The 49,933-nt window shown below is 70.4% G+C and carries 44 protein-coding genes and 1 tRNA gene; 25 read left to right on the top strand and 20 right to left on the bottom strand.

The genetic code is table 11. The features are described 5' to 3' along the window. On the bottom strand, positions 1-620 hold a 620-nt coding region (locus C1J01_RS10520), incomplete at its 3' end, for a DUF72 domain-containing protein (protein ID WP_111178632.1). A 71-nt stretch (positions 621-691) separates the two neighbouring features. Between C1J01_RS10520 and C1J01_RS10515 the strand changes: the two genes are divergently transcribed. After that, on the top strand, positions 692-2,158 hold the full coding sequence (locus tag C1J01_RS10515) for a YibE/F family protein (protein WP_111178630.1): 1,467 nt from the start codon (positions 692-694) through the stop codon (positions 2,156-2,158). Positions 2,159-2,162: 4 nt separating this feature from the next. On the opposite strand, the gene C1J01_RS10510 is transcribed toward C1J01_RS10515, so the two are convergent. Beyond that, positions 2,163-3,020, bottom strand: coding sequence for an NAD(+)/NADH kinase (locus C1J01_RS10510; protein ID WP_111178628.1), 858 nt, complete (start codon positions 3,018-3,020; stop codon positions 2,163-2,165). 89 nt (positions 3,021-3,109) lie between these two features. On the opposite strand from C1J01_RS10510, the gene C1J01_RS10505 reads away from it, so the two are divergent. Further along, positions 3,110-3,967: a DUF72 domain-containing protein gene (locus C1J01_RS10505; protein WP_111178626.1), complete on the top strand. Its 858-nt coding sequence runs from the start codon at positions 3,110-3,112 to the stop codon at positions 3,965-3,967. A 40-nt stretch (positions 3,968-4,007) separates the two neighbouring features. Here C1J01_RS10505 and C1J01_RS10500 read toward each other — a convergent pair whose 3' ends face one another. The 3 genes from C1J01_RS10500 to C1J01_RS10490 all read right to left on the bottom strand — a co-directional run bounded on the left by C1J01_RS10500 (position 4,008) and on the right by C1J01_RS10490 (position 7,311). After that, entirely contained in the window at positions 4,008-5,330 is a 1,323-nt protein-coding gene (locus tag C1J01_RS10500) for an enolase C-terminal domain-like protein (RefSeq protein WP_268958645.1), read from the bottom strand. A gap of 8 nt (positions 5,331-5,338) precedes the next feature. Next, entirely contained in the window at positions 5,339-6,253 is a 915-nt protein-coding gene (gene kdgD, locus C1J01_RS10495) for a 5-dehydro-4-deoxyglucarate dehydratase (protein ID WP_111178624.1), read from the bottom strand. Positions 6,254-6,387: 134 nt separating this feature from the next. Next, entirely contained in the window at positions 6,388-7,311 is a 924-nt protein-coding gene (locus C1J01_RS10490) for a LysR substrate-binding domain-containing protein (RefSeq protein ID WP_111178622.1), read from the bottom strand. Positions 7,312-7,500: 189 nt separating this feature from the next. Between C1J01_RS10490 and C1J01_RS10485 the strand changes: the two genes are divergently transcribed. Genes C1J01_RS10485 through C1J01_RS10465 form a run of 5 tightly spaced genes read left to right on the top strand, consistent with a single transcriptional unit; the run spans position 7,501 to position 12,260 of the window. Beyond that, a complete protein-coding gene (locus tag C1J01_RS10485; protein WP_111178620.1) occupies positions 7,501-8,508 on the top strand; it encodes a tripartite tricarboxylate transporter substrate binding protein in 1,008 nt (335 codons plus the stop codon). 13 nt (positions 8,509-8,521) lie between these two features. Then, the gene (locus C1J01_RS10480; RefSeq protein ID WP_111178618.1) at positions 8,522-9,058 is read left to right on the top strand and encodes a tripartite tricarboxylate transporter TctB family protein; all 537 of its coding nucleotides are present in this window, start codon (positions 8,522-8,524) and stop codon (positions 9,056-9,058) included. Between the two features lie 9 nt (positions 9,059-9,067). Next, a complete protein-coding gene (locus C1J01_RS10475) occupies positions 9,068-10,597 on the top strand; it encodes a tripartite tricarboxylate transporter permease (protein WP_111178616.1) in 1,530 nt (509 codons plus the stop codon). Then, a complete protein-coding gene (locus tag C1J01_RS10470) occupies positions 10,594-10,989 on the top strand; it encodes a universal stress protein (protein ID WP_111178614.1) in 396 nt (131 codons plus the stop codon). Before C1J01_RS10475 ends, C1J01_RS10470 begins: the two co-directional genes overlap by 4 nt. Then, entirely contained in the window at positions 10,986-12,260 is a 1,275-nt protein-coding gene (locus C1J01_RS10465) for a glucarate dehydratase family protein (RefSeq protein ID WP_111178612.1), read from the top strand. Before C1J01_RS10470 ends, C1J01_RS10465 begins: the two co-directional genes overlap by 4 nt. A 97-nt stretch (positions 12,261-12,357) precedes the next feature. On the opposite strand, the gene C1J01_RS10460 is transcribed toward C1J01_RS10465, so the two are convergent. The 4 genes from C1J01_RS10460 to C1J01_RS10445 all read right to left on the bottom strand — a co-directional run bounded on the left by C1J01_RS10460 (position 12,358) and on the right by C1J01_RS10445 (position 16,695). After that, the gene (locus C1J01_RS10460) at positions 12,358-13,041 is read right to left on the bottom strand and encodes a hypothetical protein (RefSeq protein ID WP_111178610.1); all 684 of its coding nucleotides are present in this window, start codon (positions 13,039-13,041) and stop codon (positions 12,358-12,360) included. An 11-nt stretch (positions 13,042-13,052) separates the two neighbouring features. Beyond that, positions 13,053-15,209 carry a glycoside hydrolase domain-containing protein gene (locus C1J01_RS10455; RefSeq protein WP_181448678.1) on the bottom strand — a complete coding sequence of 719 codons (2,157 nt, stop codon included), beginning with the start codon at positions 15,207-15,209 and terminating at the stop codon, positions 13,053-13,055. A gap of 179 nt (positions 15,210-15,388) precedes the next feature. After that, a complete protein-coding gene (locus C1J01_RS10450) occupies positions 15,389-15,859 on the bottom strand; it encodes a peptidase inhibitor family I36 protein (RefSeq protein WP_111178606.1) in 471 nt (156 codons plus the stop codon). An 80-nt stretch (positions 15,860-15,939) separates the two neighbouring features. Beyond that, positions 15,940-16,695 carry a hypothetical protein gene (locus tag C1J01_RS10445; protein ID WP_111178604.1) on the bottom strand — a complete coding sequence of 252 codons (756 nt, stop codon included), beginning with the start codon at positions 16,693-16,695 and terminating at the stop codon, positions 15,940-15,942. A 382-nt stretch (positions 16,696-17,077) separates the two neighbouring features. Between C1J01_RS10445 and C1J01_RS10440 the strand changes: the two genes are divergently transcribed. Beyond that, positions 17,078-18,097, top strand: coding sequence for an ArsR/SmtB family transcription factor (locus tag C1J01_RS10440; RefSeq protein WP_111178602.1), 1,020 nt, complete (start codon positions 17,078-17,080; stop codon positions 18,095-18,097). A 188-nt stretch (positions 18,098-18,285) separates the two neighbouring features. Here C1J01_RS10440 and C1J01_RS10435 read toward each other — a convergent pair whose 3' ends face one another. The 5 genes from C1J01_RS10435 to C1J01_RS10415 all read right to left on the bottom strand — a co-directional run bounded on the left by C1J01_RS10435 (position 18,286) and on the right by C1J01_RS10415 (position 22,603). Then, the gene (locus tag C1J01_RS10435) at positions 18,286-19,215 is read right to left on the bottom strand and encodes an SGNH/GDSL hydrolase family protein (protein ID WP_111178600.1); all 930 of its coding nucleotides are present in this window, start codon (positions 19,213-19,215) and stop codon (positions 18,286-18,288) included. Positions 19,216-19,329: 114 nt separating this feature from the next. Next, positions 19,330-20,064, bottom strand: a complete 735-nt coding sequence (locus tag C1J01_RS10430; RefSeq protein WP_235854362.1) for a FadR/GntR family transcriptional regulator — start codon at positions 20,062-20,064, stop codon at positions 19,330-19,332. A gap of 10 nt (positions 20,065-20,074) precedes the next feature. Then, complete coding sequence (locus C1J01_RS10425) at positions 20,075-21,202, bottom strand: L-talarate/galactarate dehydratase (RefSeq protein WP_111178596.1); 1,128 nt, start codon at positions 21,200-21,202, stop codon at positions 20,075-20,077. 4 nt (positions 21,203-21,206) lie between these two features. Continuing rightward, the gene (locus C1J01_RS10420; RefSeq protein ID WP_111178594.1) at positions 21,207-22,334 is read right to left on the bottom strand and encodes an L-talarate/galactarate dehydratase; all 1,128 of its coding nucleotides are present in this window, start codon (positions 22,332-22,334) and stop codon (positions 21,207-21,209) included. Between the two features lie 56 nt (positions 22,335-22,390). After that, positions 22,391-22,603: a hypothetical protein gene (locus C1J01_RS10415; RefSeq protein ID WP_111178592.1), complete on the bottom strand. Its 213-nt coding sequence runs from the start codon at positions 22,601-22,603 to the stop codon at positions 22,391-22,393. 191 nt (positions 22,604-22,794) lie between these two features. Between C1J01_RS10415 and C1J01_RS10410 the strand changes: the two genes are divergently transcribed. The 5 genes from C1J01_RS10410 (at position 22,795) to C1J01_RS10390 (ending at position 28,470) form a co-directional block, all read left to right on the top strand. After that, on the top strand, positions 22,795-23,613 hold the full coding sequence (locus C1J01_RS10410; RefSeq protein WP_111178590.1) for an ABC transporter ATP-binding protein: 819 nt from the start codon (positions 22,795-22,797) through the stop codon (positions 23,611-23,613). Positions 23,614-23,624: 11 nt separating this feature from the next. Next, positions 23,625-24,617 (top strand): ABC transporter substrate-binding protein, encoded by a 993-nt coding sequence (locus tag C1J01_RS10405; RefSeq protein ID WP_111178588.1) that lies wholly within the window; start codon positions 23,625-23,627, stop codon positions 24,615-24,617. Further along, positions 24,614-26,710: an iron ABC transporter permease gene (locus tag C1J01_RS10400; RefSeq protein WP_111178586.1), complete on the top strand. Its 2,097-nt coding sequence runs from the start codon at positions 24,614-24,616 to the stop codon at positions 26,708-26,710. The genes C1J01_RS10405 and C1J01_RS10400 overlap by 4 nt, the downstream gene beginning before the upstream one ends. 245 nt (positions 26,711-26,955) lie before the next feature. After that, entirely contained in the window at positions 26,956-27,411 is a 456-nt protein-coding gene (locus tag C1J01_RS10395) for a hypothetical protein (protein ID WP_111178584.1), read from the top strand. Between the two features lie 261 nt (positions 27,412-27,672). Continuing rightward, positions 27,673-28,470, top strand: a complete 798-nt coding sequence (locus C1J01_RS10390; RefSeq protein WP_111178582.1) for an endonuclease/exonuclease/phosphatase family protein — start codon at positions 27,673-27,675, stop codon at positions 28,468-28,470. 45 nt (positions 28,471-28,515) lie between these two features. Here C1J01_RS10390 and C1J01_RS10385 read toward each other — a convergent pair whose 3' ends face one another. Together C1J01_RS10385 and C1J01_RS10380 are read right to left on the bottom strand one after the other, a co-directional pair. Continuing rightward, positions 28,516-34,074: a GH92 family glycosyl hydrolase gene (locus C1J01_RS10385; RefSeq protein ID WP_220039835.1), complete on the bottom strand. Its 5,559-nt coding sequence runs from the start codon at positions 34,072-34,074 to the stop codon at positions 28,516-28,518. Positions 34,075-34,318: 244 nt separating this feature from the next. Continuing rightward, the gene (locus tag C1J01_RS10380) at positions 34,319-35,275 is read right to left on the bottom strand and encodes an ROK family protein (RefSeq protein WP_111178578.1); all 957 of its coding nucleotides are present in this window, start codon (positions 35,273-35,275) and stop codon (positions 34,319-34,321) included. Between the two features lie 229 nt (positions 35,276-35,504). Here C1J01_RS10380 and mmsA point away from each other — a divergent pair, with 229 nt between their 5' ends. The 4 genes from mmsA to C1J01_RS10360 are packed head-to-tail and all read left to right on the top strand — an operon-like array spanning position 35,505 to position 41,209. Then, positions 35,505-37,052 (top strand): multiple monosaccharide ABC transporter ATP-binding protein, encoded by a 1,548-nt coding sequence (gene mmsA, locus C1J01_RS10375; protein ID WP_111178576.1) that lies wholly within the window; start codon positions 35,505-35,507, stop codon positions 37,050-37,052. A 5-nt stretch (positions 37,053-37,057) separates the two neighbouring features. Continuing rightward, positions 37,058-38,347 carry a multiple monosaccharide ABC transporter permease gene (gene mmsB, locus C1J01_RS10370; RefSeq protein WP_220039834.1) on the top strand — a complete coding sequence of 430 codons (1,290 nt, stop codon included), beginning with the start codon at positions 37,058-37,060 and terminating at the stop codon, positions 38,345-38,347. A 38-nt stretch (positions 38,348-38,385) separates the two neighbouring features. Next, positions 38,386-39,492, top strand: a complete 1,107-nt coding sequence (locus C1J01_RS10365; RefSeq protein WP_111178573.1) for a substrate-binding domain-containing protein — start codon at positions 38,386-38,388, stop codon at positions 39,490-39,492. Positions 39,493-39,496: 4 nt separating this feature from the next. Beyond that, positions 39,497-41,209 carry a bifunctional metallophosphatase/5'-nucleotidase gene (locus tag C1J01_RS10360; protein WP_111178571.1) on the top strand — a complete coding sequence of 571 codons (1,713 nt, stop codon included), beginning with the start codon at positions 39,497-39,499 and terminating at the stop codon, positions 41,207-41,209. Between the two features lie 32 nt (positions 41,210-41,241). On the opposite strand, the gene C1J01_RS10355 is transcribed toward C1J01_RS10360, so the two are convergent. Both C1J01_RS10355 and C1J01_RS10350 read right to left on the bottom strand, forming a co-directional pair. Beyond that, positions 41,242-41,880 carry a maleylpyruvate isomerase family mycothiol-dependent enzyme gene (locus C1J01_RS10355; protein WP_111178569.1) on the bottom strand — a complete coding sequence of 213 codons (639 nt, stop codon included), beginning with the start codon at positions 41,878-41,880 and terminating at the stop codon, positions 41,242-41,244. Positions 41,881-42,011: 131 nt separating this feature from the next. Beyond that, positions 42,012-42,572, bottom strand: coding sequence for a TetR/AcrR family transcriptional regulator (locus C1J01_RS10350; RefSeq protein ID WP_111178567.1), 561 nt, complete (start codon positions 42,570-42,572; stop codon positions 42,012-42,014). A gap of 65 nt (positions 42,573-42,637) precedes the next feature. Here C1J01_RS10350 and C1J01_RS10345 point away from each other — a divergent pair, with 65 nt between their 5' ends. Then, on the top strand, positions 42,638-44,146 hold the full coding sequence (locus tag C1J01_RS10345) for an MFS transporter (RefSeq protein WP_111178565.1): 1,509 nt from the start codon (positions 42,638-42,640) through the stop codon (positions 44,144-44,146). A 173-nt stretch (positions 44,147-44,319) separates the two neighbouring features. Here C1J01_RS10345 and C1J01_RS10340 read toward each other — a convergent pair whose 3' ends face one another. Then, positions 44,320-44,661, bottom strand: coding sequence for a hypothetical protein (locus tag C1J01_RS10340; RefSeq protein WP_146615536.1), 342 nt, complete (start codon positions 44,659-44,661; stop codon positions 44,320-44,322). A gap of 167 nt (positions 44,662-44,828) precedes the next feature. Here C1J01_RS10340 and C1J01_RS10335 point away from each other — a divergent pair, with 167 nt between their 5' ends. Genes C1J01_RS10335 through C1J01_RS10330 form a run of 3 tightly spaced genes read left to right on the top strand, consistent with a single transcriptional unit; the run spans position 44,829 to position 46,690 of the window. Further along, the gene (locus tag C1J01_RS10335) at positions 44,829-45,578 is read left to right on the top strand and encodes a class I SAM-dependent methyltransferase (RefSeq protein ID WP_111178561.1); all 750 of its coding nucleotides are present in this window, start codon (positions 44,829-44,831) and stop codon (positions 45,576-45,578) included. A gap of 54 nt (positions 45,579-45,632) precedes the next feature. Continuing rightward, entirely contained in the window at positions 45,633-45,923 is a 291-nt protein-coding gene (locus C1J01_RS49035; RefSeq protein ID WP_146615535.1) for a hypothetical protein, read from the top strand. Further along, complete coding sequence (locus C1J01_RS10330) at positions 45,920-46,690, top strand: pentapeptide repeat-containing protein (RefSeq protein ID WP_111178559.1); 771 nt, start codon at positions 45,920-45,922, stop codon at positions 46,688-46,690. Before C1J01_RS49035 ends, C1J01_RS10330 begins: the two co-directional genes overlap by 4 nt. Positions 46,691-47,249: 559 nt before the next feature. Here C1J01_RS10330 and C1J01_RS10325 read toward each other — a convergent pair. Next, positions 47,250-47,326: transfer RNA gene (locus C1J01_RS10325), tRNA-Pro, on the bottom strand. A gap of 92 nt (positions 47,327-47,418) precedes the next feature. On the opposite strand from C1J01_RS10325, the gene C1J01_RS10320 reads away from it, so the two are divergent. The 4 genes from C1J01_RS10320 to C1J01_RS10305 all read left to right on the top strand — a co-directional run bounded on the left by C1J01_RS10320 (position 47,419) and on the right by C1J01_RS10305 (position 49,687). After that, positions 47,419-47,844 carry a helix-turn-helix domain-containing protein gene (locus tag C1J01_RS10320; RefSeq protein ID WP_111178557.1) on the top strand — a complete coding sequence of 142 codons (426 nt, stop codon included), beginning with the start codon at positions 47,419-47,421 and terminating at the stop codon, positions 47,842-47,844. A gap of 68 nt (positions 47,845-47,912) precedes the next feature. Further along, positions 47,913-48,461 (top strand): hypothetical protein, encoded by a 549-nt coding sequence (locus C1J01_RS10315; protein ID WP_111178555.1) that lies wholly within the window; start codon positions 47,913-47,915, stop codon positions 48,459-48,461. An 89-nt stretch (positions 48,462-48,550) separates the two neighbouring features. Further along, the gene (locus C1J01_RS10310; RefSeq protein WP_111178553.1) at positions 48,551-49,483 is read left to right on the top strand and encodes a hypothetical protein; all 933 of its coding nucleotides are present in this window, start codon (positions 48,551-48,553) and stop codon (positions 49,481-49,483) included. A 6-nt stretch (positions 49,484-49,489) separates the two neighbouring features. After that, positions 49,490-49,687, top strand: coding sequence for a hypothetical protein (locus C1J01_RS10305; protein WP_111178551.1), 198 nt, complete (start codon positions 49,490-49,492; stop codon positions 49,685-49,687). Positions 49,688-49,933: the final 246 nt, after the last annotated feature.

Genomic DNA, 49,933 nt, shown 5'->3' with positions numbered 1-49,933 from the left:
GCCTCCCGCACCCGCCGCACCCATGACCGCAGCGCGGTCTCGCCGTACTCGAAGCCCGCCCGGCCCTCGTGCAGGCGCACGTAACCCCAGCCCGCCGTGCGCCAGAGCGGGTTCTGCGGCCGGCCGAGCCGGTCGGCCCAGCACAGCGCGGCGCCCCGGGCGAGCAGGATGTCGCGCACCTCGTCGGTCCACCACGACGCGTGGCGCGGCTCGACGGCCACCCGCACGTCGCCGGGGAAGCAGGCCAGGCACCGGTCGAGCCGCTCGGGGGCGACCTTGAGCGTCGGCGGCAGCTGCAGCAGGATCGGGCCGAGCTTCTCCTTCAGCTCCGCGGCCGCCCCCATGAGGCGGCGTACGGGCTCCTCCGGGTCCTCCAGCCGTTTGATGTGGGTCAGGAACCTGCTGGCCTTGACCGCCATCACGAACCCGGGCGGCGTGCGGTCGCGCCAGGACGCGAACGACTCGGCGCTCGGCAGCCGGTAGAAGGCGTTGTTGCTCTCCACGGTGGGGAACTCGGCCGCGTACGTCTCCAGCCACAGCCGCTGCGGGACGCCCTGCGGATACAGCACGTCGCGCCAGTCCTTGTACTGCCACCCCGAGGTGCCGACCAGCCACGTCATGCCATTGCACCTGCCCCGTGCGCCGGGGTGCAGTACTGTCCTGTCCGTCACCGAGGAGGACGTTTCACGCGATGGGCGCCAATCACGCGCACGGCACCGCCGTGCCCATGTCGCGGCGCACGATGGTGGCCGGTCTGGCCGTCCTCGTGCCGCTGGCGGTCATCACGCTGGCCGCGCTGCTGTGGTTGTGGCCCGAGGGCGGGGCGCGGGAGGCCGCGCCGCAGTCCGGCGTCGAGCGGCTCACCGGCACGATCACCGCCGTCGCCCTGAAGGACTGCCCTGCCGTCCCCGACGGATCGCTCCGGCCCGACCCGGCCACCTGCGGCGACGCGACCGTCACGGTCACCGAGGGCCCCGAGACGGGCCAGGACGTCCGGCTGCGGCTGCCCAGCGGGCCCGGGGCGCAACACTTCGCCGCGGGCGACGACGTGATCCTGCTGCGCGACGCCGACGGGGCGTACCAGATCTCCGACCACGACCGGGCGGTGCCGCTGTGGGTGTTCGGGGCGGCGTTCGCGCTGGCGGTGATCGCGTTCGGCCGGTGGCGGGGGGTCACGGCGCTGGTGGGGCTGGCGGTGACGTTCGTGCTGCTGCTGACGTTCGTCATCCCCGGCATCCTGGAGGGGCGGCCGCCCATGCTGGTCGCCATCGTCGGGGCGGCGGCGATCATGCTGGCCGTGCTCTACCTCACGCACGGCTTCTCCCCGACCACGTCGGTGGCCGTGCTCGGCACGCTGTCCAGCCTGACGCTGACCGGGCTGCTGTCGTACGGCGCGCTGGGGTTCGCCAGGCTCAACGGGGTCACCGACGACAGCGCGCTGGCGCTGGACATGAGCCTGCCGATCGACACGCAGGGTCTGCTGCTGGCCAGCATCATCATCGGCGCGCTCGGGGTGCTCGACGACGTGACGGTCACGCAGGCGGTGACGGTGGCCGAGCTGGCGCACGCCAACCCGTCGTACGGTTTCGCCCGCCTCTACCGGGCCGCCGCGCGCATCGGGCGGGCGCACATCGCCTCGGTGATCAACACGATCATCCTGGCGTACGCGGGGGCGTCGCTGCCGCTGCTGCTGCTGTTCAGCATCGGGGAGCAGCCGCTCGGCGAGGTGATGGCGACGCCGGTGATCGCGCAGGAGATCGTCCGAAGCGTGGTCGGCACGCTGGGGCTGATCGCGGCGGTGCCGATCACCACGGCGCTGGCCGCCCTGACCGCCACCCGCCGGTCGGAGCCGCCCGCCGGGCAGGACGACGGCCCGCCGCCCCGGAGGCCGAGCGACGCCAGGCGCTCCCGGCGGCGCGAGGAACCGCCGCACGACGACGACTTCTTCGCCCCGCTCCCCGACGACGAGGACTTCTTCTCCCCGCAGCGCCACGACGGCGGCGTCGCCCCGCGCAGGGCCGCCCCGAGGGACGCCGGTCCGCGGCCGGCCCACGACGGCGCGGCGCCGGCCGGGGCAGGGAGTTTCTTCACGCCGCAGCAGCAGCCCGGCGCCGAGGCGGAGCGGCCCGCGCGGCACCGGAGGCGTCCGGGCGGTTAGGGCGTCAGCAGGGGTCGAGGCCGCCGTCGACGCGGAGCTTGCGGCGGGCGCGTTCGTAGAAGGTGGTGCCGAGGCGGACGACCTTGGCCGCCGCCGGCCAGGCGGCCACCGTGATGGAGTCGCCCGGCGACAGGTGGCCGACGACGGTGCCGTCGACCTCCACCGCCAGCCGCCCGCTCGTCGGCAGCACCTGGAGGGTGACCTCCTCGTCGGCCGGCAGCACCAGCGCCCGGTTGAACGCCGAGTGCGCGGCGGCGGCCACCACGAGCACGGCCTCCACGCGGGGCGAGACGAGCGGCCCGCCGGCGGAGAAGCTGTAGGCCGTGGAACCGGTGGAGGTCGCCACGATCACGGCGTCGGAGGCGTACCGGACGAACGGGCTCCCCGACGGCGTGACCATCACCCCGGCCAGCCCCTCCCCCGGGGTGCGCACGAGCGCGATGTCGTTGAACGCCGTCACCTCCGCCCCCGCGACCTCAGCGCGGATCGCCATCCGCGGCTCGATGGTGTAGGCGTGCGCGTCGATGGCCGACAGCGTCTGCTCCAGCTCGTCCACGTCGATCTCGGCAAGGAACCCGAGCCGCCCCAGGTTGACCCCGAGGATCGGCGTCGGCCGCCCGGCCAGCAGCCGCATCGTGCGCAGCATCGTGCCGTCGCCGCCGAGCCCGACCAGCAGGTCGGCCCGCTCGACGAGCGTCACGGCGTCGACCGCCACCGCCGAGCAGTCGATGCGGTCGACCTCCTCGTGCAGCCCGAGAACGGTGACGCCCTTCTCCGCCGCCCAGCGCAGGATGGTGTCGATCGCCTTCTTGGAGTCGCGGCGAGGATGCAGCACCAGCCCGACCGTCCCGACCATGCCCATGGGGCAAGCCTACGTGGCCCGGACCGGCTCCGGTCGCGCCGCCCTGCCGGGATGCCGAGGGGGCGCGGGCTTCGGTAGCGTCTTGCGCCATGCGGCTTCATGTGGGATGCGCGATGTGGACGCACGCGCGCTGGCAGGGGCGCTTCCTGCCCGACCGGCTCCCTCCCGGCGACCGCCTGCGCGCCTACGCCTCCTGGTGCGACGCGGTGGAGGGCAACACGACGTTCTACGCGACCCCGTCGCGCGAGACGGTCGAGTCGTGGGCCCGGCAGACTCCCGACGACTTCCGGTTCGTGGTCAAGCTGCCCAAGCCGATCACCCACGAGCACCGCCTCACCGGGGCGGAGGAGGAGCTGCGGGCCTTCCTCGACGCGATGGAGCCGCTGGGGCCGCGCAACCACGCCCTGTGGGTGCAGCTGCCGGCCTCGTTCTCCCCCGCCGACGTCGGCGCGCTGGCGATGTTCCTGCGCCGGCTGCCGCGCGGCCACCGCTACGCCGTCGAGGTGCGCCACCCGGCGTTCTTCGCCGAGGAGCGCGCCGAGCGCCTGCTCGAACGCGTCCTGACCGGGGCGGGCGCGGAGTGGGTGCCGTTCGACACGACCGTGTTGTTCCGCAGCCCGCCGACCAGCGACGCCGAGCGCGACGCGTGGACGAAGAAGCCGCGGGTGCCGCGGCGTACGCGGGCGCTGACCGGCCATCCGATCGTCCGCTACCTGGGGCGCGACGCCGAGGAGCGCACGGTGGAGGGCTGGCGGCCATGGGTGGACACGGTCGCGGAGTGGCTGCGCGAGGGCCGCTCCCCGACCGTGTTCGTGCACACGCCCGACAACGCCGACGCCCTGGCGCTCGCCCGCCGCTTCCACGACGAGGTGCGGGCCCGCCTGCCGGAGCTGGCCCCGCTCCCCGAGCCGGTCGCCGCGGACGAGCCGCCGCTGACGCTGTTCTGAGGCGTTCTGAAGAGTTCTGAAGGGTTCTGAAGGGTTCTGACTAGCGCACGAGGCAGGGCCGTTTCGGGTCGAACACCCAGCCCTCGATGAGGAACCGCATGGCCACGGCGTCGTCGCGGGCGCCGAGCCCGTGGGCGAGGTACAGCTCGTGGGCCGCCGCCAGCGCGTCCCGGTCGAGCTCGACGCCCAGGCCGGGCGTGTCGGGCACGTCGATCGCGCCGTCGGCGATCTGGAACGGCCTGGTGGTGAGCGCCTGGCCGTCCTGCCAGATCCAGTGCGTGTCGAGCGCCGTGATCTCACCGGGGGCCGCGGCCCCGACGTGGGTGAACATCGCCAGCGAGATGTCGAAGTGGTTGTTGGAGTGCGAGCCCCACGTCAGCCCGAAGTCGTGGCAGAGCTGGGCGACGCGCACCGACCCGGCCATCGTCCAGAAATGCGGGTCGGCCAGCGGGATGTCGACGGCGTTGGAGCGTACGGCGTGCGCCATCTCCCGCCAGTCGGTCGCGATCATGTTGGTCGCGGTCGGCAGCCCGGTGGCGCGGCGGAACTCGGCCATCGTCTCCCGCCCGGAGAACCGGCCCTCAGCGCCGCACGGGTCCTCGGCGTAGGCCAGCACGCCGCCGAGATCGCGGCAGAGCCGGATCGCGTCGGCGAGCAGCCAGCCGCCGTTGGGGTCGAGCGTGATGCGGGCCTCGGGGAAGCGGGCCGCCAGCGCCCTGACCGCCTCGACCTCCTCCTCGCCGGCCAGCACGCCGCCCTTGAGCTTGAAGTCGGTGAAGCCGTAGCGCTCCTGGGCGGCCTCGGCCAGCGCGACCACGGCGTCGGGGGTGAGCGCCTCCTCGCGGCGCAGCCGCGACCAGCGGTCGTCGCCCCCGTCGTCCACGACGTACGGCAGGTCGGTCCTGCCCGGGTCGCCGACATAGAAGAGGTAGCCGAGCATGGGCACGCGGTCGCGCTGCCGGCCCTCGCCGAGCAGCTCGGCCACCGGCATGCCGAGGTACTGGCCGTGCAGGTCGAGCAGGGTGGATTCGAGACCGGTGACGGCGTGCACGGTCGTGCGCAGGTCGAACGTCTGCCGGCCGCGCCCGCCGGCGTCGCGGGCGGCGTACCGCTCGGCGACCTCGCGCAGCAGGCTGCGGTAGCGGGCCACCGGCCGGCCGACCAGCAGCTCGGCCGCCTCCTCGACCGTCCGGCGGATCGCCTCGCCGCCGGGCACCTCGCCGAGGCCGGTGCGGCCGTCGGAGTCGGTGGTGATGACGACGTTGCGGGTGAAGAACGGCGCGTGCGCGCCGCTGAGGTTGAGCAGCATGCTGTCGTGCCCCGCGACGGGGACGACGTCGACACGCTCGATCGTGGGAGACACCACGGCTCCTAGCTGATCTTGTCGACGAGGGCGGTCAGCTCGGCGAGCTCGTCCTCGGTGAGGTTCGACAGCGGCGGCCGCACCGGGCCGGCCGGGCGCCCGACGGCGGTCAGGCCCGCCTTGATGATGGAGACGGCGTACCCCTTCGTCCGGTCGCGGATGTCCAGGTAGGGCACCACGAACTCCTTGATGCGCCGGTAGACCGCGTCGCGGTCCTGGGCGCGCACGTCGGCGTAGAAGTCGAGCGCGTACTGCGGCACGAAGTTGAAGATGGCCGAGGAGTAGGTGCTCATGCCGAGCTGCAGCAGCGGCAGGGCGAAGGTCTCGGCGGTGGGCAGGCCGCCGATGTAGGCCAGGCGGTCGCCGACGGCGGCGTAGATGCGGGTGAGGTTCTCGATGTTGCCGACGCCGTCCTTGAACCCGACGAGCGTGGGGTTCCGCTCGACCAGGGCCTCGACGGAGCGGTCGGTCAGGACCGCGTTGGCCCTGCTGTAGACGACGACGCCGAGCCCGGTGGCGGCGCAGACCGCGGAGACGTGCTCGACCAGGCCCTCCTGGCCGGCCTCGGTCAGGTAGGGCGGCATGAGGAGCAGGCCGTCGGCGCCGGCGGCCTCCGCGGCCTTGGCCTGCGCGACCGCGTTGGCGGTGCCTCCGGTGGCCGGCGCCACGACCGGCACCCGGCCGCCGACCTCGTCCACCGCCGCGCGCACGACCCGGTCGATCTCCTCCGGGGTCAGCGAGAAGCCCTCGCCCGTGCCTCCCGCGGCGAACAGCCCCGCCACCGGGTACCCGCTCAGCCAGGACAGGTGCTCGCGGTAGCCGGCCTCGTCGAACTCCAGGTCCTGGGTGAAGTGGGTGACGGGGAAGGACAGCAGGCCGCTCTTGAGCTGCGTGGCGAGCTCCTGTGGGGAGTATTCGGGCATGACGGTCGCTCCTCGTTCGACGTGCGGCCGTGGGAGGCTCCACGAGGCCGGTCTGGTCTGTCGCCCGTCAGGCTAAGGAGAAGGAGTGATTCCTGTCCAAGTGCGATTCTGTATCCGGTGATACCGACAGGGCATCATGACGGGGACTCCAGATCCGGCAGGAGCTCCAGCACGCGCGCGAGCGCGGGATTGGTGGACCCGCGGTCCCAGATGACGTGCAACTCGACCGGCTCGTTGGCGACGCCGCCGCCCTGGTCGAGGGGGTCGCCGCCGCCGCGTACGAGGTCACAGTAGGCGACGTGCCGGACGCCCAGCGAGCGGGCGCTCGCGGGCACCAGCGCCACGCCGCGCCCGGCGGCCACCAGCAGCACGGCGGTGAGGATCTGGTGCACCTGCTGCTCGATGCGCGGGTGGGCGTTGGTGAGGAACCGGACGGTCAGCTCGTGGAAGTACCGCGACTGGACGGGGTTGTAGCTGATCACCGGCAGGCCGTCGAAGTCGTCGGGCGCGAGCGGCCGGCCGAGCCCGGCCAGCGGGTGGCCCTCGGGCACCACGGCGCACAGCGCCTCGCGGAAGACCACGCGGGAGTCGAGGGTGGCGATGTCGAACGGCGGCCGGGCCAGGCCGAGGTCGAGCTCGCCGCGCAGCAGGCCGTCCACCTGTCCGGCGGTCACCCGTTCGTGCAGCAGGACGTCGATCTCGGGCAGCTCCTCCGACAGCCGCTTGAGCAGCGTGCCGAGCATGCTGATGGCCGAGACGGCGGTGAACCCGAGCCGTACGGTGCCGGCGGCGCCGCTGGCGATGCGGCGGGCCCGGTCGCCGGCGGTGTCCACGAGCGAGAGCATGCGGCGCGCGTCCTCCAGGAAGCCGCGCCCGGCGTCGGTGAGGATCACCCGCCGGTTGTCGCGTTCCAGAAGGGTCACGCCGACGACACGTTCCAGCTTCTGGATGTGGCGGCTGAGGGGAGGCTGCGTCATGCGCAGACGGGCGGCCGCGCGGCCGAAGTGCAGTTCCTCGGCCACAGCCACGAACGCCCTGATTTGGTCAAGCGTTAGCATGATGCGCAGACTGTATCACTCGATACCGAAATGAGCCTGGACAGGCATCGAGCCTGGTACCTAGTCTCCGGAGACTACAGAGCGGAAACCTTGCCGTAACCTGACGCGACCCCCTGCCTGCTCCATGACGGCTGTCCGCTCCATGACAGACACGGGCGGCGCCAGCCACCGCACGAAGGAGTTAGTCCCATGCCGAGATCCCGGACCATCCCCCGCCGCGTCCTCATGGGCGTGCTCGGCGCCACCGCCGCGATCACGCTGACCGCGTGCGGTGGTGTCAAGACGACCTCCTCCGGCGGCGGCGACGGCGAATACCCGACGGGCAACATCGAGTTCAGCGTGGGCGCGTCCGCCGGCGGCTCCACCGACCTGATCACCCGGGCGCTGGCCCAGGGCATCGGCAAGGAGCTCGGCGTCTCCACCCCGGTCATCAACAAGCCGGGCGCCAACGGCGCGCTCAACGCCAAGGAGCTGCAGGCCGCCAAGCCCGACGGCTACAAGATCGCGGTGCAGAACGCCTCGCTCTTCACCATCACGCCTCTCACGGTCACGCCCGAGGAGGCCACGAAGATCGAGGACTTCGACGTCATCACCGGCATCTCGCGTGACGACTACGTGATGGCCACCAGCGCCCAGTCCGGCTACAAGTCGATCGACGACCTGAAGAAGTCCGGCAAGACCATCCGGTACGGCACCACCGGCGTCGGCACCGGCGCCCAGCTCGCCTCGGCCCTGACGTTCAAGAGCGCCGGGATCGAGTCCACGGCGGTGCCCTTCGACGGCGGCGCCCCGGCGCTGACCGCGCTGCTCGGCAACCAGGTCGACGTCTCGACCATGCAGATCGGCGAGGGCATCGAGAACATCAAGGCCGGCAAGCTCGTCCCGCTCGCCGTCTTCTCCGCCGAGCGCATCCCGTACCTGCCGGACGTCAAGACGGCCAAGGAGCAGGGCTACGAGGTCGAGGTGACGCAGTACCGGTTCCTGACCGCGCCCAAGGGCACGCCGGAGAACGTCAAGACGCGTCTGCTGGATGCGGCCAAGAAGACGTTCGCGACGCCGGAGTACAAGCAGTTCAACGAGCAGAACTCGCTCACCCCGATGGAGGTCTCCCCCGACGAGGTCCTCAAGGCGCTGCAGACCGACACGGCCACGTACAAAGAGCAGCTGAACGAGTTCGGCATCAGCCTGACCGGCTGATCGAGGAGTGAGCATGTCCCAGCCCGACCCCACAGCGTCCGGAGTCGCGGACGCCGGCCTCCAGGAGGAGGTCGAACGGCTCCAAGCCGAGATGGAGGAGGCGCGCCCGCCGCACGCGGGCCCGATCTCCCAGGCCGCGGCGGCGCTGGTGGCGCTCGTCGTCGGCGTGCTCGCGGCGATCGGCTCCTACGCGCTCGGGCTGGGGCGGCTCACCCAGCCCGGCCCGGGGCTGTGGCCGTTCGCGATCAGCGTCGTCATCGTCGTGCTCTCCCTGGTGCTCCTCGTGACCGGCCGCAAACTGGAGGACACCGAACGGTTCTCGAAGTCGAGCCTGCTCACCGCGGTCGCCCTGGTGACGCTCGTGGCGCTGGCCGCGCTGCTGCCGGTGATCGGCTTCGAGATCCCCTCGCTGCTGCTGACGTTCGTCTGGCTGCGCTGGCTGGGCAAGGAGTCGTGGCGGTCGTCCATCGTGATCAGCATCGGCGCCGTGGCGGCGTTCTACGTGATCTTCGTCCTGTTGCTGCAGATCCCGCTCCCACGCCTCATCTGAGAAAGTCGCATGGACATCTCCCCGATCCTCAATGGCTTCGGCGTCGTGTTGGAGCCCACGAACCTGCTCTACTGCCTGGTCGGCGTCATCATCGGCATGCTCATCGGCGTGCTGCCCGGCCTCGGGCCCGGCGCGACGATCGCCATCCTGCTGCCGATCACGTACGGCATCGACCCCGTCTCCGCGATCATCATGCTGGCGGGCATCTTCTACGGCGCCCAGTACGGCGGGACCATCACCTCGGTCCTGCTGCGCCTGCCGGGCGAGGCGTCCTCGGTGGTCACCGTCTTCGACGGGTTCGCGCTGGCCAGGCAGGGCAGGGCCGGCACCGCGCTGGGCATCGCCGCGATCGGCTCGTTCGTCGGCGGCACCGTCTCGATCATCGGCCTGACGGTGCTGGCCCCGGTCGTCGCCGGCTTCGCGCTCGACTTCGGCCCTCCGGAGTACGCGGCGCTCGGCATCCTCGGCGTGCTGCTGGTCTCGGCGATCGGCAACGGCAACCGGCTCAAGGCCGTCATCGCCGCCTGCGTCGGCCTGCTGATCGCGACGGTGGGCCGTGACACGTTCACCGGCGCCGAGCGTTTCACCTTCGGCAGCCTGAACCTGGCCGAGGGCATCGACTTCATCCCGATCGCCATGGGCCTGTTCGGCCTGAGCGAGATCCTCTACAACATCGAGGAGCGGCACAACCAGGTGCACTCCCCCGCGAAGGTCGGCAACGTGTGGCCCTCGCGCAAGGATCTCGGCCAGGCGAAGGGCGCCATCGGGCGCGGCTCGCTCATCGGCTTCCTCCTCGGCGTGCTGCCCGGCGGCGGCGCGGTGTTGTCGTCGCTGGCGGCGTACGCGGTGGAGAAGCGCCGGGCCAAGCAGCCGGAGCGCTTCGGGCGCGGCGCCGTCGAGGGCGTGGCCGCTCCCGAGACCGCCAACAACGCCGCGGCCACCTCGTCGTTCATCCCGCTGCTGACGCTCGGCATCCCGGCGAACGCGACGATGGCCCTGATCTTCGGCGCGCTGCTCATCCAGGGCATCCAGCCGGGGCCGCAGCTCGTGACCGAGCACCCCGACGTGTTCTGGGGCGTCATCAACTCGATGTACATCGGCAACATCCTGCTGCTGATCATGAGCATCCCGATGGTGGGCGTGTTCGTCCGGATCCTGCGGGTGCGCCCGGCCATCCTGGCGCCGATCACGGTGCTCATCACGCTGCTGGGCGCGTACACGGTACGCAATCAGGTCTACGACATCTTCCTGGTCATCGGGTTCGGCGTGCTCGGCTACCTGATGAAGAAGTTCGGGTTCGAGCCCGGGCCGCTCGTGCTGGCGTTCGTGCTGGGCTCGATGATCGAGAGCTCGGCGCGACAGTCGCTGCTCATCTTCGGCGGCGACCCGACCGGGTTCCTCACCCGCCCCATCTCGGGCACCGTGCTGGCCGTGGTCGTGATCGTGGCGGCCTGGCCGCTGATCCGCAAGGCGCTGCCCCGCAAGAAACCGGCCGCCGTTCCCGGCGACTCCGATCGTGTGGAGGAGAAGACCCCATGACCATCCTCGTCGGCTACCTGCCGACGCCCGAGGGCGAGGCCGCCGTGGCGGCGGGCCTGCGCGAGGGCGCGCTGCGCGGCGAACGCGTGATCATCGTGAACTCGCCGCGCCGGGGCGCGCCCGTCGACGAGCACATGATCGGCGAGGCGGACCGCGACGAGCTGCTGCGCCGGGCCACGGCGGCCGGCGTGGAGGCCGAGGTGCGCCAGCCGCTGCACGACGACGACCTGCCCGAGACGTTCGACCGGCTGGTCGAGGAGACCGGCGCGAGCCTCATCGTCATCGGGCTGCGGCACCGCTCGCTGGTCGGCAAGTTCGTCCTCGGCAGCGCGGCGCAGCGGATCCTCATGGAGGCCGAGGTGCCGGTGCTCACCGTGAAGGCGGCCAGGTGAGCGCACCGGTCGCGGGCCGGGTCAGCAAGGTCACCGTGACCCCGGTCGCCTTCCGCGACCCGCCGCTGCTCAACGTCGTGGGCGTGCACCAGCCGTACGTGCTGCGGGCGATCGTCCAGGTGCACACCGACGAGGGGCTGGTGGGACTCGGGGAGACGTACGCCGACCAGGCGCACCTCGCCCGGCTCGGCGCGGTGGCCGCGGCGCTGCCCGGCGCGGACGTGTTCGACCTGCACGGCCTGCGCCGCGTCGTGACGGAGGCGCTCGGCGCGTCCACGGGCGGGGCGGGGGCGAGCTTCGGCGGCATGCTCGAGGTCTCCAGCGCGGTCGACACCGTGGCCTCGCCGTTCGAGGTGGCCCTGCTCGACCTGCAGGGCAAGGCGCTCGGACGGCCGGTGAGCGACCTGCTGGGCGGCGCGGTGCGCGAGCGGGTGCCGTACTCGGCGTACCTGTTCTACAAGTGGGCCGGCCACCCCGGGCACGACGAGGACACGTGGGGCGAGGGCCGCACGCCCGAGCAGATGGTCGCCCAGGCCCGCCGCATGGTCGAGGAGTACGGCTTCACGGCGATCAAGCTCAAGGGCGGCGTGTACGAGCCCCCCCACGAGATCGAGACCGTCGAGGCGCTCGCCGCCGCCTTCCCCGATCACCGGCTCCGCATCGACCCGAACGGCGCCTGGACGGTGGAGACCTCGATCGAGGTGGCCGGGCGGCTGTCGGGCGTCCTCGAGTACCTGGAGGACCCGACGCCGGGCATCGAGGGCATGGCGGCGGTCGCCCAGCACACCGACCTGCCCCTGGCCACGAACATGTGCGTCATCGCCTTCGAGCACCTCAAGCCGGCCGTGGCCGCCGACGCCGTGCAGGTCGTCCTGTCGGACCACCACCTGTGGGGCGGGCTGCGGCGCTCGGCGCTGCTGGGCGGCATCTGCGAGACGTTCGGGATGGGGCTGTCGATGCACTCCAACTCGCACCTGGGGGTCAGCCTCGCGGCGATGACCCACCTGGCCGCGGCCACCCCCAACCTCACCTACGCCTGCGACACCCACTACCCGTGGAAGACGGAGGACGTCGTGAAGCCGGGGGTGCTGGAGTTCCGCGACGGCGGCGTGGCCGTCCCGGCCGCGCCCGGACTCGGCGTCGAGCTGGACGAGGACGCGCTCGCCGCCCTGCACGAGCAGTACGTCGCCTGCGGCCAGCGCGGCCGGGAGGACACGGCGTACATGCGCTCGATCGTCCCCGGCTTCACGCCCAACACCGCCCGCTGGTAGCAGGCAAGCCAGCCCGCCCGCTGGTAGCAGGCAAGCCAGCCCTGCCCGCTGGTAGCGGCCCTCGACCGCTGGATTGCGACCTCGCCGCTTCCAGCGGTCAGCCGGTCTGCTGCTGTTCGAGCCTGCGGGCCTTGGACAGCCGTTCAGGAGTGGCCGGATCCGCGACCGCGCCGGCAAGGGGCCGGGTCGCTCTGTGATGATCAGTGCGCAGCCGTCTGGCGACGCGGGCGAGTGCCTTGCTTTCCGGGCGAACGGCGATGTGGAAGTGCGAGACCTTCACCGGATCGAGGTCGCCTCCCCATTGGACGGTGCCCTCGCAGTCGACGAGGATGTCCCGTACCACCAGCTCCTGGTAGGGCCACAGCGGCTCAGAACCTCTGAGCGGGTATGCGGTCGGGTGCACGGCTATGGCGGTCCCGGACAGGCGGTTGGACTCGAAGTCCGCGCCGACGGTGCGGTCGGTGGTGTAGGCGGTGATACCGCCCCCTTCGGGGGTGTCCACTGGGGCGATCTCGTAGTGCCAGCGTCGCGCGACGTGGAGGAGCACCACCGCCACGTCACCGGCCCGCAGGGCCGCGACGGCGCGGGACCCTTCCACCGTGCGAGTGGAGATCTTGTCGGGGTCGATGGGCCAGCCGTTGGCGGAGACGTCTCCCTCCCATTCCCACGATCCGGCTTTCGATGATCCGGCCGTGGCCACGGCGGCCGGCATCATGCCGGGGGCGAGGGTGAGGGCTCCGGTACCGGCGGCGACGGCGATGAAGCGGCGTCGTGTGATCACTGAGGGACCCCTCATTCCGGGCTGTCACTGATGGAGGAAACGCCGGGATCTCCGCCCTGCCGCCACACGTTGCGGTCCAGGCCCCATCCCGGTTGGAACTCGAACTCGTGAATCTGGTTGAGCGACCAGTTGGCGGGAAGGGGATAGCCGAGATTTCCGGAGAACCCCCACGACATTCCGGAGACGAACGACCATCTGGCGCCGACCTCGCGTGATACCCGGTCAGCGACGTTACGGGAACCGTACACCCCGAATGCATACTTGCCACCACGCGCGGAGAGGATGTCCCGAACGCCACGGAAATACGGGAGGATGTTGCTGTCGATGTCCGCGTCAAGGGCGTCGTAGTCGACGGCGAAGTAGATGCACGTGCCGGATCCCATGCCGAATTCGCTGGCCTTGTCGTGGGCTGTTCTCCCCTGCTCCCAGCCCTTTTCGTAGGTGAAGTTCGCCAGCTGCGTACCGTTGTACTGGAAAATCGGGAAGACTCTCAGACCGGCCGCGAAGATGTTCTGCAGCTCGCCGGGCTTGAGGGCCTTGCCGAGGTAATACGGGTCACCCGGCGGAAGGTGTTCGTCGAGGTAGCGGCCCACGATCTGATAACCGCTCGCCTTGAGCGCGCGTGCGCGGTCGAGGGTTATCTCGGTGATGCAGTCGCACCCTGTGGCCGGCCGCTGGGAGTCTCCGGTGGACACGAGGAGCTGCGCCCACGTCGCGTAGTCGTTGGTGCCGGTCACCGCGAGTTGCGAGAACTGCTGGAAGGTCCGCAACCACGAGGTGTGGGTGCCGGTCTGGGCGTCCGTGGATATGTCCGCGGGAGAGTAGCCGATCTCCTGTGAGCCGCTGTAGGTGGGCGAGTTGAAATAGCAGGCCGCACGGAAGAGGTACCGCAGGTCGCCGGTGAGAGTTCCCGCTCCCCTCGACTGAAGACCTGCCTGGGTGCCCGGGCCGAAGTTCCCGTTGATGTCCGCCAGGCCGATTCCCACCTCGTACTGGATGGCCATCATGAGGCCCTTCTGTACTTCGCGGGAGTAGACGCCGTCGCACGGCACAAGGTTGATCGCCGGGATCGCCCGCTCGTACACGTATCGGTAGTTCAACCGCTTCTGAATGGACTGAACGGTCGAGTCCCCGCCAGGCACCAGCCGGAACTGGTCCATCGTCAACAACGCCTTGGAGATGCGCGCCCACATTTCCCCGTTGATCACCGCGCCGGACAGGCCCATGTCGTTGATCAGTTGTTGAAGGGAATCCCTGGATGTGGGGCTCCAGGTGTAGTGGACGCTGGATGCCCAGTATCCCTTACACCACAGGGCGAAATTGTAAATGCTGATGATGTTCTGATTCGTCTCCGTGTCCGGACGAAGCCCCCGGTTCCGCACGGCCGCGAACGTGCCCGGCCCGAAGCTCTGGACCGTCGGGGAGATCCCCAGTTCGTGCTGGAGCGCCTGGGTAAGCGACAGGACGGTCGCCCAGCCGGTGCGACCGGTCTCCCGGCACCTGATGTAGCCGGCGGCACGACCGTCGTAGGTGGAGTTCACCCATCTCTGGGCCGCCAGCACGTTCGGGTCGACGGCCAGCGGCCCGTCCCAGGGGACGGCTGGATCGACCGAGGATCCGTTCATCGCGTACGGGGCGAGGTTACCGGGGCATTCAGTATCGAATGCCGCGGAGTGCGGCAGGATATGCCGTCCTGCCCGCCTGTCATCGGGGACCTCGCCGCGGAGGTGGGCGATGAGATTCCTGATCGACCGCAACATTTCCTCTGTCGGCTGATCCCACTCTCTCAGCAGCCCGCAGATCGAGTAGAAGGCCGTGTTGCTGCCCCGCATGGCGCCGTCGACTTCGACGTACGTGCCGCCGTTGGCTTCGCCCCGCTCGTAGCCCCTGGCTTCGTAGATTGTGCCATGGGGGCACACCATGAAATTGTAGTGAATATCGTCATAGCCATCTTTTATGTTGCTTTCGAAGGTGGCCGCCACGTCCGCCTTGCAATCTTCTTCATTGTCAGGGCTGAACGAGAAACGGCCCCGGTGATGGAGGAAGACTCCTCCGGTCCACGGCTCCCAATTGCCGGAGGAAGGCAGCGGATCCGTTGCGGCTTTGTCTCTTCTCTCCTCCGGCACGTAAGGGGCCCAGGCGCTACGCGGCTGGATGGTGACAGGCATTCTCTGGGGTTCCATTCTTTCTGGCCGGTTCGGGACTACGGAGGGCGGAACGCAGACCTCTGCCACTGGTCGGGTCCGCCGACCAGGTCAGCAGGCGTGCGCGGGCCTTGCCGAGGGATGCGGACGGGCCGAGGCCGGATGGCCCGTCCTCGGCCCGGTGCCCGTCACACGTACCTCGATCAGCAGCCGCTGCCCCAGCGGTGGGCGGAGATGTTGTCGTTCAGGGTCTCCCCCTGGCCCTGTCGGCCGTCCCAGGGGTAATAGATGCCCGTCAAGTTGTTGAGGTACAGGCCATTGGGCAGGCAGGCCCGGGTGTGGTCCCAGCCGCCGGCGTCGTCGGCGTCGTCCCAGTACAGAAAGACATCCTCGTATGGACCGGGCCAGCCGCGGTTCTCCAAGGAACTCGCGTCGTTGCGCAGATTGACACTGTCGCAGGTGCTCCAGTCGGGGTCGTCCCCCGACCAGTGGCACATGAAGCCACCCCGGTTGATGTGGCCCCAAGCGTAGAAGTAGCCGTCGGGGGCGGCCGCCGCGGACGCGGCGGGCGAATCCGCCGGGAGAACCGGTTCGGCGTGGGCGGTGCCGGTCACGTTCAGCAGGACAAGGGCGGTGAGCCCCAGGGATGCGATGACGGATCTGAGTTTCTGCACGCTTGCTCTGTCTCCTTCTGGTGGTTGCCTGCGGGACGGGTCGATGCCCGTCCGGCCGCATCAGGGATGGTCGGGAGGCGTCAGCCGCGCTCGACGATCGCGCGAGCGCGCGGGAGGGCGACCCGCTCCAGCCTCTTCCTCGTCTCGTACTCGGGCGCGTACTGCTCGGCCAGCCGATCGCGCTGCCGTTTCTCCAGTCGGAGGGCCGTGTCGGACAGTCCGCTGCTTCTCGCGCAGTCGGCCTCGGCCACCGCTGTGCGAATCTCCTTCGTCCGTGCGGCCGCGTCGGACGGCTCGCTGAACGCCCTGCGCGTTTCCTCGGGAGTCGCGTGCCGGAACCCCCGCTTCCTCATGCACGCGGCCCAGTCCTTCACCGCGTCCTTGAATTCCTGCTCGGCGAAGACCTTGCCGCGGCCCATGTCGTCGAGCACGTTGGTGATCGTGCTGCTGCGGAACCAGCCTTCCAGGTCCCCGTACAACTGCTCTTGAGCGCGGGCCGTACAGCCCTCGGTGTACCGGGTGAAGTTCATGCCGTTCGGAACGGTGACCTCGAGTCGTCCCCCGTCGCGCTTGCCGTGCAGGGCGTCCATCCCGCGCATCCGGTCCGCCGGGGACAGGCTCTGGAAGTACCGCCGGTTGGGATCGGAGGCGCGAACCTGGTCACGCCGTCGCTGCATGTCGCTTCCGTAACCATGCTCGCGGGCCCAGCGCGTGTCGTCCACGACGTACGGGAAGTCGCGGTCCTCCGGGAGCGGTGTCCGCGGCACGACCCAGATGCGGAAGCCACGTGCCCGCATGCAGGACTGGGTGAGCAGCTGCTCCGCTTCGTACAGCACGTCTTCTTCGTGATCCGTGAGCGGTCGGACGGTATCGACGGCCGCGGCTGGGCGTCCCGGTGAGCCTGCGGGCCGGTTCACGCCCGAAGGGGCCGGCGCACAGGCGGCCGCCGCCAGCAGGGCGGTAGTGGCCATGAAACAGACCAGTTCTCGGGACCCGTGGCGCGGCCGTACCGGCACTCCGTTCCTCCTTTCGATACGCCCTTCTGCGGCGAATCCGCGTTGGCCTCAGCTTCATCCATACATATAGGGCCAAACAAGAACATTGCACGCATGTGAAAAGGCGCCGGTCAGAGGCTGGTGAGAAGTGTGAAAACCAATCATTCCATAGTAAAATGTGTTGTTACACCCAATATCGACACTTCCTCACTACGGAGAGTCAATGGGGACGCTGCGGGTCCACTTCACCGCCGACGATCTGGCCCGAACCACGGTCGCCGCCACCGTGGATCCCATGTGGGAAATACTTCTGAGCCGGTTTCGCCTCAACGACCTGGACAAAGCTCCGGCGTATCAGCCGTGGATGCGCCGATTGAGAAGCGATCCCGTGCAGAGGGCGAACATGCGGACAGGTGCCCGCCTGCTCACGACGCTGGCGCCCATGGGGCCCTACTTCCCCGACTTCCTCACTCCGGCCGCGGCCCGCAACGGACTGGAGGCGGGGCTGGAGGCGATCCGCTCCACTCCCCGCCACCAGCTGAGGAGCGAGTTGCAGCGGCTGGCGCAGCACGTCTCGCTCCCCGGTTGGGTGCGTTCCTTGGCCGATGGCGAGGTGGCGGCACTCACGCAGCTCACCGACGCGCTGCGCGCCTACCACCAGGCGGCCATCGCCGCGCACGACGACCTCATCCAACCGGCGGTCAACGTCGACCGCGCCAAGCACGTCACCCGATTCCTCGACATCGGCGTCGAAGGGCTGCTGACCAGCATGTGCTCAACCATGCGCTGGCGGCCGCCCGTCCTCGAGGTCGACTACGACATCGACCAGGAACTGCACCTGGGCGGCCAAGGCCTGCTTCTGGTGCCCTCCTTCTTCTGCAGAAGAGTCCCGATCTCGCTGGCGGACCCGCTGCTGCCGCCTGTGCTCGTCTATCCGATCAACCCGTCCTGGGAGATATACGCCACGGAGAAGTCGAGCCGCAGGCCACTTGAGACTCTGATCGGAAGCACGCGCGCTGCCGTCCTGAGAGCCGTGGGCACCGGATTGACCACCACTCAGCTCTCCCGCCGGCTGAAGATCTCGCCGGCTTCCGCCAGCCGGCATGCCGCCGTGCTGCGGGAGGCCGGATTGATCACCACTGTCCGGTACGGCGCCGCCGTGGTCCATAGCCGCACAGCGCTGGGCACCAGCCTCCACGAGGGCTGCTCATCATCCGACCGGCCACCCGCCCACCAAGAATGAGCCCGAGGCGGAATGGCCGGGCTCTGAGCGGCATCGCGCATGCGGTCAACGCGGGGTCACGACAGCCCGGCGCGTGAAACGCGCCCCGGTGGCTGCTCCGTGAAGGGCGGGTCCGCACACTCGGCGGACCCGTCCTCCACATGTTGTGGCAGGCGAAGGGCCCGTACGCCGCCGGCGCCCTGGCTTGGTCAGCGGTGGTGGACGGCGAGGGCGGGGACCGCGCGGCGGACGAGGGCGGCCATGGCGGCCTGCCCCTTGCGGTTCAGGTGGAACACGGCGTCCGGCCCCTCCTGACCGTCGGCCAGGGCGTCGAAGCCCCGGTAGTACGGGTCGGCCGACTCGCACAGCGAATGTCCCCGGAACGTGGGTTCGAGGACACCCGGCGCCTTGTACGGGCTCACGTACGTGACGTTCACGTGGCGGCTCCTGGCCGCGAGCGCGGCCCGGCGCAGGGTGGTGTCCAGCGCGACCATCACCGACTCACCCGCGACGCGTTCCGCCGGTGTGGCCACGTCGGGACCACAGATCGGGTCGAGCGGGACGCCTGGGGCGTTCGCCCCCCGCGTCAGCTGCGCGCCGTAGCCGGTCATGACGATCTGGGCCCGCGGGCTGCGCCGCTTGATCTCGGCGAGGAGCTTGCGCACGTCCGCGCCCATGGCGGGCAGTTTCCCGAGCGTCGCCGTGGTGGCGGGACCCGAACAGTCCGCCTGGAGGCAGATGCCGCCGTAGCCGGAGAAGTCGACGTCCGTGGCGCCGATGGTGAGCATCACGACGTCCGTGGTCCGGCGGAGCGCGTCGAGCTGCGGAGGCCGGCCCTTGAACTCCCGGCTGAGGCTCGCGCTGGTCGCGCCGCTGCACGTCACGTTGGTGAGCGCGACCTTCCGCCCCCTCGCGGCGAGGTCCTTCGCGATGAGCTCGGCGGCGGAGCCGGCGCTCCGCCAGCAGGAGCCCTCGGTGCCCGGCTCGTAATCACCGGCCCCGGTGCCGGAGCCGTAGGAGTCGCCCAGCGCGACGATGCGCAGCGGCGCTCCGGTCGCCGCCTGAGCCGCGGGAAGGGCCAGAGCGGTCCCGGCTGTCGCGCCGAGGGCGGCGGTCAGAAGGATGAGTAGTTTCTTCACGGTCCAGGATCATCGACGGATCGGCACCACCCGACTGCGGAAAAATCCACATTCGCGGGCAGGTCCGATGTCCCGGATCGAAGGTGATGACGAGGCGGCCGACGCCGACAGCGGTCAGGGGGCCTGCAGCCGCGCGCGCGAGTTGGACAGGTGCAGCCGCATCGCGGCGCGCGCGGCGGCGGCGTCGCGGTCGGCGATGGCGCGGTAGATGTTCTCGTGCTCCAGCGTCACCCGCGTGAGGTGGGTGGCGTCGGAGACGGTGTAGACGTGCTCGAGGCGCGTGCGCGGCAACATGATCATCATGGGGCCGAGCGAGGAGAGCAGGTCGGAGTAGAACCGGTTGCCCGAGGCGACCGCGATCTTGAGGTGGAACGCGAAGTCGGCCTCGACCGCGTGGCCCGGCTGCTCGCCGGAGCGCCCGAGGTCCACCAGCGCCCGTTCGACGGCTTTCAGCTGCAGGTCCGTACGCCGCTCCGCGGCCAGCCCGGCGGCCTCCGACTCGACGCCGATGCGGAAGTCGATCATGTCGAGGACGTCGCGGTGGGTGCGGACGCGGGACGCCTCGACGGAGAAGGCCGTCGAGGCGGGCACGTCGAGCACGAACGAGCCGCGCCCCTGGAACGTCTCGACCAGCCCGGCCGCCTGCAGCCGCGAGACGGCCTCGCGCACCACCGTGCGGCTCACGCCGAACTCCTGGATGAGCGAGGACTCGGTCGGCAGCTTCTGACCCGGCTGGATCTCGCCGGCGAGGATGCGCGCCTTGAGCCGCTCGACCAGCTCGTGGGCGAGCCCGCGCCCGGTGTCGCGGTCGAGCTTCTCCCCCGGGCCGGGCTTGTGATCGGGCGGCACGGCTGACAATCTACTCGGCCGTCCCGAATCGGGCATCGTCCAGGAGCCACTCGTGGCGGCGTTCGCTCAGCGTCAGCCCGAGGCCCGGCCGGTCGGGGACGCGCATGCGCCCGCCGTCGATCTCCAGCCGCTCCTCGAACAGCGGGGAGAGCCATTCGATGTGCTCGACCCAGGAGTCGCGCGGGTAGGCGGCGGCCAGGTGGACGTGGATCTCCATCACGAAGTGCGGCGCGACCTGCAGATGGGCGTGGTCGGCCAGCGCGGCGACCTTGAGGTAGGGGGTGACGCCGCCGACGCGCGGCACGTCGGGCTGGAGGAAGCCGACCGCGCGCAGGTCGATGAGGCGGACGAGGTCGGGCACGCCGGCCAGCATCTCCCCCGTCGCGATCGGGGTGTCGAGCGCGGCGGCGAGCTGGGCGTGCCCCTCGGCGTCGTAGGCGTCCAGCGGCTCCTCGATCCACACCAGGCCCAGCTCCTCCACCGCCCGCCCGAAACGGAGAGCGGACGGCCGGTCCCACTGCTGGTTCGCGTCCACCATCAGCGGCGTGTCCTCGCCGATGTGCTCACGCACGGCCGCCAGGCGGCGCAAATCCTCCTTCATGTCCGGCTGACCGACCTTGATCTTGATGCCGCCGATCCCACCGGCCAGCGACCGGGCCGCCCGCTCCTTGACCTCCTCGATCGGCGCCTGGAGGTAGCCGCCGGAGGTGTTGTAGACGCGCACCGCGTCGCGGTGGGCGCCCATCAGCTTGGCCAGCGGCAGCCCGGCCCGTCGGGCCTTGACGTCCCAGAGCGCGGTGTCGGCGGAGGCGATGGCCTGCGTGGCCGCTCCCGACCGGCCCACCGACGCGCCGGCCCACAGCAGCCGCTCGTACAGGCGGCCGATGTCGGACGGGTCCTCGCCCAGCAGGTTGTCCGCGATCTCCTTGGCGTGCGCGAACTGCGCCCGGCAGCCGGCCCGCGTCGTGTAGGAGAACCCGAGCCCCGTCAGGCCGTCGTCCGTGCCGATCTCGCAGGTGAGGACGTCGATCTGGGTCAGCGGCCGTTGCCTGCCGGTGGCCACCTTGGCGTCGCTGACGGCGTGGGCTAGCGGCACGGCGTAGTGGCCGAGGCGCACCGACGTGATGCGGTCGCCCATGGCGTCAGGCCTTCCCGAACTCGACGCCGTCCACGGCCCACTTGCGGCACTGCTCGCTCAGCGTGAGGCCGAGCCCGGGCCGGTCCGGGACGATCATGCGGCCGTCGCGGGTCTCCAGCCGCTCGTTGAACAGCGGGTTGAGCCACTCGAAGTGCTCGACCCAGGGCTCGCGCGGGTAGGCGGCGGCCAGGTGGAGGTGGATCTCCATGGCGAAGTGCGGGGCCAGCTGCAGGCCCGCGTGGTCGGCGAGGGTGGCCAGGCGCAGGAACGGGGTGATGCCGCCGACGCGCGGCGCGTCCGGCTGGATGATGTCGGCGGCGCGGGCCTCGATGAGCCGGACGTGCTCGGCGACGCTGGAGAGCATCTCCCCCGTCGCGATCGGGGTGTCGAGCGCGGCGGCGAGCTGGGCGTGCCCCTCGGCGTCGTAGGCGTCCAGCGGCTCCTCGATCCACACCAGGCCCAGCTCCTCCACCGCCCGCCCGAAACGGAGAGCGGACGGCCGGTCCCACTGCTGGTTCGCGTCCACCATCAGCGGCGTGTCCTCGCCGATGTGCTCACGCACGGCCGCCAGGCGGCGCAAATCCTCCTTCATGTCCGGCTGACCGACCTTGATCTTGATGCCGCCGATCCCACCGGCCAGCGACCGGGCCGCCCGCTCCTTGACCTCCTCGATCGGCGCGTGCAGGAAGCCCCCGGAGGTGTTGTACGTCCGGACGGAGTCGCGGTAGGCGCCGAGCAGCTTGGCCAGCGGCAGCCCTGCGCGCTTGGCCTTCAGGTCCCACAGGGCGATGTCGATCGCGGCCAGCGCCTGGGTGGCCACCCCCGAGCGGCCCACGGAGGCGCCCGCCCACAGCAGCGTGTCGTACACCTTGCCGATGTCGGACGGGTCCTGGCCGAGGAGGTTCTCCCCGACCTCCTTGGCGTGGGCGTACTGGGCCGGGCCGCCCGCCCGCTTGGAGTAGCTGAAGCCGACGCCCTCGTGGCCGTCCTCCGTGCTGATCTCGGCGAAGAGGAAGGCGATCTCCGTCATCGGCTTCTGCCGCCCTGTCAGCACCTTGGCGTCGCTGACCGGGACGTCGAGCGGAAGGGTGACGGAGGAGAGCGAGACGTGGCGGATGCGGTCGGAGGCCATGGCGGATCCCAGCGGTGAAGTCGGACGATGCGCATGTCATCGTACGAGTCGCCAAGTCATATGACAACACGGTGCTGGACGACGTACTCGATCGCCCCGGCCACCAGCGCGGCGTCCTTGGCGACGACCTGGACGTGGTTGCCCGGCGCGGTCGCGAAGACCGTCACCAGCTCGTTCGCCGCCGTGGCCGTGGAGACGGCGGCGCGCATCCGGGCGTTGTCCTCGGCCGGCGCGCCGGAGGGCCGGTCGAGCCCGGCCGTCTCGATCACGCGGCCGACGTCGCCGATCGCGGCCCCGAGGGAGTAGTCGGCCGACCTGCCGGACCTGCCGCGCCCGCGGGCGTCGAAGGTGACCGCGCGGTGCCTGCCGCCGATCAGCCGCAGGACGGGGTATCCCAGCCCTTTCGGATATGCGGGGACCAGGGGTAATCTTTCAGGAAAGGTTAGGCTAACCTAAGCCCATGACCGAGGAGATCGCCCTCCGCGGCGTGGAGCTGCGCCTCAGCTATCACGGCACCCCCGTGGTCGAGGACGGACGCATCACGTTGCGCCCGGGCCACGTGACCGCCCTGGTGGGCCCGAACGGCAGCGGCAAGTCCACGCTGCTGCGCGCGCTGGCCAGGCTGCACCTTCCCGACAGCGGCACCGTGACGCTGGGCGACGGCGCCGACGCGCTGCAGCTGACGGCGCGCGACTTCGCCGGGCGGGTGACCCTGCTCGCGCAGAGCCGCCCCACGCCGGGCGGCGTGCGGGTGTCGGACGTCGTCGGGTACGGCCGCCACCCGTACCGGCGGCGCTGGCGGGCCGCCGACCCCGGCGGCGCGGCGGCCGTCGCCAGAGCCATGGAGCTGACCGGCGTCACGCCGATGGCCGACCGGCCCGTGGACGAGCTGTCGGGCGGCGAGCTGCAGCGCGTCTGGCTGGCCACCTGCCTGGCACAGGACACCGGCGTCCTGCTGCTGGACGAGCCCACCACGTTCCTCGACCTGCGTTACCAGGTGGAGCTGCTGGAGCTCGTCCGCGACCTGGCCGACGGGCACGGCGTGGCGATCGGCGTCGTCCTGCACGACCTCAACCAGGCCGCCGAGATCGCCGACCACGTCGTGCTGCTGCACGAGGGGCGGGTCCGCGCCGACGGCCCGCCCGCGCAGGTGCTCACCGAGAGCCTGCTCAGCGACACCTACGGCATCCGCATCGAGGTCAGCCACGACCCCGGCACCGGAGCCGTGACCACCCGGCCGATCGGCCGCCACAGCAGAACCGCCCCCGCGACGACATGACAGGAACCACCATGCGCACCGCCCTGACGGCCACCCTGACGGCACTGGCCGCCATCGTCCTCCTCACCGCCTGCGGCACGACCGAGGCCCCGGTGGCCGAGCAGGCTCCCTCCGGCGGCGCGACGCCGTCGGCCGCCCCCGTGACCGTGACCGACAGCCGCGGCAAGCAGGTCACGCTGGACCGCCCGGCCACCCGGGTCGTCACCCTGGAGTGGGCCGAGACCGAGATGGTGGCCTCCCTCGGCGTCATGCCGATCGGCGTGGCCGACGTGGCCGGGTACGGCGTCTGGAACACCTCCGCCAAGCTCGACCCGTCCGTCAAGGACGTCGGCAACCGGCAGGAGCCCAGCGTCGACTCCATCAGCGCCCTGCAGCCCGATCTGGTCGTCATGGAGGCGGCGCGCGACTCCGCGCTGGTCTCCCAGCTGGAGTCGTTCGTGCCCGTGGTGGTGACGGAGGGCAGCGACGCCACCGGCAACCTGGCGCGCATGCGCGCGGACCTCAACATGATCGCCACCGCGCTGGACAAGACCGCCGAGGCCGGCAAACTGCTGGCCGAGTTCGACGCGGCGCTGGCCGAGGGCAAGCAGAAGATCGCCGCGGCGGGCGCCGGCGGCAGCCCGTTCGTCATGGCCGACGGGTGGAAGCAGGGCAGCACGATCTCGATCCGGCTGTTCGGCAAGGGCTCGCTCGTCTCCGACGTCGCCACCGAGCTCGGCCTGAAGAACGCTTGGACGGGCAAGGTCGACGAGATGTGGGGCCTCGGCACCACCGACGTCGAGGGCCTGACCTCGCTCAAGGACCCCGCGATCCGCTTCTTCTACAACGCCTCCGACGGCGACGACGTCTTCGCCGACGGGCTGGCCGGCAACGCCATCTGGAAGTCGCTGCCGTTCGTGGAGAAGGGCCAGGTCACCAAGCTGCCCGACGGCATCTGGACCTTCGGCGGCCCCCTCTCCAGCCGCCAGTACGCCGACGCCCTGGTCAAGGCGTACGCGGGGTGAGCACGGACGTCCTGACCCCGGCCTCTCCCGGGGCGCCGCCGGCCACGCCGCTGCGGCGCCTGGGCACCGCCGGGGTCGTCCTCCTGACGCTGGCAGCGACCGTCCTGGTGGCCGCCGTGCACGTCACGCAGGGCACCTCGTCGGTCGGCGCGCTCGACCTGCTGGCGCTGCCGTTCGGCGGCAGCGACGAGGCCGCCCGCGTGCTGCTCGCCTCGCGGCTGCCCCGGCTGCTGGCCGGCGTCTGCGTCGGCGTCGCGCTGGGCGCGGCGGGGGCGCTGCTGCAGGCGGTCGCCCGCAACGCGATGGCCTCCCCCGACACGCTGGCCGTCAGCGCCGGGGCGTACCTGGCGGTCGCCGCCGCGGCGGCGTTCGGGCTGACCCTGCCGGTGTCGCTGTCGGGCGGGCTCGCGCTCCTCGGCGGGCTGGGCGCCGCGGCCCTGGTGCTGGCGCTGTCGGCGGGCGGGCGCACGGGGACGACCCGGCTCATCCTGGCCGGCTCGGCCACCGCGCTGGCGCTCAGCTCGCTGACGAACCTGTTCATGATCCTGTTCGAGCAGGAGACGACCGGGCTGTTCGCCTGGGGCAGCGGCTCCCTCGTGCAGAGCGACCTGGACGCCGTCACCCAGATGGGGCCGGTGATCGCCGTCGCGCTGGCGGCGGCGGTGCTGGCCGGGCCGCGCCTGGACATCCTGGGCCTGGGCGACGACACCGCCACGGTGCTCGGCGTGAAGGTGCGCCGGCTGCGCCTGTGGCTCACCCTGCTGGCGGTGCTGCTGTCGGCCGCCGCGGTGACGATCGCGGGGCCGATCGGGTTCGTCGGGCTGTGCGCGCCGGTGATCGTGCGGCTGCTGCCCCGGTCCATTCCCGGGCTGCACCGGCACCGCGTGCTGGTGCCGATGTCCGGGCTGGCCGGGGTGCTGGTCGTGCTGGGCTCCGACATCGCGCTGCGCGCCCTGCTGGGCGCGCAGGCCGGGGTGGAGGTGCCGCCGGGCGTGGTGACCACCGTGCTCGGGGCGGCCGTGATGATCTGGCTGGCCCGCCGCTACCGCGACGCGGGCCCGACCCGCCGTCCCCCCGCGGTCCGTACGGGTGCGACGCGGTCGCGGACGGCGTTCGCCGCCGTGGTCGCCGTCTGCGCGGCCCTGCTGGCGGGGGCGCTGGTCCTCGGCATGCTGGGCGGCGACAGGTGGCTGCTGACCGGCGACATCGCCAACTGGCTGCAGGGGCGCAGCGGGCGGGCGCTGACGTTCGTCCTCGACCAGCGCTGGCCGCGTGTCATGGCGGCCGCGCTGGCCGGCACCGCGCTGGCCGTGGCGGGGGCGGCGGTGCAGGCCGTGTGCCGCAACCCGCTCGCCGAGCCCGGCATGCTGGGCGTCACCGCCGGCGCAGGCGTGGGGGCGATCTCGCTGCTCACGCTGGCGCCGCTGGCCGGCATCTGGACGATGTCCGCGGCGGCGGGCGTGGGCGCGCTGGTCACGTTCGCCGTGGTGTACGGGCTGTCGTGGCGCGGCGGGCTGAGCTCCGACCGGCTGGTCCTGATCGGCGTCGCCGTGCAGGCGGCCTGCACCGCCGGAACCGTGCTGATCATCGTGCTGTCCGACCCGTGGAGCACCGCCAAGGCGCTGACCTGGCTGTCGGGCTCCACGTACGGCCGGGTGCCCGAGCAGCTGATCCCGGTCGCGCTCGCGCTCGTGGTGACCGTGCCGCTGCTGGCGTGGCTGCGCCGCGACCTCGACCTGCTCTCCCTGGACGAGGACACGCCGCGCATCCTCGGCGTCCCCCTGGAGCCGGTCCGGCTGGGCGCGCTCGCCTGCGCCGTGCTGCTCGCCGCCACGGCGGTGTCGGCGGTGGGGGTGGTCGGCTTCGTCGGCCTGGTGGCCCCGCACGCCGCCCGCGCCCTGGTGGGGGCGCACCACGTGCGGGTCCTGCCGGTGGCCGCACTGCTCGGCGCGCTCCTGGTCAGCCTCGCCGACACCCTTGGACGTACGGTCATCGCCCCCGCCCAGATCCCTGCCGGCCTGGTCACCGCCCTGATCGGCACCCCGTACTTCGTCTACCTCCTCTGGCGCGCCCGCGCCCACCGCGACGCCTAACCCTCCATATTCCATGAATGCGCACAGACAAATAGCAGGAGAAGACACCGGAAAATAACATGTGCGCCGCCCGCTAATGTTGTCGCCTGTTGACCCTGTGGCGGCGCACGACTCCCGGTGAGCCGTCCCGCGAACTCAGTACGACAGTCCGGCGAGAAGGCTTTCCGAGACTTCTTTCTCCACCGATAGTGGGGTGGTGCCGCTTTCCCGTGCACCATTCCCGGCGAACAGGAGAAAGGGACTTCATGAACAGCTTCGACGCCATCAAGGACCGGCTCGTCTCAGAGGCCCAAGCCCTGGAGCCCCGCACTCGGACTGCCAAGGAGGTGAAGGCGCTCTTCAACGAGGACGCCTGGAACGAGAACGTGATCAACACGGTCAACGACTACCACGACGACGTCCACAGGTCGCACGAGCGCCTGTCGCACCTGTACGACCTGGTCACGGCGGCCGAGCAGGAGCGCGTCACCTCACGTCCGGATCCCGAAGAGTTCAGCAGGAAATGGCGGATCATCGAAGAGCGGCAGGCCGAGCGCCTGAAGGCCGACCAGGAAACTAATGTTCAGATCGGGCAACTCTTCCAAGAACTGCTGGCCTGCCTCAGGGAAGCGTCAGTCGAGCAGGGCGGCGATACCCGCCGCACGCCCGAGCAGAATCCGCCCCAGCCGATGGAGGAACCGGGATTCTGGAACAAAAGTTGAAGCGTTTCTCCGGCGCTTGTCCGGACGCGACCGAAACGTTCTCATCGGGAAACCCCGAAAGGGAAGAAAACCATTCCGGCGCTCCCGAACGGGTCACAAAAACCTTCGCACGGATACACGATCCGTAACCGGTCACGGCCCAGGGACCCGCGTGGACGGACGGCCGGAAGGATCGGCGCGGGGGTGACCGCGGCGTGAGGGAGCGGTGAACTCTTTTCGAGCAGTCTTTCGGATCACGGTGCACGCCACCACAATGACGCCGTGATCCGATTCTCCCTGACGCGTCCGCGTGCCCTGATGCTCGGCGGTCTGACGGCCGCCGGGCTGCTGCTGTCCCCCGCCGCCGCCATGGCGCAGCCCGGGAACGCGCAGGACGCGCGCCCGCCGTACTCGCTGCTGCAGATGAACATCTGCGACAGCGGGTACGCCGGCTGCTTCGCCCGCACCCAGTACCCGAAGGTCCTCGACGAGGTGGTCGAGCGTGTCCAGGCCGACGACGTCAACGCGGTCACCCTCAACGAGGCGTGCAGCGGCGACGTGGCCGAGATCGCCCGGCGCACCGGCTACCACTACCGCTTCGCCACGGTGATCTACAACGGCGCCCCGCTGGCCTGCAAGACGCCGGGCGGGCGCGGCGAGTTCGGCAACGCCGTGCTCACCAAGGAGGCGATCAAGGCGTCGCAGGACGAGCCGTACTCGGTGTTCAGCGGGGTGGAGCAGCGGCGCTGGCTCTGCGTGACCACCGCCCGCGGCGTGGACGTGTGCACCAGCCACCTGTCCACCGACGGCGAGGCCCCCGGCACCGCCAACTCCACCCAGTGCGCCGAGCTGGGCCAGGTGCTCGCCTCCCGCGGCCGCCCGACGATCTTCGCGGGCGACGTCAACCGCCGCGCCTCCTGCGCCCCCGAGGGCCACTGGACCCTGACGGACGCCGCCGCCACCCAGGCCCCCGGCATCCAGCACGCCTACGGCACCCTCACTTCGCCGACCCTGGAGCTGGAGCCCGCGACGTACACCGACCACGACGCCCTCGTGATCCGCGCCGGCCTGCCCAAGTGACCGAAGAGCCGCCGGTGAGCGTCCCGCTCACCGGCGGCTCGGGTGTCAGTCCGAGGTGACCTCGAAGGGGGCCTCGATGCCGGTCTTGGACACCGCGCCGGTCAGCGTGACGCCGGCCGGGCCGGGCCGCGCCGTTCCCGGGACGCTGAGGGTCGCGCCCGAGATGACGCCGTCGCCGTTGGCGTGCACGGTCATGGACGCCAGGCCGTCACCGAAGCCGATGGTGACGGCTTCCTTGGGCGCGAATCCGGAGCCGTCGACGACGATCGCCGTGCCGCGCGGCCCCGAGGTCGCCGACAACAGCGCCTGCGGACGGTACGTCCGCTTCTCCGGCTCCTCGGTCACCTGGACCGTGGCCGTCGCCGGCGTCCGCGACGACGTGCCGGCCGCGGTGACGGCGTACCGGCCGGGCGGGGCGTCGCCGGACGCCTCGACCGACGCGCGCACCGTTCCCGTGGCCGAGGCCCGCACGGTCAGGCTGCGCGCCGGGCTGGTGTCCAGCTTGACCGTCACCTGCTCTCCGGCGGCGAACCCGCTGCCCTCGACGGTGACCGGGTCACCGGCGACGGCGGAGGCGGACACCGAGATCGACGGCCGCGCCCCGGCCTGCGCCACCGTCACGGTGAACGTGCCGGTGGTGCTCGACAGCGTGTCCCACGCGGTGACCCGCACCGTGTACGTGCCGTCCTGCGCGTAGGTGTGCCGACCGGTCATCGCCCCGGACGCGTCGACGGTGACGTCGTCGGGGACCGTGCCGTCACCCCACTGGACGCGGGCGTGATAGCCCTCCGGCCCCGCGACGCCGCCGGTCACGGAGCCGAGACCGGTCGAGAGCGTCTGTCCCGGAGCGGCCGTCCGGTCCTCGAGACCGCTGATCGCCAGCGCGGCGGCGGGGGTGCCGTCGTCGGCGACGGCGAACACGTGGATCCTGCCCGCCGATCCGGGGTCGCCGGTCTGCTCGGGCAGGGTGACCGAGACGAGCGTCTTGCCCTCCGGGATGCGGTACGGCGCGGTGGCGAACAGGAACGGCTGTGCGCTGTCCCGGCTCGTGCCGTGCAGCCGGTAGGCGGCCTTGGCGACGACGATGTTGCCGTACTTCGGCATGCCGGCCGCGTTGCCGCCCAGCGTCCAGTCGCTCAGCTGGATCGAGACGGCGGCGGTGCTGCCGTCGCTGAACGTCGCCGTGCCGGTCGTGCTCTGGTCGCCCTGCGTGCCGGCGCCGATGAACGAGATGTTCTTCGCGTCGTCCGGCAGGTCCAGCTTGATCGTCGCGCCGTTGCCGGTCGCGTTGTCGGGCTGTCCCGCCGGGACCGCCGGCAGGGTGAAGCGCAGCGCCGTGCCCGGCACCTCGTGCGAGCGGCCCTGTGTCACGCCCGCCGCCGCGAGTGCGGCCCGCGAGTACGCCCACGTCTTGGCGTCGCAGTCCGCCGCGAGCACGCCCTCGTCGCCGACGCAGACGGTGTCGAACGCCGCGGTGAGGCCGGAGTCCGGAGCGTACGCCACGTCCACGCCGACCGTGGCCGAGCCCCGGCCGGTCCCGTCGGTCACCGTGACGCTCGCCTGGTGGTGGCCGGGCTTGGCGTAGGTGTGCGAGCCGCGCACGCTGTACACGCCGCGCGAGCTCAGTGCCAGGGTGCCCGCGGTGGCCGGTGAGCCGTCGCCCCAGTCGATGGAGGCCTGGTAGCCGCTCGCGGTGCCCCCGGTGACCGTGGCCAGCGGCGCCGACACCTCGACGCCGGCGGTCGCCTGCACGCCGTTCGCGCCGGTGACCGTGATGGGGCCCCCGCCGAGCTGGACGTCGCCGCCGGCGAGGAGCTCGATCTCCGCGAGGTTGGCCTGCGCAGCGCCGACGGTCTTGGTCACGACCAGGCGGAACCGCGCGAACCGTCCCGGCTCGCCGATCCTGAACGGCCGGGTCTCGTTACGCCACCGGAACTCCTCGCCCTTGCGGGAGTCGACGGTGGCCCAGGTGATCCCGTCGTCGGAGCCCTCCAGCCGCCAGTCCGTGGGATCGCCGGCGCTCGCCCCGGAGGTGAGCGTGTAGGAGACCGGCGTCTGCCGGCCGCTGCGGAACGCCCAGCCGATCTGCGGCGTGCCGGAGGTGAAGGTCACCTGGGTGAGCGACGAGTCGTCGAACAACTTCGAGGCGTCCTGCCCGTCACCGGCGGTCGCGGTGCCGAGGCCGGGCCCCGTGGTGTCCTGGAACGGCTTGGGCGCCGCGTCGCCCTTGGTCAGCGACGGCGGCGCGTCGTTCTTGCCGGTGCCCCAGGACGACGGTTCCGGGCCCATCTGGAAGTCGATCCGGCCGCCGCGGGCGAGCGCGGAGACGTCGACGGACACGCCGCGCTGCTGCTTGCCGTTGACCTTCACGCTCTGCACGTAGACGTTCTTCGTGCTGTTGTCCTGGGCGGTGACGACGATGTCACCGCTCTCGCGGTGGACGGTCATCTGGGCGAACTGCGGGGAGCCGATGGCCCACTGGGACGAGCCGGCCTGCAACGGGTAGATGCCGAGCGAGCTGAGGACGTACCACGACGACATCTCGCCGTTGTCCTCGTCGCCCAGGTAGCCCTGGCCGATCTCACTGCCCACGTAGAGCCGCTGCAGGATCTCCCGGACGATCGCCTGCGTCCTGGCGGGCGCACCGGCGAAGTCGTACATGTACGGGATGTGGTGGGACGGCTGGTTGCTCATGCCGAGCTGGCCCATGCGCACCGCGCGGGCCTCCAGCATCTCGTGGATCAGGGTGCCGTAGCCGCCGAACCGGTCGGCGTTCTCCGGGGTGCTGAAGAACTCGTCGAGCTTCCGCTTCAGCGCCTGCTGCCCGCCGTACAGGTTGGCCAGGCCCCGGCCGTCGTGCTGCGCGGTGAACGCGAAGTTCCAGCCGTTGGTCTCGGTGTAGACGCCGCCCCAGTCCCGCGGGTCGCCGGGCAGGAAGTTGCCGCCGGCGTCGCGCCCGCGGAAGAACTTCCCGTTCTCGTCGAAGAGGTTGACGTAGTTGCGGGCGCGCTGCAGGAAGTACTCCGACTCCTCCCTCAGCCGCTTGCGCTGCGCCTTCGGGGTGTCCTTGTCCTTGGCCAGGGCCGCGGCCATGTTGCCGATGCCGTAGTCGTTGATGAAGCCCTCCAGCGCCCACGACACCGACTCGCCGGTGGAGGTCGGCGTGTAACCGAGGAACAACGAGGACTCGATGCCCTTGCGGCCGACCTCGCTGCGTCCGGACGCGACGGTCGCGTCCTTGACCGCGGCGTCGTAGGCGGCGAGCGGGTCGGGCAGCTCGACGCCGGTGAGGTACGCCTGCGCCAGGGAGACGTTCGCGCTGGTGCCGGTCATCAGGTCGGCGTAGCCGGGCGAGGACCAGCGGGCGATCCACCCGCCGTCCCGGTACTGCTGGACGAACCCGTCCGCGATCTTCGCCGCGACGTCCGGGTACAGCAGCGCGTACGCGGGCCACACCGTGCGGTAGGTGTCCCAGAACCCGTTGTTGACGTAGATCTGCCCGTCGACGATCTTGGCGCCGGTCTGCGTGGCCGTCGACGTGCCGGTGGGCGCCGACACCGGACTCGCGTACCGCCAGCGGGGTTCGGCGGCGGTGCCGGTGTTCTCCGACTGGGAGTTCGGATACAGGTTCAGCCGGTACAGGTTCGAGTACAGCGTCACCCGTTGCGTCTCGGTCGCGCCCTTCACCTCGACCCGGCCGAGCCGGTCGTTCCACGCGGCGGCGGCCGCGGCGCGGATCTGCTCGAAGCTCCTGCCGGAGACCTCCAGGCCGAGGTTGCGGTGTGCCTGGTCGACGGAGAGGAACGACGTCGCGAGGCGCAGCGTCACCTGCCGCTCGGCCGAGACGTCGAAGGTGGCGGACGTGGCGGAGGCGGCCGCCGGCGCCCGGTCGAAGGTGCCGGAGAGGAACATCCGGCTGCGCCCGGCCGACAGGCCGCTTCCGTTGTCGACCCAGCCGGTGAACGTGCCGTCGGTGCCGATGGTGAACGTGCCGTTGTGGAAGACGAGGCTTCCGGTGGCCTGCCCTGACGGGAAGGTGAACTGCATGATCCCGCCGTGGTCGGTGGGCGCCATCTGCGCGACGAGGCCGTTCTGCAGCGTGACCCGGTAGAGGTCCGGCCGCGCGGTCTCGTCGTCGTGGCTGAAGGCGGCCGCCCGGCCGCTGGGCGGCCCGGTGAGCGGCCCGCCGGCCGGCACCGGCATGACCGACATCTGGTTGCGGTCGCCCATCCACGGGCTGGGCTCGTGCGAGATCGCGAGTCCCTGCAGCGTGGGCAGGTTGGCCGCGTTGTTGGCCCGCTGGTAGTCGTACAGCCAGGTGTCGGACGCGGCGTTGGTGGTCGGGGTGAGGAAGTTGAAGCCGTTCGGCATCGCCGTGATCGGCAGGGTGTTGCCGCGCGAGAACCCGCCCGTCGCGTTGGTCCCGCGCCGGGTGTCGACGTAGTTGGTGAGGCTGGACCCGTCGATCGGCGACGGGGCGGCCGTCACGGCGAGGTCGTCCAGCCAGCCCTGGAACCGGGTGGACGCGGTCGCGGCGGGGTTGTCGTAGGCGAGCAGGATGCGGTCGATCGTCTTGCCGTTCGCGATCGCCCCGATGTCGGACCGCACCGCGTTCCACTGGTCGGCGTAGAGCACCTTCGCCGCGCCCTGCCCGGCGGCCGTCAGCGGGTAGCCGTGCTGGTCGAGCGGGGACAACCGGCTCAGGTAAGTGCCGTCGGTGAAGTGCAGGTCGACGGCGGCGTAGGTGGAGGGGTACCGGTCGTCGCCGCCGGTGAACTCCGGGAAGATCGTGTACGACAGCCGCGTCTTCGGCCCGACCGGGATGTCGACGTCGAACAGCTTGTTCGTCGCGTACGCGCGGCCGTCGGCCTTGGCGCCGCCCGAGTAGCGCAGCGAGGCCACTCCGGTGAACCCGGCCTCCGGTTTCATGGTGGGGCCGTTGACCGGGCCGGCGCCGGAGACGCTGACCATCGGGGCGACGGGCGGCATGACGTCCGAGCCGTCGCTGATGTTCCAGTCGGCGAGCTGGACGAGCGAGTCACCGGAGTTGGCGGTGATGTTCAGCCGGTAGTAGCCGTAGGCGGTCGTGTTGCCGAAGGCGTAGGTGTTGCCGGCGAACCGGCCGCTGAAGGTCACCCCCGTACGCCTGTCCAGGTCGGTCCACGTGCTGCCGTCGTTCGAGCCCTGCAGGGTGAAGTCCCTGGGGTCGCGGCCCGGCGCGTCGTTGGCGGAGGTCAGCGAATACTTCACCACCACGGCGGGCTCGACCAGCCGGTACGTCACCCAGCCGGTCCGCTCGAACGCCAGCCACTTGGTCGACGGGTCGGCGTCCTTGAGGTTGGCCGCGGTCTCGCCCGGCGCATTCTCCGCGCTCGCGGTCACCGCGCCGATCCGGCCGAGCAGGCTGCCGGGCAGCTCGGTGGAGCTCGATCCGGTCACATTCGACTGGACCGGCCTGCCGTCCGCGCCGACCTCGACGGTGCTCTGCGCGGGTCGCGGATCGGCGGACTCGAAGGAGGAGGCGAAGTCGCCGGGTGGCGCCGCGGCGCTCGCCCCCTGCGCGGGGACGAGCACCCACAACGGCAGCGACAGCGCCGTGGCCACGGCCAACCGCCGGGCTAAGGAGGGATATGGCATCACGAAGGGCCTTTCGACTCGACCAACATCGAGTGCGTCGAACGTCGGGGTGAACAGCGACGGAGCGGGATGTCGCGCCGGACTCGCCGGGATGGCCGGCCGTCACGGAAGGGCACATCCGGCTGAAGATCGCCGCTAGCCTGTCCACCTCAGACAACGTTGTCAAGCCTCATCGCGTAACCTCGCCGCCACGCGCCGTTCGTCCGGGACCTCAGGCGAGGGAGGCGACGCCGCGGCCGACGTACGCCTGCGGGACGAGCACCAGCGCCGCGGCGCCGACCAGGCCGGCCGCGCCGCCGAGAGCGGCCGTGGTGACCGTCAGCCCCTGCAGGAAGCCCAGCCGGGCGTGCTCGGTGATGGCCGCCCGCAACGGCGGGAAGAGCAGGTCGTGCGCCGCCGCCACGCCTCCGCCGATCACCACCCGGGACAGGTCGGCGATCGCCGCCGTCGAGACGATGCCCGCCGCGAGGGCGTGACCGGCCCGCCGGAAGGCCTCACTCGCGCACGGGTCGCCCTCCCGGGCCGCGGCCGCCAGCTCCACCCCGGTCGGCGCCGGCACGGGCGCCCGCCAGCCCTCCTTCAACGCCCACTCCACCATGCTCGGCCCGCTGCTCATCGCCTCCACGCAGCCGCGTCCACCACAAGGGCAGGGAACACCGTCGAGGTCGACGACCACGTGGCCGATGTGGCCGGCGTTGCCGGTCGGACCGGCGACCAGGCGACCGCCCTGGATCAGGCCGCCCCCGACACCCGTGGACACGACGATGGTCAGCAGATCGTCCGCACCCTGCCCGGCGCCGCGCCAGTGCTCCCCCGCCGCGGCGCAGCTGCCGTCGCCGGCGAGCCGTACCGGCACTCCCGGGACGAGCTCGGCCAGGCGTTCCAGCAGGGGGAAGCGGCGCCAGGCCGGGATGTTGACCGGGCTGATGGAGCCGTCGGGCAGGTGGATCGGGCCGGCCGAGCCGACGCCGACGCCGATCACCCGCGCCGGGCCGGCGGCCGCGCGCAGCTCGGAGACCAGTTCGGCCACGGGCCGCCAGACCGTCTCGGGGTCGGGCGAGACGGCCGTCGGCCGTACGCGGCGGTCGGCGACGGTTCCGTCGGGGGCGATCAGACCGGCGGCGACCTTGGTGCCCCCGATGTCGAGGGCGAGGGCGAAAACGGACACGAGACTCCTAGGAATGCGTCGAGACAACGTTGTCACAGTAGCGGCCACCGCCCGAATACGGTTCCTCCCGTGGCCCGGGCCGACAGGCAGGGCCGCTCGGCGGATCCCCGCGTTGACGTCGGGATGCGTTACGAAATGGCCACATCAGTTGACACACTCGTCACGTCGGAGCAGTCTCTACCCGCTGCCCGATGACAACGATGTCACGACGATCTAGGGGGAAGACGTCATGCGCGACGCACCGGTCCTGCTGGAGATGCGTGCGATCACCAAGGAGTTCCCCGGGGTCAAGGCGCTCTCCGACGTCAACCTCGTGGTCCGGCAGGGCGAGATCCACGCGATCGCCGGGGAGAACGGCGCCGGCAAGTCCACGCTGATGAAGGTGCTCAGCGGGGTCCACCCCTACGGCAGCTACACCGGCCAGATCCTCTACGAGGGCACGGAGAGCCGGTTCGCCGACATCCGGGCCAGCGAGCACGCCGGAATCGTGATCATCCACCAGGAGCTCGCCCTGGTGCCCGGCCTGTCCATCACCGAGAACATCTTCCTCGGCAACGAGCCCCGCCGCGGCGGCGTGATCGACTGGAAGACCGCCAACCGCCGGGCCCTGGAGCTGATGGCCCTGGTCGGGCTGGAGGAGGACCCCGACACGCTGATCAAGGACATCGGCGTGGGCAAGCAGCAGCTGGTGGAGATCGCCAAAGCGTTCGCCAAGAACGTGAAGCTGCTCATCCTCGACGAGCCCACCGCCGCGCTGAACGAGACGGACTCGCGGCACCTGCTTGATCTGCTGCGCGACTTCAGGCAGCGCGGCATCACCTCGATCATCATCTCCCACAAGCTGAACGAGATCGCCGAGATCGCCGACGCGATCACCATCCTGCGCGACGGCCACACGATCGAGACCCTCGACGTCAAGGCCGACGGCGTCGACGAGGACCGGATCGTCCGCGGCATGGTGGGCCGCGAGCTGCACAGCCGCTTCCCCGACCACACCCCGGACATCGGCGAGGTCTTCTTCGAGGTACGCGACTGGACCGTCCGGCATCCGGTCGCGAGCGACCGCCTGGTGGCCAAGAACGCGAGCTTCACCGTGCGCCGGGGGGAGATCGTCGGGTTCGCCGGCCTGATGGGCGCCGGGCGCACCGAGCTGGCGATGAGCGTCTTCGGCCGCTCGTACGGCGTCTACGTCTCCGGGCAGATCATCAAGGACGGCCGGGAGATCGTGATCAAGTCCGTGTCGGACGCCATCGAGCACGGCCTGGCGTACGTCAGCGAGGACCGCAAGTCGATCGGCCTGAACCTGCTCGACGACATCAAGACCTCGGTGGTCGCCGCCAAGCTGTCCAAGATCACCAAGCGTGGCGTGATCGACCACGTCCGCGAGCACCAGGCCGCCGAGAGCTACCGGTCGAGCCTGCGCGTCAAGGCGCCCACCGTCGACGAGCCGGTCACGACGCTGTCCGGCGGCAACCAGCAGAAGGTCGTGCTGGCCAAGTGGATGTTCACCGATCCCGACCTGCTGATCCTCGACGAGCCCACCCGGGGCATCGACGTGGGCGCCAAGTACGAGATCTACGGCATCATCCAGCGCCTGGCCGACCAGGGCAAAGGCGTCATCGTCATCTCGTCGGAGCTGCCCGAGCTGATCGGCCTGTGCGACCGGATCTACACGGTCTTCGAAGGCACCATCACCGGCGACATCCCCCGCCGCGACGCCGATCCGGAACTCCTGCTCAAACAGATGACCTCAGTGAAGAAAGCACAGCGATCATGAGCCGCGTGAAAGAACTCCAGAAGTCCCTGTTCGGAGGCAACACCTCCAACGCCCGGCAGTTCGGGATGATCTTCACGCTGGTGGCGATCGTCCTGCTGTTCGAGATCCTGACCGGCGGACTCACGCTGAACCCCGGCAACCTCATCTCCCTGGTGAGCCAGTACTCCTACATCCTGCTGCTGGCCATCGGCATGCTGATGGTCATCGTCGCCGGGCACATCGACCTGTCCGTCGGCTCGGTCGCCGCGTTCGTCGGCATCGTGGTCGCCCAGGTGATGCAGGACTACGCCGTACCCTGGTTCCTCGCCGTCCTGATCGGCCTGGCGGTCGGCGCCGTCATCGGCGCCTGGCAGGGCTTCTGGGTCGCGTACGTCGGCGTGCCGGCGTTCATCGTCACGCTGGCCGGCATGATGCTCTTCCGGGGCGGCAACCAGTTCATCGGCAACGCCAACACCATCCCCGTGCCCGAGGGGTTCCGGGTCATCGGCTCCGGCTTCCTGCCCGAGGTCGGGCCCGACACCGGCTACAACAACCTGACGCTCCTGCTCGGCCTGGTGGTCTGCGTGGCGGTCGTCGTCCGTGAGTGGCGGGGCCGCCGCACCCGGCGGGAGATGGGCGCCGACGCGGCCCCGATGTGGATCTCGGTGATCCGGGTGGCCGTCCCGCTCGCCGTGATCGTGTTCGCGACCCTGCAGTTCGCCGGCGGACGGGTCGGCACGAGCTTCCCGGTCTCCGGCATCATCCTCGGCGTCCTCGTGGTGATCTACTCGTTCATCACCCGCAACACCGCCGGCGGCCGGCACATCTACGCGGTCGGCGGCAACGCCCGCGCCGCCGAGCTGTCCGGCGTCAAGCTGAAGCGCGTCAACTTCATGGTCATGATGAACATGTCGGTCCTGGCGGCCCTGGCCGGCATGATCTTCGTCGCCCGCTCGGCCGCCTCCGGCCCGCAGGACGGCATCGGCTGGGAGCTCGACGCGATCGCCGCCGTCTTCATCGGCGGCGCGGCCGTCTCCGGCGGCCTCGGCACGATCAGCGGCTCCATCGTCGGCGGTCTCGTCATGGCGGTGCTCAACAACGGCCTGCAGCTGCTGGGCGTGGGCTCCGACCGGGTGCAGATCATCAAGGGCCTGGTCCTGCTGCTGGCCGTCGCGTTCGACGTCTACAACAAGAAGCAGGGACGCTTCTCCGTCATCGATTCACTGATGCGTCCCTTCCGCCGGGACACACCGACCGGCCCCGCGTCCTCCTCCGAGGCGGGACAGGAACGCGGCAAGAGTCCGGTGGCCGGCTGACGGCCGGCTCGTCATATTTCCAAGAAGGGCACCTGAAAATGCGCAAATCCGTGGTCAGAGGGGTGGCAGCCGCTGCCATCGCGCTGCTGACGCTCACCGCCTGCTCCCAGCGTTCCGAGGACACCGCCACCGCCGGCGGCTCGGCCGAGTCCGGCGCGGGCTTCCCGGCCGACTCGCTGATCGGCGTCGCGCTGCCGGCGAAGACGTCGGAGAACTGGGTCCTGGCCGGTGACCTGTTCACCGACGGCCTGAAGGAGGCCGGCTTCCAGTCCGACGTCCAGTACGCCGGCTCCTCCACCACCGTCGCCGACCAGCAGTCGCAGATCCAGGCCATGGTCACCAAGGGCGCCAAGGTGATCGTCATCGGCGCGACGGACGCCGCGCAGCTGAGCACCCAGGTGGAGGCCGCCAAGGACGCCGGCGCGGTCGTCATCGCCTACGACCGGCTGATCAAGAACACCCAGGGCGTCGACTACTACGTCGCCTACGACAACTTCAAGGTCGGCGAACTCCAGGGCCAGGCCCTGCTGGACGGCATGAAGGCGAAGAAGCCCGAGGGCCCGTACACCATCGAGCTGTTCTCCGGCTCCCCCGACGACAACAACTCGGCGGTCTTCTTCGACGGCGCGATGAGCGTGCTGAAGCCGGCGATCGACAGCGGCGACGTGGTGGTCGGCTCCGGCCAGACCGAGATCAAGCAGACCGCCACCGACGGCTGGAAGGCCGAGAACGCCCAGCGGCGCATGGACTCGCTGCTGACCTCCACCTACTCCAGCAAGACCCTGGACGGCGTGCTCTCCCCCAACGACACGCTGGCCCGCGCCATCATCACCTCCATCAAGGGCGCCGGCAAGCCGATCCCGGTGGTGACCGGCCAGGACTCCGAGGTCGAGTCGGTCAAGTCGATCATGGCGGGCGAGCAGTACTCCACGATCAACAAGGACACCCGCAACCTGGTCAAGCAGACCATCCAGATGGTGAAGGACCTGCAGGCCGGTAAGCAGCCCCAGATCAACGACACCAAGTCGTACGACAACGGGGTGAAGGTCGTGCCGGCCTACCTGCTGCCGCCGCAGATCGTCACCAAGGACAACGCCGCCGAGGCGTACGCCAACGACCCCACCCTGGCGCCTCTGACGAAGTAGCCGCGTGGGTCCCGTCCTCACGGGACCCACCGCCTTCTTGTCCGCCGCCCTGGCCGTCTCGGCCCTGCAGCCCGGCGTCGCCCAGGCCGCGGCGCCCGTGGACGTGCAACTGCTGTCCATCACCGACCTGCACGGGTACCTCACCCCGCAGAACGACGCCGTGAACGGCACGGTGAAGGACGCCCAGGGCAACAGCATCGTGGTGGGCGGCGCCCCGTACATCGCCACGCATCTGAAGAACCTGAGACAGGGTCACCAGAACTCGATCACGTTCACCAGCGGCGACGACTTCAGCGGCTGGCCCACCGAGGTGGCCTACCACCAGGACGAGCCCACGGTCGAGTTCCTCAACGCGATCGGCGTGGAGTTCGCCGCGGTCGGCAATCACGAGCTCGACCGGTCGCTGGAGTTCCTGCGCGACCACATGGGCAAGGGCCGCTGTTTCGGCGAGATCGACGTGGACAGCTGCTTCACCGACTCCACCGGCCGCCGGTTCCGGGGCGCGGACTACACCATCTCCTCCGCGAACATCACCCGCAAGGGCTCCACGAAACCGATCTTCCAGCCGTACGTCATCAAGCAGGTGAAGGTCACGGGCGGCGGGAACGTCCGGATCGGGTTCATCAACCTGACCACGCCGACCACGGTCACCGGTTCGACGTCGTACCAGCCGGAGCTGGACAACCTGCCGCTGGTGGAGACCGCGAACAGGTACGCGGCCGAGCTGAAGCGCCGGGGCGTCGAGGCGATCGTGGCCAACGTGCACGAGGGCGGGACGGCCGGGGACGTCTACGACCGCTGCGGCGCCCCCTCGGGACCGGTCTTCGACTTCGCCGAGCAGGCCTCCCCCGACATCGACGCCATCATCACCGGCCACTGGCACGCGCTGTTCAACGACTGCGTGGTCCCCGACCCCGCGGGCAACCCCCGGCCCGTGGTCGAGGCCGCCAACCACGGGCGTCTGCCCAACGAGATGAACCTCAAGATCGACCCGCGCACCGGTGACGTCATCCGCTCCGCCACCACCACGGTGAACCACCCGGTCACCCGGGACGTCACCCCCGACCCGGCGATGACGCGGCTCGTCGGCCACTGGAAGGCCCGCGCCGCCGACGGCGAGAGCACGCTGGGCAACCTCGTCGCCGACGCGCAGTACGCCGACGCCGTACAGACCTCCGGCGGCCCCGTCGACCTGGCGCTGGTGGCCACGGCGCCGCTGACCGGCTCGAACAGCCTGCGCGGCGACCTGCGCTTCGCCAAGGGCGCCGATCCGGCCGACCGCGACGGAACCGTCCTGTTCGGCGAGGCCTGGTCCGCGTACGGCTACGCGAACCCGGTGCTCACCGTCTCCCTCACCGGGCGGCGGCTCGAACAGGCGCTGGAGCAGCAGTGGCAGGCCCAGGCCGACGGCACGGTACGGTTCAGCCCGCTCGCCGTCTCCGCCGGCGTCCGCTACTCCTACGACGCCTCGCGCCAGGTCGGCGACCGGGTGGACCCCTCCGACGTCCTGATCGGTGACGCCCCGCTGGACCCCGGCCGGACCTACCGCGTCGCCGCCCTCGCGTACACCCTGATCGGCGCCGACGGCTTCACCGCCCTGACCGGCTTCACCGACCCGGTACGCGGCTCGCGCGACTACGACGCCTTCCGCGCCTACCTCCAGTCCCAGGACACGACCGCGCCTCCCGCACTCGACCGCGTCACCGCCGCCCTCTGAGCCTGGGCCTGCCGGGCGGGCGACCCGTCCGCTCAGGCCATCGCGGCGCGCTCGCGCAGCGTGTCCACCCCGTCGCCGGTCAGCTCGTCGCAGTACGCCATGCGGCCCGTCATGGCCATGGTCAGCGCCAGGGTGGTGCCCGACACCAGCGGCCCGGAGCCGGCGGCGAAGGGCCCGTCGGTGGCGGCCAGCCGCAGCCCGGCGACGCGCTTCCCGGCCACGACCACGAGGTCGGAGCCCTGGTAGTAGCGGGCCACCCGGGTGAGCGTCCCGATCGGGTGGGCCCGGCGGATGCCCAGGGGCCGCCGGATGTCCTCACCGTGCACGATGGTCTCGCCGAGCATCGCGATGACCGGCAGGGGCGGCTTGGTGGTGCTGCCGACGACGCGGCGGAACCTCGTGAGCGTGTCGGCGGGACCCGCGCCCAGCTGCTCGGCCAGCCGCACGGCCACCTGCCGGTCGAAGTCGAACCGGCACCGGATCACACCCGCCAGCCACCGTACGGGCCCTAGGCTCGCCCCCGCCGTGAGATGCGCCAGCACCTCGCGCACCGACAAGCCGGCGCACAACGACGGCGTCGCCCACTCCGCATCGTGCAACGACGCGAGATCGTCGGCGAGGGCCGCCCGTTCCTCGTGCACGAGCGACCACGTAACACTCTGCTGTCCCATCACCGATCATTCTCCCGCCGGCGTTCGTTCCTGCTGTCCGCCGTGACGACTCCCGCCGAAGAGCAGACTCATCGTCCCTGAGCAGCTGTCCCGCCGGGCGTCCGCGCCGGAGACGCCGGCCGGACGGCAGCTCACTCCTCGTCGATCGCGTCGGCGAGGGCGCGCAGTCCGGCCGCGATCTCCTGTCCGCTGGGCAGCTGGTCCGGGTTGATCAGCCACTGGACGATCAGCCCGTCGGCCAGCGCACCGGTCACGGCCGACAACGCGCGGGCGGTGCCGGCGTCCAGCCGAGGGCGCTTGGCCCTGGAGCTCTCGACGCCTCTGGCCAGCTGGTCGGCGTAGAACTTCGCGAACCGCTCCTTCAGCTCGGGCGAGCGTTCGACCTGCGCCCATGCCTCGACGTGCGCGATCAGCAGGGGCCGGTGAGCGTCGAACTCGCCCAGGATGCGATCCCAGACCTCGGCGAGATCCGCCTTGTCGGCCGCGCTCCACTGCAGCCACCGCTCGCTCAGCTCGCCGATGGCCTCGATGAGGGCGGCGTCCAGGAGGGCCTCTTTGGAGCCGTAGTGGTACCCGATCGAGGCCAGGTTGGCGCCGGACGCGGCCACGATGTCGCGCGCGGTCGTGCGGGCGTAGCCGCGCTCGTACAGACAGCGCTTCGCTCCTTCGAGCAGGTCCTCACGGTTTCCCATGCGCACGAGCCTAACGTATACAAACGTCCTTGACGCACGTCTAGTACATTTGTATACATGGTGAGATGACTTCTCCCGAGACGAAGGCCGGCCGCAAGGAATGGATCGGCCTGGCCGTGCTGACGGTGCCCGCCCTGCTGGTGTCCATGGACCTGACCGTGCTGTTCATGGCGGCCCCCTGGATCAGCGCCGACCTGGAGCCCAGCGGCAGCGGGCTGCTGTGGATCATGGACGTCTACGGCTTCCTGATGGCCGGGCTGCTCATCACGATGGGCACCCTGGGCGATCGCCTCGGCCGGCGACGACTCCTGATGATCGGCGCCGCCGCCTTCGGCGCCGCCTCGCTGCTGGCGGCGTTCTCCACCAGCACGGAGATGCTCATCGCGGCACGCGCGCTGCTCGGCATCGGCGGCGCCACCCTCGCGCCCTCCACGCTCGCCCTGATCCGCAACATGTTCCACGACGCCGCCCAGCGACGCACCGCGGTCGCCGTGTGGACCGGCGCGTTCAGCGTCGGCACCCCGCTCGGCTCGGTCGTCGGCGGCCTGCTGGTCGAGCACTTCTGGTGGGGCTCGGTCTTTCTGCCCAACATCCCGGTGATGGCGCTCCTGCTGATCCTGGCCCCCCTGCTGTTGCCCGAGCACACCGATCCGCGCCCCGGCCGCTTCGACCTGCTCGGCGCGGCCCTGTCGATGGCCGCCATCCTGCCGGTCGTCTGGGGGCTGAAGAAGCTGGCCGAGGACGGCCTGACCACGCCGCCGCTCATCGCCATCGCAGTCGGCCTGGCCGTCGGCCATGTCTTCGTACGCCGCCAGCGTGCGGCCGCCCACCCCCTGATCGACGTCCGCCTGTTCGCCCGCCCCGCGTTCTCGGCGGCGATCGGGGCCAACGTCGTGCTCACCGTGGCATCGGCGGGAGTCGGCATGCTCGTCGTGCAGCACCTCCAGCTCGTTCTCGGCTACCGCCCCTTCGTGGCCGCGCTGTGGATGATCCCCATGGTCGCCGCCGTGATGCCGGGCATCGCGCTGGGCACCGTCATCGTCCGCCGGCTGCGCCCGGGGCCGGTGATCGGCGCCGGCCTGGCGCTGGCCGCCGCCGGCTTCGCCCTCCTCACCCGGCTGGACGCCGACGACACCGTCGCCTCGCTCGTCACCGGCTACGGCGTGCTCGGCTTCGGCATGGGCATGGCCATCACCCTGGCGTACAACCTCGTCGTGGCGACCGCACCCCCGCACAAGGCCGGCGCCGCAGCCGCCCTGAACGAGACCGGCACGGAGCTCGGCGGCGCCCTCGGCATCGCCGTCCTCGGCAGCATCGCCACCGCCGTCTACCGCCGGGACATCGCCGCCGCCCTCCCCGCGGACCTCCCACCGGCCACCGCCGACGCGGCCGGCTCCACCTTGGGCGCGGCGCTTTCCGCAGCCGAACACCTACCGGCTCAGCTGGCCGACTCTGTCACCACTGCCGCGACAACAGCCTTCACCAACGGAATCAACGTCACCGCAGTAGTCGGAGCAGCCCTCCTGACACTCACCGCAGTCGTAGCCACCCTCGCCCTCCGCAACGCCCGCTAACCGGCCCCTGACACCGCCCGAGCACCGGTACAGCCTGTCGCCATGCCCCGCATGACGACCCGATACGCCTGACGACAGCCGGACCCCGCCCCGTGCCGAACGCTTCTATGAGGCTCTCCACATCGCTCTACCGGCCCGCGTCCACCGCGCCGAAACTGAACGCGGGTGCCCGGTCACAGTCGCTCCCAGTCGTGCAGACCTGCTACGTAGCGGTCATGGGCAGCGGCCTCCCACACGTCCATGGAAGACTGGCCGAATCGCAGATACCGCCCCTTCAAATGCGCCAGGAAGGCCTCGCACGCCGCGTCATCACGCAGCCGCAGCCCTGGGTCCCACTCTCCGGCGCGCAGCAGGTAACCGCCGTCCGATTCGGCGCTCAGGGTCACCTCACCGTGACGCGCTTGTCGGCGAGGCGGACGCACCACCTGATAAGCGGCGTGGACATACCGGTAGGCGAACTCTTCGTACTCATCGTGGATCCGGTCCAGCCACGCCCCGATCACATCCTCGCCCACCCGCTCCCCTTCCTGCCGGCTCAACCACCTGACGTGCATGGCACCTGTACTGGAACAAGACGGACAGATCACCTACCGCCAGGTGGCGATGGTCGATCGGTTTGCGCTCTTCTGTCGGCATCCGTCCCATTGGCGCCGCCCGAGCCTGGTGAGCCAGGATAGCCCGCATGCCTACCGCGCCCGAAGATCACGTCGAGTCCGCACGCCCGTTCCGAGCCAACGACTATGACACTCACGCCGAGGCGTACACGGCCGAGAACGAGGCCGGCATCATGAACGCCTATTACGAGCGTCCCGCCATCCTGGCCCTCGCCGGAGAGGTGGCCGGCCGGCGGATCCTCGACGCCGGCTGCGGCTCGGGCCCGCTCTTCGCGGAGCTGCGCGACCGGGGAGCCGTCGTGACCGGCATCGACAGCAGCACCGGAATGCTGGAACTGGCCCGGAAGCGGCTCGGTGACGGCGCGGACTTGCAGGTAGGCGACCTACGTGATCCCCTGCCGTTCCCGGACGGCGCGTTCGACGATGTCATGGCGTCCCTGGTCCTGCACTACCTGGAAGACTGGGGACCGACGCTCTCCGAAATGCGGCGCGTGCTGTCGCCCGGCGGCCGGCTGATCGTGTCCGTCGACCATCCGCTGATAATCCTTGCCATGCACCGCATGGCCGGGCGCAAGATCAGCTATTTCGCCACCAACAACTGGACCGAAGAATGGACCCTGGGCGGCCAGACCGCCCAGATGAGCTTCTGGCATCGACCACTGCACGCGATGACCGACGCCTTCACCACGGCAGGCTTCCGCCTGGCCACCATCAGCGAACCACTCCCCGTACCGGCCGCCCGCGACCTGTTCCCCGACGATTACCGCCTCCTCGCCACCACCCCAAGCTTCCTCTTCTTCGTCCTGAACGCCGACTGACAAGCCGAGCTCGCGGAACCCGTTCCGGCAAAGGCGAACCCGGCAACCAGGAGGGTGAATAACATCCCGCTACTCCTTGCCCTGGGCGCGATTCCCCTTCTTCTTGCCAACTGGTTCGTCGTTGCCGTGATCCTTGGGCACGACTGCGCCTTATTGTATGAGGGCGGCAATATAACAGAATGTGCAGGCGGCCTTTCAGAGGAAGAGATGATCGCCGCATCCGGAGTGATCGCGCTGGCGCTACTTGTCATCGAGACAGGACTGATCGCCCTAGTGCGCCGGCACACCGCGAATCGTCGCATCACGCGGAAAGACGCCGATTCCCGAGACGGAGATAGCCGATGACCGACGACAACGACTTTGTCATAGAGATCTCTGCCAGGCCGGAAACCAACACGAATAAATCCGCCGACGCAGAGCTGGATGTCATGGGCGCCGAAATCAAGGACGGCGACTTTTCCCTCAGAAAACTCACCCACATCACTGTCACGGATGGCAGCGTGTTGACCAGGTGCACGTTCCAGGGCTCGCTCATCACAGCAGGAGGGCTCGGCGACGGCGGAGCGCCTTCCATATACAAGAACTGCAATTTCGATGGCTGCAAAATCGAGAGGACGATCCCAGGGCACGCGAGGTTCGTTGCATGCTCCTTCAACGGCGCCACCATTCAAAACATGCAGTTTCTGGATGCAGAATTCATTGACTGCGTGTTTGATGATGCGCTCATCCGAGACGTCGTGTTCGACGCCGATAAATGGGATGCCGATCCATCGGAAACTCCAGCCTACAGATATCACAATAACGATTTTTCCTCCGCCCGACTCCGCAACGTCTCCTTTCGTGGAGGCATCGATCTAGATTCTCAGAAGCTACCCCAAGGGGAGGGATATCTCCTCATTCGCAACGCCGGGAGGGCGCTTACAGCCGCAACAAGGGAGATCCAAACCTGGGAAAGCGAGAGCTGTCGAACCAGTGCCGATATAAGCCTTGGCGTGCTCCAGCGCAATGCCGCCCGCAAGCAGAAGAATTTGTTCATAGAAAAAGAATTCATAGCCCAGGGACTGACGCCAGAATGTACATACAGGCTGATACAAGCCCTTGTCGACGCGTAGGGCCGGCCGAGCCAAGCCACTGAGCCCAAGGCCTTAAGTACGAAGAAGCCTGGCCGGCACGCGCGCACCACCTCGGCCAGTTGCAATGCGCCGCTACATTTCGTCGCGATGGGCAGCCCGTCTCTTGTTGATCTCGTGATGCCACTGGTGCCCGTAGGCGACGATGTCGCCGTCGAGGTCAGCGACTACCGCGGGCTTGATCTCATCGGCGATCCAGACAAGGGCATCCCAACGTGGATCGCTGTGTGGCGCTCGGTACGGGAAGGAGGCGGTACCAGTCCCAAGGCGCTCACGGCGCCCCTGGCGCCGCGGAAGCGCCGCGTGGAAGCGCTTCAAGGCGCACCGGCAACAACAGCGGAAAGACAAGAAGGTGGCAGGCGACAAGTGGCAGGATCACCGGCTTGTCTTCGCCTCACACGTCGGCACACCTCTCGACGCCCACAACGTCAGACGAGCGTTCCGGAAGATCGTCATAGACACCGGGATGCCGGCGGTCCCCTCGGGAGATGCGAAAGGGTGTCACTCTGATGAGTGACACCCTGCTCGACCAGCGTCGATCTGGTCGGGACGACAGGATTTGAACCTGCGACCCCTTGACCCCCAGTCAAGTGCGCTACCAAGCTGCGCTACGTCCCGGTTGTGTCGGCCGCCCCCCTGCGGGGCGGGACGTCATAACCTTAGCGCACATCGGAGGTGCGCGCGTACACGGAGAGCGGGGAGGCAGCCGGGTGGGGCGGAAGGCGACCATCGATCGTGAGGAACTGGCCAGGCTCGTCGCCGAGGGCATGAGCGTGCAGGAGCTGGCCGCTCACTTCGGGGTGAGCGAGTCCGGGGTGTTGCAGGCCAAGCGGGCCGCCGGGCTGGTCAAACCGATGCTCGACCACAGCGCCGCCGTTCCGTGGAAGCTGGCCCGCGCGCACAGCCAGTCGGGGCCGGCCACCAATCTGCGGAACCTGTCGGCGGCGGCGCAGGGCAAGCCGCCGGCGGCCGAGAGGTTGAACACCGCGCTGCGGTGGGCGCAGCGGCTGGTGGACTCCGGGCTGGACGTACGGTACGACCCCGGGGAGGGGTTCAGCGAGGTCCCGGCTCCCCCAGAGGGCTCACACGTCGCAAAGGTGCTCGCAGCAGCGCGAAAGGGCCTAGAAGGGCACTGATACCTAAGTTTTACCTGCCTGTACGAGGGCAGTCGCTGGTCTCAACACAGAGACCGGAGGCGAAAATCATGACCACCTGGGCATGGGTGGCCGTCGTCGTGGTCGCGGTGGTGGCGCTCGCCGCAGTGGGTTATTTCGTGCTGCAGCAGCAGAAGCGCCGCTCCCATCTGCGCGAACGTTTCGGCCCTGAGTACGAACGCGTGGTAGCAGAACGCGACAACCGCCGTGAGGCGGAGCAGGAGCTGCTCGAACGCGAGCAGCGGCACGCGGAGCTGGACATCCGCCCTCTCCCCGAAGAGGCGCGCAACACGTACGCCAATCGCTGGACCGAGGTCCAGGAACGCTTCGTCGACGCACCGGCGTTCGCGGTGACCGAGGCCGACCAACTGGTCACGGCCGTCATGGCGGAACGCGGTTACCCGACGGAGAACTTCGAGCAGCGGCTGTCCGACCTGTCGGTGGGGCACGCGGCGACGCTCGACCACTACAGGGCGGCTCACGAGATCAGCGGCCGGGCGGCCAGGAAGGAGGCCTCCACGGAGGACCTCCGGCAGGCCATGGTGCACTACCGCGCGCTGTTCGAGGAGCTGCTGGAAGAGACTCCCCGAGGACGGTGAACGATATGACCGGCGACGAGCTGAAAGTGCCGTCGCAACGCAGACAAGAGACCGACTCCCATGACGGCACGGACAGGGATCGGTCCCCCATGGACCACGCCGACCGCACCGACGCGGACGCGACGGGCCGGGATCACGCCGAGGCGGACGTGACCGGCCGGGAGCCGGACGCGAGGAACGCCGTCAAGGACGCCGAGGACGACGGTGACCACAGGGGCGCCGTCGCCGAGGACGGCGGTGAGCGAAGGGGCGCCGTCGGCGCGGCCGATGACGTCGCGCGGGAGTCCGGCCGGGACTCCACGTGGGAATCCGGCCGGCGGAACGACCTCGCCGACGACGACGAGGACGCCCGCCGTGGCGACCCCGCGGCTGTCCGCGAGGACGGTCGTGAAGCCGGGTACGCCGGTGGCACGGCCGAGCGGAGCCCGCAGCGCGACGACGAGCACGTGGCCGCACGGAGCACGCCGTACGAGGACGAGCACGTCGCCGGACGGAGCACGCGGCACGACGACGAACACGCGGCCGCCGCTCCTGGCGCCGTCACGCCGGTCGCCGGGATCCCCGCGACGGCCGTCGAGGCGGACGTGCTCGAGGACCCCGCCTACCGGGATCCGTACGCCCGGACGGACGGCGACCTGCCGGCCGAGCCCGGAGACGGCCGTCCTGCCGGTGAGGCGGCGCCGGCGCACGCCGCGCCCGACGAGATCGTCCTGTTCGACCAGGATCCGACCGAGGTGCAGGCGCGCTGGCGCGACGTGCAGGCGTCGTTCGTGGACGACCCGGGCGAGGCGGTCCAGCGGGCGGACGGGTTGGTGGAAGAGGTGGTGGAGTCCCTCACCAGCACGCTGACCAGCCGGACGAACGCCCTGCGCGGCCGGTGGAAGGACGCCGGGAGCGCCGACACCGAGGAGCTGCGTCAGGCGTTCCGCGAGTACCGCAACGTCCTGGAGCGGCTGCTCGCGCTGTCCAGCAAGTCCCCTGGTCACGACCAGAGTCAGTATCAGAGTCAGGGAACGAGGTGACATGACATGCTCGCGATCGTCGCAGCGATCGTCTTCGGGCTCGGCTTCCTGCTCGATCTCGTAGGCGCGTCGATTCCCGGCGGGTTCTCCGGCATGACGTTCGTCCTGCTGGGGCTGGCCCTGCTGGCCCTGCACCAGGCAGGCGTCGGCACGGCGAGCTTCCGCACGGGGTCCGGCAACTGGCGCGGCCGAGTCCGCCGATAACCCGAAAGCCGGTGCCGACAAGCCGGTGAACACAAGCCGGTGACCGGCCCACCGAGTGAAGCCGCCGACGCGGCGTGCGGAAAGCCCCGCGTCGGCGGTTACCAGCTCAGGAAAGCAGAAGAGTCAGCCGTCCTTGCCGGGGAAGCGCATGACGACCGTACTGCCATGATCACCGACGCGCAGTGTCAGGTCGGACGACAGCAGGCGGGCGACCCACAACCCCATCCCGCCCACGGCCCCCGGCAT

The organism is Nonomuraea aridisoli, from assembly GCF_003236395.1.
Classification (GTDB): domain Bacteria; phylum Actinomycetota; class Actinomycetes; order Streptosporangiales; family Streptosporangiaceae; genus Nonomuraea; species Nonomuraea aridisoli.
The sequence above is the reverse complement of the archived record's forward strand: the minus strand, read 5'-3'. Positions and strand labels throughout refer to the sequence as shown.

Bases quoted from the DNA above. Each gene is read 5' to 3' on its own strand.
- C1J01_RS10515 (WP_111178630.1), top strand. From the start codon at position 692: ATGGGCGCCAATCACGCGCACGGCACCGCCGTGCCCATGTCGCGGCGC.
- C1J01_RS10510 (WP_111178628.1), bottom strand. From the start codon at position 3,020: ATGGGCATGGTCGGGACGGTCGGGCTGGTGCTGCATCCTCGCCGCGAC.
- C1J01_RS10505 (WP_111178626.1), top strand. From the start codon at position 3,110: ATGCGGCTTCATGTGGGATGCGCGATGTGGACGCACGCGCGCTGGCAG.
- kdgD (WP_111178624.1), bottom strand. From the start codon at position 6,253: ATGCCCGAATACTCCCCACAGGAGCTCGCCACGCAGCTCAAGAGCGGC.
- C1J01_RS10490 (WP_111178622.1), bottom strand. From the start codon at position 7,311: ATGCTAACGCTTGACCAAATCAGGGCGTTCGTGGCTGTGGCCGAGGAA.
- C1J01_RS10485 (WP_111178620.1), top strand. From the start codon at position 7,501: ATGCCGAGATCCCGGACCATCCCCCGCCGCGTCCTCATGGGCGTGCTC.
- C1J01_RS10480 (WP_111178618.1), top strand. From the start codon at position 8,522: ATGTCCCAGCCCGACCCCACAGCGTCCGGAGTCGCGGACGCCGGCCTC.
- C1J01_RS10475 (WP_111178616.1), top strand. From the start codon at position 9,068: ATGGACATCTCCCCGATCCTCAATGGCTTCGGCGTCGTGTTGGAGCCC.
- C1J01_RS10470 (WP_111178614.1), top strand. From the start codon at position 10,594: ATGACCATCCTCGTCGGCTACCTGCCGACGCCCGAGGGCGAGGCCGCC.
- C1J01_RS10455 (WP_181448678.1), bottom strand. From the start codon at position 15,209: ATGCCTGTCACCATCCAGCCGCGTAGCGCCTGGGCCCCTTACGTGCCG.
- C1J01_RS10440 (WP_111178602.1), top strand. From the start codon at position 17,078: ATGGGGACGCTGCGGGTCCACTTCACCGCCGACGATCTGGCCCGAACC.
- C1J01_RS10425 (WP_111178596.1), bottom strand. From the start codon at position 21,202: ATGGGCGACCGCATCACGTCGGTGCGCCTCGGCCACTACGCCGTGCCG.
- C1J01_RS10420 (WP_111178594.1), bottom strand. From the start codon at position 22,334: ATGGCCTCCGACCGCATCCGCCACGTCTCGCTCTCCTCCGTCACCCTT.
- C1J01_RS10410 (WP_111178590.1), top strand. From the start codon at position 22,795: ATGACCGAGGAGATCGCCCTCCGCGGCGTGGAGCTGCGCCTCAGCTAT.
- C1J01_RS10405 (WP_111178588.1), top strand. From the start codon at position 23,625: ATGCGCACCGCCCTGACGGCCACCCTGACGGCACTGGCCGCCATCGTC.
- C1J01_RS10395 (WP_111178584.1), top strand. From the start codon at position 26,956: ATGAACAGCTTCGACGCCATCAAGGACCGGCTCGTCTCAGAGGCCCAA.
- mmsA (WP_111178576.1), top strand. From the start codon at position 35,505: ATGCGCGACGCACCGGTCCTGCTGGAGATGCGTGCGATCACCAAGGAG.
- C1J01_RS10365 (WP_111178573.1), top strand. From the start codon at position 38,386: ATGCGCAAATCCGTGGTCAGAGGGGTGGCAGCCGCTGCCATCGCGCTG.
- C1J01_RS10355 (WP_111178569.1), bottom strand. From the start codon at position 41,880: ATGGGACAGCAGAGTGTTACGTGGTCGCTCGTGCACGAGGAACGGGCG.
- C1J01_RS10350 (WP_111178567.1), bottom strand. From the start codon at position 42,572: ATGGGAAACCGTGAGGACCTGCTCGAAGGAGCGAAGCGCTGTCTGTAC.
- C1J01_RS10345 (WP_111178565.1), top strand. From the start codon at position 42,638: ATGACTTCTCCCGAGACGAAGGCCGGCCGCAAGGAATGGATCGGCCTG.
- C1J01_RS10335 (WP_111178561.1), top strand. From the start codon at position 44,829: ATGCCTACCGCGCCCGAAGATCACGTCGAGTCCGCACGCCCGTTCCGA.
- C1J01_RS10330 (WP_111178559.1), top strand. From the start codon at position 45,920: ATGACCGACGACAACGACTTTGTCATAGAGATCTCTGCCAGGCCGGAA.
- C1J01_RS10315 (WP_111178555.1), top strand. From the start codon at position 47,913: ATGACCACCTGGGCATGGGTGGCCGTCGTCGTGGTCGCGGTGGTGGCG.
- C1J01_RS10310 (WP_111178553.1), top strand. From the start codon at position 48,551: ATGGACCACGCCGACCGCACCGACGCGGACGCGACGGGCCGGGATCAC.
- C1J01_RS10305 (WP_111178551.1), top strand. From the start codon at position 49,490: ATGCTCGCGATCGTCGCAGCGATCGTCTTCGGGCTCGGCTTCCTGCTC.